Origin of the sequence: Desulfobacter postgatei 2ac9 (assembly GCF_000233695.2) — a bacterium.
Classification (GTDB): domain Bacteria; phylum Desulfobacterota; class Desulfobacteria; order Desulfobacterales; family Desulfobacteraceae; genus Desulfobacter; species Desulfobacter postgatei.
The window spans coordinates 3,099,501-3,157,171 of record NZ_CM001488.1 but is presented as its reverse complement, the minus strand read 5'-3'; the positions used below and the strand labels follow the sequence as shown (position 1 = coordinate 3,157,171).

The window sequence follows — 57,671 nt, the reverse complement described above, 5'->3', positions numbered from 1 at the left end:
TCTTTGGGTTTGCAAATCACTTCAAGATCTCGACGGATAATCTGGACCATACCGCCTTCTTTGACGCCGGCACTGGTACCTTGGACTTCAACAGGAACGACAATGGACACTGTTGCATCCATATCAATTTCATGGAAATCAATATGCTGATAGCGAAGACCAAAGGGATCCATCTGAATCTCCTTAAGCATAACCATTCTGCCCGTCTCCCCCTCCCCTTCGACCTTCAAATCAAAAAAAAGACCTGTGGTACCGTTTTCCCGGATCACCTTATCAAAGGTATTAACGTCAATAGACACTTTTACAGGCTCGATTTTCGCGCCATAAACAATGCCGGGGATAGCGTTGTCCGCCCGTAATTTTTTGGCAGCACCCTTGCCGGTACTCTCTCTTTTTGCGACACTTAATTCTATAAGTTCCATGTTTAAACCTTTCGTACCTGCCCTTTCAGACAAAAGGCAGATTGATCAAATATATCTTTTTATACAAATAAAGAATTTACAGAATCTCCCCTGTAGCTGCGCATAATAGCTTCTCCGACAAGTTTTGCAATGGAAAGCGTCTTTATCTTGCCACAGGAACGGGCCTCTTCCGACAAGGGGACGGTATCCGTTGCAACAAGGGAGCTCAAAGATGATTGTGTTATTCTGTCAATAGCCGGGCCTGACAATACCGGATGTGTACAATATGCATGAACTTCTTTGGCACCCTTTTCACTGATAACGCTGGCAGCCTCGGTCAGGGTCCCGGCAGTGTCCACCATATCATCAATAACCAAAGCAATTTTACCCTTCACATCTCCGATGATAGCCATGGCCTTGGCCTGATTGGGTGCGCTACGGCGTTTATCCACGATGGCAAGGCCGGCATCCAAGCGTTTGGCATAGGCCCTGGCCCGCTCCACCCCGCCTGCATCCGGAGAAACTACAACGATATCATCACTAAAACGGGTTTTTATATCATCAATAATTATAGGGGCTGCATAAAGATTATCCACGGGCACATTGAAAAAGCCCTGAATCTGTCCGGCATGCAGGTCCATGGTGATGACCCTGTCAACCCCGGTCCTTTCAAGCAAGGCTGCAACCACCTTGGCACTGATGGGCACCCGGGGAGCAACTTTCTTGTCCTGGCGGGAATATCCGAAATAGGGAATAACAGCGGTCAATCGGGCAGCAGAGGAACGTCTGAAGGCATCAATGAGCAGCAGAAGCTCAACTAAATTGTCGTTCACAGGCTTGCACGTGGATTGAATGACATAAACTTCCCGCCGACGCACATTTTCATGAATTTCGACCTGGGTTTCCCCGTCACTGAACCGGTTGACCTTCAATCGCCCCAGAGGTTTGGCCAAATATTCCGATATTCTTTCTGCAAGGGGGACATTGGAGTTTCCGGCAAATATGGACAGGCCGTTCATAATAAACCTCTTTGTTTTCTAACCATTCCTGGCCCTTTAAAATTTTGGCTGGGGCGAGAGGATTCGAACCTCTGAATGCAGGGATCAAAACCCTGTGTCTTACCGCTTGACGACGCCCCAAAATTTTTATTAGATCAGCCATCCAAAAGCTTGATCCTGGAAAGAAAAACATATTTCATGTTTTCCGACCGGACCTGCAAGAGCTGTTCGTAGTCCCTTTCGGCCATATTATGATCCGAGTAAAGGGCAAAAAGAGACGAGCCGCTTCCAGACATATACACATTTCTTCGCAGCAGCAACGCCATATCTTTTTTTGCAGTACCGATCTCAGGGTATAAACTGCATGCCGGTCTCTCAAGATCGTTATGCAAAAATTCCCTGCCATCAAGCTCTTTTCCGAATGGCAGCACGTTCGAACTCGGTTTTATAATACATGAAGGGATGAATGTCAATCCAAATTCCAACTTTTTGAAAACATCTCCTGTTGAGGCAGGCACACCCGGATTTACAACAATCACAGACAGGCGTGGCATTTGCGTGCAGGGCAAAAGTTTTTCGCCTACGCCGGAGGCAAAAGCAGGCCCCCCGGAAATAAAAAAAGGAACATCTGCCCCCAGGGTGAGGCCCAAACGCATCAGTTCATCCTTGGAAAACGGGGTTTCGCTATATTCATTCAAGGCCAGCAGCACACATGCGGCATTTGAACTGCCCCCCCCAAGCCCCCCACATACCGGTATCCTTTTTTCAATGTGGATGGTCAGATGGTCAAAAACACAATCCCCCTTTTTGTCAACCATTGCAGCCCTGAAAAGGACTGCGGCCCGGCATGCCAGGTTCGTATCATCTTCTGGGACATCCGGATGGCTACACACCGCCCTGATACCGTTGCCTGACCGTTCAATTCCCAAACGATCGGCCAGTGTCAAAGGGGCCATCAGGGAGAACAGTTCATGGTAACCGTCAGCCCGCCTGCCCGTGACATAAAGAAATAAATTGATCTTAGCAGGAGATAGCCGTACCTGCATCAGGACTTGGCCTCCACATAGGCGATTCGCAGCTCACTGAGCAGGGCTTTAAGCAGGTTTTGCTCATCCCCGTTCAGGTTGCCGGAAGTTTTTTCCTGGAGCATTGCAATCATATCAATAGTGTATTTTGCTATTTCCAGATTTTTTGTTTTTTTTCCGGTGGATGGATCCTCCACTATTCCAAGCTGCACAAGACCGGATGAATACAAAGACAAAATAAAACTTGAAAAATCTATCCTGGGCAGCGCGTTTTTACAGGCGGATTTACCGGTTTGTGCCTCTTTCATTATAAAGCCATCTCCTTGAGCCATTTTTCCTCCTTTGTGTCACAATCTTGTTTATAAATCTCCCAGGGCATACTGAGCGGATTTCAGAGTATTTTTCATGAGCATGGCAATCGTCATAGGGCCGACCCCGCCAGGAACAGGGGTGATCTTGCCCGCTATTTCCTTGGCTGCATCAAAGTCTACGTCACCTTTTAGAATCACTTTTCCTGTAACTTCATTCATGCCCACACGGTTAACGCCGACGTCAATGACAGTGGCGCCCGGCTTGATCCATTCGGGTTTAACAAGGCCAGGCACGCCGGCTGCAACAACAAGGATATCAGCACGTTTGCAATGGGCGGCAAGATCTTTGGTCCTTGTATGAACAATGGTTACGGTGGCATTGGCAGCAACACCTTTTTGGGCCAGCATCATGGCGATGGGTTTGCCGACGATATTGGAACGTCCCACCACAACGACCTCTGCTCCGCATATCTGTGTGCCGGAACGGACAATCATCTCCTGGATACCGGCCGGGGTGCAGGGCAGGAATCTGGCATCATCACCGCCGATCATCAGACGGCCCACATTAACGGGGTGGAATGCATCCACATCCTTATCCGGATTAATGGCATTAATCACCTTTTTTTCATCAATATGCATGGGCAGCGGCAACTGAACCAGAATGCCGTGAATGTCGGGATCATTGTTGTATTTTTCGATCAAAGCCAGCAGATCAGCTTCGCTGATATCTTCGGGCAGATCGTCCTGAATTTCATGAAATCCAACAGACAACGCGGTTTTTATTTTCAATGTGACATAACTGACAGATCCCGGGTCTTTCCCCACAAGAATGGTTGCCAGGCAAGGCACTTTCCCGTGTTTAGCCTTCATTTTTTCAACATCGGCCTTTATTTCAGCCAAAATACTCTTTCTGATCTCAGTTCCGCTAATGATTTTTGCGGTCATGCAGTTTCTCCTGATATGCTCCGACAACCAAAAACATACAACGCTGTTTCCTTTGCCGAATTGGTTAAATCCTGATCTTAAAATATACCCTGAACCTTGCCGGTTTCAACATCAACATCAATACGTTTAAAGGCCGGGTTGGAACAGGTGCCCGGCATCAGAGAGATATCGCCGGCAACAGGAACGATAAAACCTGCCCCCCTGTAAGTCAGGACTTCACGGATGGTAAGTCTCCAATTTTTGGGCACCCCCTTAAGCGCAGCGTTGTCAGACAAAGACAGGTGGGTTTTCACCATACAGACACCCATCTTGGAAACTTCCGGATCGGCCTGGAGCTCAGCTAATTTCCTGTCGGCAACAGGAGAATAATCAACACCGTCGGCACCGTAAACCTCCTTGGCAATAAGTTCGATTCTCTGTTTAAGCGGCATGTCCAGCATGTAGAGGAACTTGAATTGTGTTTTTTCCTCGCATGCGTCCACAACCGCCCGGGCAAATTCAATGGCACCGTCGCCGCCTTTTTCCCAGTGGCGGGAAACCGCCACTCTTGCACCTTCAGCATCGACAAGTTCACACACCTTGGCGATCTCAGCGTCAGTGTCCGTATAGAAAACATTGATGCAAACAACCGGCGATATGCCGGCTTTACGCACGTTGCGGATGTGATGGATGAGATTGACACATCCTTTTTCAACCCATTCAACGTTTTCGATGCCGTATGCTTCGGGCATGGGCTTACCCGGAACAGGCACAGGTGCGCCGCCATGGCACTTTAAAGCACGGATCGTTGCAACGATAACGGCACAATCAGGTGTCAGCCCGGAGTAGCGGCATTTCAGGTTCCAGAACTTTTCAAAACCAATGCCTGCCCCAAAGCCGGATTCGGTCACGTGGTAGTCAGCCAATTTCAAGCCGACTTTGTCGGCGATGATGGAACTCTGGCCAATGGCAATGTTGGCGAACGGCGCTGCATGAACAATAACAGGCTGGCCTTCCAGAGTCTGCATCAAAGAGGGTTTCATGGCGTCAACCATCCAGGCAGTCATTGCTCCGGCAACCTTTAAGTCTTCAGTGGTGACAGGTGCGCCTTTTTTGGTGTATGCCACAACGATTTTACCCATTCTTTCACGCAGATCTTTAAGATCTTTGGCCAGGGAGAGGATGGCCATAACTTCTGAAGAGACCGCAATACCGAATTTGGATTTCATCATAAACCCGTCGAACTTGCCGTTTACGCCGTCAATACCGATAATGATGTTACGCAGGGCCTGACAGCAAAAATCCATGACCCATCCCATTTCAATATTGGTGGGATCAATGTCGATTCGCTTCATGCCCGAGAGGCGCTCCAGTTGCTCGTCATTATAGTTTCTTTCATGCTGTAAACGAGAGGTCAGGGCTACCATGGCCAGGTTGTGGGCGTTCATGATGGCGTTGATGTCGCCGGTAAATCCCAAAGAAAAGGGCGTCAAAGGAATGCACTGGGCCAGACCGCCGCCGGCGGCAGACCCCTTGATGTTCATGGTCGGGCCACCTGAAGGCTGACGGATGGCAGCTGCAACACGTTTTCCGATTTTTCCAAGGCCCTGTACCAAGCCTATGGCAGAAGTGGATTTGCCTTCCCCAAGCGGGGTGGGGGTAATGGCGGTAACATCAATATACTTTCCGTTGGGCTTATCTTTAAGACGGTCAAGTACTTTCATGAAATCGATTTTACCAATGTAATGCCCCTGGGGCAGCAGTTCTTCTTCGGTTAATCCAAGTTTTTCACCGATTTTATAAATGGTAAGCATCTTTTTTTCTGCATCTTCCGCAATTTCCCAATCCGCATGTTTGGTTGGATCTAAGGCCATGACCAACCTCCTTTACTTTTTTTTTATAAGATAGTCTGGGTAAGTTACTCAGATCTTTAAAGCGTTGTTGTGGGCTATGCCTGGCAGTTGATATGTCAGGTCAGCCCATGGCTGTTATTTATTTATTAAGGGCGGCAATTGTGGTGTCAAGCATCCTGTTGGAATACCCCCACTCATTGTCAAACCATGACTGAATTTTCACAAGCCGTGATCCCGACACCCGGGTCTGGGGAAGATCAACAATGGCGGACCTGGGATCATGGTTAAAATCACAGGAGACCAACTGTTCATCATTGACCCCTAGAATCCCTTTTAAATTCGATGCTGCAGCCCGGGTAAGCAGGTCATTGATCTGCTCCGCATCTGTATCCGCCCCCACCACAAGGGTAATGTCCATGATCGAAACATTGGTGGTGGGGACCCGGATAGCCAGGGTTTCAAATTTTTTGTCCAGATGGGGCAAAATCCTGCCAATTCCCTTTGCAAGTGACGTGGTCACCGGAATAATGGACTGCAGGGCAGACCTTGTTTTACGCAAATCCGTATTATATGCGTCAATCACAGGCTGGTCGTTCATGGCGGAATGAATGGTGGTAATGGAGCCGCTGTCAATGCCAAGCACGGCATCAATGACGCTTAAAATGGGAATCAGGCAGTTAGAGGTACAGGAGGCATTGGAAATAACCGCATGTTCAGCTTTCAGACTGTTGTGATTCACCCCGTATATAATTGTGGCATCCATTTCATCTTTGCCGGGATGGGAATAAATAACCTTTCCCGCACCGCACAGGAGATGCTGTTTAGCAGCCGGCCTGTCATTAAAAATACCGGTGCAGTCCAGAACTGCGTCCACCTTCAAGTCTTTCCAGGGCAGATGCCCGATATTTTTTTCCTGGAGCAGACAAATTTCATCGTTTTCAATGGCCATACCCCGGGTGGTTTTCCTCACATCTTTCGGAAACCGTCCATGGGTGGAATCAAACCGGGTCAGATGAAACACCGTATCCGGATGCCAGGCTTCATTAATGGCCACAAGGCAAAGCTGTTCTCTGTATGCTTTGGACTCGTAAAGGGCGCGCACGACGCAACGCCCGATCCGTCCATATCCGTTCACCGCTATCTTATATGCCATTGCCAGACTTCCTGAACCGTTTGGAGTTAATAAAAAAACTCTTTTAATACCAGGGAGATACGGCTTATGTCAAGATAAAGGTACACGTTTGAATACATAGAGGCAATCAGCTGGATTTTTTTCTTATAAGCCAGTCAATGACAGCATCCGGGTCTGGCTGCGCGGATGTTGTCGGCGTGGGGTCACGCTCAGGTTCAGTGTTTCTGTAGCGGGATGCCGGGGGCTCGGCAGGGATAGGTGCAGGTGTTTCAGGTGCCGGTGCTTTATGGGCCGATAGCCGGGGTGAGGGATCCAGAGCCCGGACCATAGAATCGGCCTTGTCAATAATAAAGACCTCTCTGATAAATTTATCCATATCGACGGTCCCGTCGGATTTGGCAGTGGTTTGTTCAGAGGGTCCTGGTGCTACTTGTCTGGGTTCCAGGGGCGGAATCAGGCGTTCGGCCTGAAACGGTTCCAGCCCAGATGCTGCCTCGGACAGATCCCCTTGGGTTTCCGTGGCTGAAGGAGGCGGAACGGTCATGGTCGGCACAAAAACGGAGCTCTTTTGTGTTGCCGGTGTTTTGATTTGGGGATGCTGTATTTGATCCGGAATGGAAAGTATCCGAGAGTAAAAAGTATAGGCAATGACGACCAGAAGAACGGCTGCTGCCAAGGAGGGCAGTGGCCTTGCCGGCCACCGGGACTTTAGGCTGGCCAAAAGCGTTGTAGGTACCGGTGCCGGCGGGGAGACAGGCACCGGTACCTGGGGAAGTTTCAAAATACCCACGGCATCCTGAAAGGTCTGGGCGTCAATGGTTTGCATATCTTTTGAATAGGCGGCGATCATGGCCTGGTCGCAGGCGATGTTGATGCGCCGGGGAATGCCTTTGGTATACCCATGTACTTCCCGGACAGCTTCGGGGGTGAAAATCCTGTGTGTTGCACCGGCCAACTCAAGGCGCCGGTGGATATAGTCCCGGGTCTGTTTTTCTTCCAGGGGAGAAAGCATGGCATGGACATCCACCTGCTTTTCCCATGAAGGACCCAGTTTTTTTTCCATGACTTGGTGGAGTTCCAGTTGACCGGCAAGGATGATAGTAAGGGTATTATCCGGCGCAAATTTAGCCCAGGAGGGGAGCAGGGCCAGGAATCGCTCCGGAATCAGGTGTGCCTCGTCAATAATGATCAGGCATTTTTTTCCAGCCTGGTGGAGGCGGTTTAAAAAAGCCGACAGTACCGGGCCAAATTCTTCACCTTCCCTATAAAGCTCATCAAATCCCAGGGCCCGGGCAATGGAAAGAAACAGATAGTGAAGTTCAATGCTCGGATCTGTGATATGGGCCACTGCGGTCTCTTGGGGCAGGCAATGGCGCAGTTCATGGATCAGGGTGGTCTTGCCCGTACCGATGTCTCCGGTGAGGATCAGCAACCCCTCAGGCCCTTCAATACCGCGTTTGAGAAGGTCTAAAGCCCTGGCGTGGGTGTTGCCCAACCACAGAAAGCTGTTATCCGAACTGAGCTGGAAAGGTTTTTTTTTCAGGTTGAAATGGGTGCAATACATGGTGTGCCTCCCTTGGTCGGTCCCGGTTCAGATAAGCCAGATTCAGAGCATCTCTTTTATGGCATCCAGCAAAGGGTTCTCTTCCATAGGCTGACCCGTTTCTCTGGGATTGCCGCCTCTGCGATGTTTTTTAACGCAGTCATACTGATCCCATCCTTTGAGGGGATAGTCCAGGTCTACGCTTTTCCATTTCGGATGACCGTTTTGTTTGAGCCACTCCAGGTTATCGTAAACAATGTTGGCAAATTGTCCCAGGGAATCGCAACTGTTCCCCCTGAAATCAAAGGAGACCAGAACAGCCTTCACCGCAACGGTGGATACGGATTGGCTCTGCCATGGATAGGTGCCGACCGGAATCTCGGCAACAGGGTAGAATTCGGTAATGCTTTTGTTGCCTATGGGCACGATGTGCAACCCATCCCCGACCGTAACCTGCTCGGAAAAAAGGGCTACGGGAAATCCGGCCACATAGAACATGGCGTCAATGGTGCCGGCCTTGAGCATGGACAAGGCATCATCCGTGCCCACGGCCAGGGTTTGGGCCGGTTTGATACCCGAAATCTCAAAAAGGAGCTTGGCAGTGAGATAGGTGCCCGAACCTTCCTTGTCCACGGCCACCCGCCTGTTTTCCAGGTCATCAAACGACGTAACTTCGGTTTTACCCAGCAGATGGACCTCTTCGTTGTACAAGGGGAAAACCATTTTAGTCTTTCTTGCAATACTCTTTAGGACCTTGTTGGATTGCACCTTGAGCACAAATGCCAGTACATCGGACTGGACAATACCCATCTCGGTCTTGGGGCGCTTGTACACGGCATATACATTTTCCACGGATCCCCGGGAGTTGTATACATGGATGTTATATCCAAATTTTTTGCCTAATTCCTTCAGGTTCAGGCCGAATTGGAAGTACGTACCTTTTGCGCCGCCGGTGATTATTCCCAGCTCCCCTGCAGATGCTGTGCCGTACATGGTTGTACAAATCAGGATAGCCAATACCAGAATGAGTTTGCGAATCATAATGTCCCCCATAAATTGTACCGGCATCGGGGCCAGATAAAAATTATGTCAGACTATGTCCTTGCGTCGGCCGGTATAGCGGGCACGGGCCAATTTGTTTTTTTTTGACTGCAACGTGGCCCACAACGAAAGTGGTAAGTGACACCCCGGGTTTGCCGGTGACTTTTTTATAAAAATAGCGTCGAATACTTTTTCTTTTCGATAATGGTCTACCAAATTGAGGCACAAAGTCAAGGAGCAATATCACATTAACAAGGAATAATTGAATGACTTGATATAATTGACGAAAAATTGTGAAAAAGATGTGTGAATTTTCTAAATAATCCCCTTATCCGCCGGGAAAATGGAGTAAAAAAGTATATCAGGAGAGCTTGCTAAAGTACATTGAATATTTTTATCTTTATGTTTATTTTCAGCGTCATGGGGCGATTATTCCTGTGTTATCTTAGATACCTGCCATACACATGTATTTGATTTCCAGGTAGTCGTCCAGCCCATATTTCGAACCTTCCCGGCCGTTACCCGACTCTTTGACACCACCAAAGGGGGCGACCGGATTGGAGATAATACCGGAGTTGATACCCACCAGGCCATATTCCAGTTTTTCGCCGATACGCCAGGTTCTGCCCAGATCTTTGGTGTAAAAATAGGCGGCCAGTCCAAATTCCGTATCATTGGCTTTGCGCAGCACCTCTTCTTCCGTATCAAACTTGAAAACCGGGGCCAGGGGACCGAAGGTCTCCTCTTTGGCCACGCGCATATCATCGGTGGCATCCGCAACAACGGTGGGGGCAAAAAAGCTGCCTCCCAAAGCGTGGCGTGTACCGCCGGTCAGAATTTTACCGCCCTTGCTTGCGGCATCTTTGATATGGCTTTCCACGATTTCCACGGCACTCATATCAATAAGCGGCCCCTGCTGAACCCCGTCATCAAATCCATTGCCCACCTTAAGGTCCGCCACGGCCGTTGTCAGCTTCCGGCAAAATTCATCATACACCCCGGCCTGGACATATATCCGGTTGGTGCATACACATGTCTGGCCTGAGTTGCGGAATTTGGAGGCCATGGCGCCTTCCACAGCCGCATCAATATCAGCATCGTCAAACACGATAAACGGGGCGTTCCCGCCCAGCTCCATGGAAATTCGCTTCATGGTACCGGCGCAGTCCCGCATCAGTTTTTTACCCACCTGGGTGGAACCGGTGAAAGTCAGTTTGCGGACTTTTGCGTTGCCCGTAAGTTCCCCGCCAATGGCGGAAGATGAGCCGGTCACCACATTGAACACGCCCTTGGGGAGACCTGCCTGTTGGCCAAGTTTTGCAATGGCCAGTGCGGAAAAAGGGGTAGCGGTTGCCGGCTTCACCACCATGGTGCAACCGGCGGCCAGGGCTGCGCCAGCCTTTCTGGTGATCATGGCACTGGGGAAATTCCACGGGGTAATGGCAGCCACCACCCCCACAGGCTGTTTGATCACCACCAGGCGTTGTGAAGCCACGGTCTGGGGAATTACATCCCCGTATACCCGTTTGGCCTCTTCGGCAAACCATTCAAAAAAACCAGCGGCATAGGAAATTTCTCCCCGGGATTCCACCAGGGGCTTGCCCTGTTCAGCGGTCATGATCACGGCTAAATCCTCCTGGTTTTTCATCAGCAGATCGTGCCATTTTCGCAAGATGGCCGAGCGTTCTCCGGCTGTTTTGGACCGCCAGGCATCCAAACTTTCATTGGCCGCATTAATAGCCCGTTGTGTTTCATCTGCACCGCAAAAAGGAACCGTACCAAGAACCTGACCTGTGGCGGGATTGATGACGTCAACGGTTTTGCCGCTGTCCGCGTCTACCCACTCATCCTGAATAAAACACTGCCGGCAAAGCAGATCTAACTTCTTTAATTTTAACATATTCTTGAGTTTTCAATTTTTTTATGTTGATAATTTGAAAAACTTCAATTTTCCATTTGTCAAGCCGCAGCTCTTAGTTCACTATCGTCCAAATTAACCAACTCATAACGCTTCTTCCTTTTTCTGGCCTTGGTCATATTTTAGGCCATCCGAATTTTTGGTAGGTTGGGTTGATGTTATGACCAAGCCCCTTTTTCTGTTCATACGCTTTTTTTCAACCCAAAGCCAGCGTTCCACAAAATGCTTATCAGTCTGAAACCTTGTTCGTTCCTTATATTTTGACGTACTATATTTTAATACGCAATGTATTTTTTTAAAAGGTACATTAGTGAATTATAATGTTGTTTTTCTTATCAATTTAATTTTATTATTGACATAAAAAGAATGATATGGTTCTTATAACTCTATGTCTGAAGACTTAAAATTCATTGGAAATAATATCCGTTCTTTTCGTCAGTCACGCAACTGGACCCTGGCACAACTGGCGTCAAAAATCGGGATTCAGGAAGGACCGCTGGGCCGCATTGAGCGGGGCGGGAACCTGCCGTCGGCCACGGTTATCCATAATCTGGCCCAGGCACTGAATATTCCTATCGACGCCCTGTTTGCCCCGGACCCCTCCCGGGCCAGGGCTGCAGCCGCAGAAACAGATACCGCCCATGTGACCATTGAAGCTGACGCATCAGTACCCCCAAAGGCATTACTGTCTGTCTGCAGAAAACTGATGTCAGCCTTCCATACCCTTGAAGAGATCCTCGGTGTCCAGAAACATGCCCTGCTGCCGTTATCCATTCCCTTTAAACCGGACTATGCCGGTATGGAACAGCTTGCGGCCCAGGTCAGAACCACCATGGGCACGGGAGATGCCGTGGTATTCGATTATCTTGAACTCTTTGAAAATTTCGGTTTACGGGTGCTTTTATTTCCTTTCATGAAACCTGCAAATAATTTTGACGGACTCTCTTTCTTTGAACCCGTACACCAGAACGCCTTTTTTTTCATCAACTCCCGAAAGAATCCGGAAAAACAACTTTTTTGTCTTGTCACGGAACTGGGCAAAATTCTGATCTTCAATCAAATGAAAATTCGAAAAGAAACACTTTTTCCAGATACAGGGCCGACATCCGAATCCCGGCCCATAAATCCCATACGGGCTGCCAGACATTTTGCCGCCACCTTTCTCATGCCTGACACCGCAGTACGAAGCACCGTGGGCCAACTGGGCATCACCCCTGACACCTGGACCTGGGATCTTATCCTGCGCATCAAACACAGGTTCGGCATCTCCACCGAAGCCTTTATATACCGGCTTCTGGAACTTGACCTGATCACGGAAGACGCAAGCAGCACCTACATACAGAAAATAAAAACCCACTACCAACAAACCGGTTTTGGCGAACCTGATGCTTCCCGCCGGATACTGAACGCCCAATGCCGTTGACTTAAGAATTTCTGTTTGCAACTCAATGGTAACATGTTAATATATAAGTCAATTTTATTAAAAATACATCAATAAAAAAAAGGAGTAAGAATGAAAAATTTTTATCAAAAAAATAATAATGTTGGCACGAATCCTGCTATGCGACAATCGTGCCAAAACTTATTGATGATATAAATAAATTGATCAGTTCTCCTGATTTCCAGGCTCGAAATAAAAACTCCTCAACTGATTTTACTCGGAATAGATCACTGGACTTTGAAACAACGATATCCTTTTTCTTGAATCTGAATAAAGGTTCTTATGAAACCGAACTCAAACAATTCTTTAAAACTAAAAACAATCAAGACGTATCCATGCCTGAAGTGACAAAAAGTGCTGTCTCAAAGGCCAGAAAAAAATTGAATCCGGCAGCTTTCATCGAACTTAATGACGAGTTGATTAATGGTTACGAAAAGTATAGCGACCTTCAAACCTGGAACGGATTCCGTCTATTGGCAGTTGATGGATCAACCGCTACTGTCCCCGATGAAATCGAGGTTAAAGAGCATTTTGGTGCTTGGAATGTTAAAGATGGACAACCGTGCCCTAAAGCTCGTGTGTCCCAATTGTTCGATGTGCAAAATCGTATCACTCTTGATGCACTTATCCGGCCTAAAAGTGAAGGCGAACGCGACCTTGCTGCGCAACATTTCACAAAATTGATGCCATCCGACCTGGTATTGTTGGATCGTGGATACCCTGCGGCATGGCTGTTCATGCTTATCGTCTCTCTTGGCGCCCAATTTTGCGCTCGTGTCACAATTTCCCAGTGGAATGTCATCAAGAAGTTCTATAATTCCGGCAAAATGGAAAAAATTATTCGTTTGCCCATTTCTTACGTTTCCAAACAAAAATGTAATGAAATCGGACTCGACATATCCCCTATCAAAGTCCGCTTAATTCGAGTTGAACTGACATCTGGCGAGACGGAGATTCTGATAACATCGTTACTCGATAGAAAAATTTTTTCTTATGATTTGTTTGCCGACCTTTACTTTGAACGCTGGGCCATTGAGGAAGATTACAAAATTATGAAATGCAGGGTTCAGATAGAGAATTTTTCAGGCAAAACTGTCCATTCCGTCTACCAAGATTTTCATGCCAAAGTATTTTCAAAAAATTTGACGATGATGATTGTCACTTCGACACATCCTGAGTTAAAAAAAAGGACGGAAAACAGAAAATACGAATACGACATCAATTTTACACAGGCGCTTTCCGGAATGAAAAATCATATTGTTTTATTGTTGTGTCGTCCATATGCAAAAATCTGTGATATTGTAACAAAATTACAGGCTCTTATGCTTACATGTATAGAATCCATAAGACCTGGCAGAACATATGAACGTAATTTCAATAAAAAGAATAAAAAATTCCATTTGGAATACAGGCAACCAGCTTGATACTTTGAGGTGTCTTAAGTCAACGGCATTGACTGAACGCCAACGGGCGGTTTTTTGATCTTTTGCTGACCGCAGGCAGGATCAAATCTGCCCAAAAGGAGATAAAAGAGATTAAAACAGTAGTAGAGAAACTGAACTTATGCGAGTAGCGGTAGAAAAAGCTAAGGTTATACATTTTACAACCGTTAAGGTAAGCTTGTTCTTTACCAAAACTGTACCCAAACATTATGAATAGCAGCATTAAATTTTAAAATGGAAATTTAAAAATACGTCTTAGATAAAATATGATTTTTCCTATTTCAAAAAAAACAAAGGGAGAACTCACTGCCATCCCTTACACGAAATGCTACGCAAAAACTGATAAAAACGGAAAACCTGGCATTTGTGTTGAATCTCATCTTCGCCATACCGCTGAGGTATGCCGGATTCTGCGACAGCAGCTTACTGAAAATTTGACACTACTTGGGGATCTGGCCATACCATCTGCATCAGTTCACGATATTGGAAAGGTTTCTCCCGGTTTTCAACTAAAATACTTTCGTGACGCAATTATTAAACAAATTTCAGAATATAGAGACAAGCCTGCCGGGCACTTTCTAACAGACCACGCCCATATTGGGGCATGTGCACTCTGGGCACATGTAAATAAAGAGGACCCCTTTCAATGTCCAACTGTAGCTCAAATTGCAGCGATGCACCACGGCAGTGTTCGCACGGAACCTTTGCCTAAAGATTCCGGCGAGCTTTTAGGCGGTGCAGCCTGGAGCGAAGAACGAAAGAATCTGATAAAAATAATGGAAACTGAATACGGGAGATTGACTTTCCATGTACCTTCTATAGTACAAAGGGATTTCATATCCGGCATGGTGACAATTTCAGACTGGATAGGATCAGATGAATCTTTTTTCCCTCCGGCAGGGTTACCTCCAGAAGTAAATATTAATACTGCTGCCCAAATGGCTGTTTCTGCCTGCGGGCTTATCAAACCGGCCATAATTCCAGGATTGTCATTTGAAGAAGTTTTCGAATTTTCACCATATGATATCCAGAAACAATTTGGTGCCAGTATTATGAATTATGGTAAACCGGGTGTATTCGTTCTGGAAGCACCCATGGGAATGGGAAAAACAGAAGCAGCCCTTTATGCTGCATATCTTCTTATGGCCAGCGGGAAAAACAGCGGATTTTTCTTCGGGCTACCTACCCGGCTTACCAGCGATCGAATTCATGAACGCCTTGATCCGTTTCTCAAAAAAATTTGTGAGAACAAAACTGGTGCGAGGTTATCCCACGGCACAGCCTGGCTCAAGGCATTCTGGCATTCGTCTTTTGAAAAAGGAGGGGAGGACTTCAAACCAGGCAATTCATGGTTTAACCCAAGAAAACGTGCCCTTTTGCATCCTTTTGTCGTGGGAACCGTAGATCAGGCATTAATGAGTGTTCTTCGGGTCAAACATCATTTTGTCCGTACCTTTGGGCTTGCTGGAAAAGTTGTTATCCTTGATGAAATACACAGTTACGACGGTTATACCGGTACCCTAATAGAAACAATGGCATCCCAATTGACCCAGATCGGCTGCTCTGTAATCATTCTTTCGGCAACCTTGACCAAAAAACGGCTCTCGGCATTTTTCAAAGAGAGCCAACCAGTCAAAGAGAGGGAGAATATTATCTCTCAAGCCCTTGATGAATCTTTCAACTCAATTGATTCGGTCCCTTATCCATTGATCAGCGGGCCGGAATATGCCTTGGCATCACCACCGCCCAAGGGTCAAGAATACAAAATTCATCTTGAGGAGATGTCATATTTCAAAATAGCAAAACATGCTATTGATAAGGCAATTCAAAGCCAATGCGTTCTTTGCATCGCCAACACTGTTGCAACAGCACAGACTTGGTTTGACGCCATATCTGCTGAAATGCCGGATGATGCGTTTCCCATTGGGCTCCTCCACTCTAAATTTCCCGGATTTCAGCGGGCTGCCATTGAAGATTTATGGATGATACGGCTTGGAAAACACAAAAAAGACGAGCATGAAAATCTGCGCCCCAATGGGTGTATTCTGGTCGCCACCCAAGTAGTTGAACAAAGTGTTGATATAGATGCGGACTATCTTATTACCGAACTTGCTCCTACCGACATGCTGCTTCAACGCATGGGGCGCCAGTTCCGGCATGACAGAAAGAACCGGCCCTGCACAATACCCGAAACACTTATTCTATGCGGGAATCCAGATCAGTCTGATAACCTGGATGGGGTTTTAGACGCGTTTGGCCGGAGCAACTGCCATGTTTATGCGCCCTGGGTCTTGTGGCGGACACGGGATGTATGGAAAAAACACCATACGGTAAACATTCCAGATGATATTCGGACACTTCTGGAAGCCACCTATGAAGAATTATCCAAGCAATTTTCAAAAAAAGCCCAACTGATGGATGACCTACATTCAAAATTTGTTCAACATAAAAATGCATTGGCAGATAAGGCAATGGGCAACCTTTCCACGGCAACAGCCATGCCCGTGGGAGAAGATCATGAGACATGCGCCACACGGTACAGTGATCTTCCAACCACACAAGTGCTCTTGGTTCAGGACATCAACAGCACTGGAAATGAAGCACAATTGACTCTGCTTAGCGAGGAGCGTGTCATGGTCAATGCAGTCCGACCCGATCCGGCAGTAACTGCACAACTTCATTTAAATCTTATTTCAATTCCTTCCTGGCTTTTGCAGCGTTATGGTTCCCTTGAAACACCATCATTTTTGAAAAAACATTTTTTTGAAACAACGCCAATTCTGCTATGGAATGAAAGTAGTGCGGAGATAACATTGAACGGCCAATTGACCGACTTTCAGTACACGAACTTAAAAGGACTTTTCAGGACATCGGTTCCGGAACCGCCAGGTTCAAATTCTGCCTATCAAGAGGATGATTCTGAAGACATCACGGTATATTTAACTGATTTTGAATCAATGGATCCCTTCGACAAATCTAAATTTGACTGGTAATCCGTTGTTATAGAAAGGAGAATCACCCATGAACCTGACAGACACACCATGGATACCCATCATAAGAGATAACGGCTCCCGGGAAAAGGTCAGCCTGATCGCATTGTTTAAGGAAGGAGAGACCATTCGGGATCTTGCTGTTAATCCGCCCCAGCGCATTGCCCTAATGCGCTTTCTGATCTGCATTACCCAGGCGGCGCTTGACGGACCGCAGGATGAGAAAGCCTGGTTTCACGCTAAAAAGGACCTTGTAAATAATGTAATTGTTTATCTTGAAACATGGGCACATGCTTTTGATCTTTATGGCGAAACGCCTTTTATGCAAGCAAAAGATCTTGATCCTCTTGATAATGCGGTACTGGACAAACTCAATTTTGACCTTTCCGCAGGAAATAATTCCGTACTGTTCGATCATGAAGCATCGCCATCTGGTAGAATTCATTCCCCTGAGTGGTGTGCATTAATGCTTTTAACCTTTCAATGTTTCTCACCGGGAGGTCTGATTGGAACAACACAATGGGGCAAAGACAAAACAACCAAAACCAGTGAGCATGCGCCTGCTATAGAAGGCTCTATGCTCCATACCTATATCCGTGGTGAAAATTTACAGGTAACGATATGGATGAACCTTCTCACGAAAGAAATGTTAGCTGAATTCCCTGGAATGACCTTTGGAAGGCCCATTTGGGAGGACGACGATGTCTTTAAAGGAAATCCGGAAGCCGCCAGAATGTCAACACAGTCCTATTTAGGCCGCCTGGTTCCTTTATCCAGAGCTGTCTTTTTAGACCAAAACCAAAAAACATTTACCCTTGCAAACGGCCTTTCCTATCCCAAATTACCGGTTCAGCGGGAGCCTTGTGCCACGGTGGTCAGGCGGGGAAAGGAAAAAAACGAAAAAGATATGTATATTTCTGTTAACCTGGCACGACATCCATGGAGGGAACTGTCGTCAGTACTTTCATTGAGCAAAACTGCCATTGCCGGCGGCGCTGTCTGCTTGCGGCACCTCAAATATATCAAATCCGACCGCGTGGACATCTGGACCGGCGGCATGGCCGCAGACAAAGGCAAAATACTGGATGTGGCAGGGTGGAATTTCTCACTTCCTATTGAGATGCTTAATACAACAGAGCTTTTAATCTATGAAAAGGGGGTGGAACTGGCAAGAAAGGGAGAATATTTACTACGGGAAGCTGTTAAAACCTGGCATAAAGAGATGGCAGTTGATTCAAAAAGCATTTCCTATGACAAGGCCTTGATGAACTACTGGGCCTTATTGGATGAGCAATATCTTATCTTGATCCGCTGTATCGGTAATTCGGAACCATTGGGACAAGCTTGGTTTTCCGTTATCTGCCGCGCTATGAATATCGCATACATCAACAATTGCCCCCATACAACACCGCGTCAAATTCAAGCCTTTGCCATAGCCGCTCAAAAGCTTCGACTCAAAAAACCGGATCACTGATTTCTTGTAAGGGAAAATGACGAAAGGAGAATAACACGATGACAAGAATGAGCCAACGCCCTATCCAGGGCTTTCTCAAATGGGCCAAAGTCAGGATTGAAGCAAAAGACCGAGGTTGCCTTGCGGATCTTCGCAGGGGATTCAGTCCGGGTACAGAACATCGATGCTGGCCCCACATAGCCATTTATTGCGATCTGTCAAAAAAAAGGGAACGCATTATCTGGCAAACTATTGCTGCAGGTTTTGCAACCATAGAACAGACAGCAAACTCCGGTAATCTGGGCGCAACCATGCGACGCCTTGCCATTGATGGTGCATCTGGTTCCCCAGAGGATGCGTTGAAATCCTTTGATGCAAGGTTTCGGCGTTTGCTCACCTGTGACAGTGCCGTGGAAGTCTGCGAACGGCTTGCCAGCATTATCAAAGCAGCTAAAAGCAAGAACATTATTCCCATAGATTTTGAGGTTCTTTATGAAGATCTCTTTTATTGGGGAGAAAGGGTAAAGCTCTCATGGGCGGCCTCCTACTGGGGCGGACAAAAGGATGAGGCTGATGAAACCGGTCAGACAATCACCCTGCAGGAGTCCTTACTTTCTTTTAACGAACATGGAGTCCTTACAAAATGACCTTTTTGTCACAGGTTTTTATCAATAAAACTGAAGCCGCACGAAGACGGATAAGCGACTCTTATGCTTGGCACCAGGTTATCTGGAAAAATTTTATGAATTGTGATGGAAAGCCCCGCTCCTTTTTATTCCGCATTGATGATGCCGGGGTCCGGTTCAGACTTTTGGTGCTTTCAGACACCAAGCCTTCGAGTGATGATTTTGGCAATTGGCAAATCAAAACCGTTTCCCCTAATTTTTTAGACCACCAATGCTACCGTTTTCAAATCAAGACAAACCCCACAATGCGAAGAGCGTCAGACCGCAGACGCATCGGTATTTATTCGGAAGACAGACTGAGGGAGTGGATAGAAAAAAAAGCCAAACAAAATGGATTTAAAATTGAACCTCACTCTTTGAGTATCGGGTCTCCCATGGATGAAATATTTGTCCGGAACCGGACCCGTGGCAAGCATGTCAGTGTAGATTTCCAGGGTGCTTTAAACGTCTTCGATCCGCAAGCATTTCGCACTGCTTTTGAAAAAGGAATTGGTTCAGCCAAATCTTTCGGCTACGGAATGCTGATGCTCCAACTCGCGAAACGTCCATCTTAAATGGCTTAACCTGAATTATTTATATTTTTAATGAATCATAGGAGATATAAAATTATGAATCTAATTGAACTTCATATTCTTCAGTCTTTTCCGGTTTCCTGTCTTAACAGGGATGATGTGGGCGCACCGAAAACGGCTTATTTTGGCGGCTGCCAGCGGGCCAGAGTTTCCAGCCAGGCTTGGAAGCGCCCTATAAGAGCCATGGCAAAAGAATCCTCCCCGGGTTTATTTGCCGGCCAGAGAACCCGCTTTGTCGTTCGATCCCTGGAGCAGATCTACCTGAAAAAGGACCTTGAACCACAGAAAGCCAAAACGCTTGCTATTTTAACCGCAGATTCCATGGGAAAACTGGATGATCCTGAAAAAGGAAATGTTAAGACTTTGCTCTACTTTTCTCCCCAGGAACTCGAAAGCGTTACATCAGAGGTATTGGACAAGGATTATGCGCCTCTGCTCCAAGCCGTAATAGATGATAACAGAACTAAAAAAGATAAGAGCAACGCTGAAAAAAATTTAAAGGTTATCACGGACAAAGCATCCAAGCAACTTAAAGCAAAAGTAAAAGACAATGCAGATATTGCCGTTTTTGGTCGTATGGTGGCAGATGATCACTCTTTAATGGTTGAAGGAGCTGGTTTATTCAGCCATGCCCTTTCTACCCATTCCGTTGCCAACGAAATCGATTTTTTCAGTGCTGTGGATGATAACAATACAGCGGATGATGAAGGTGCAGGACACCTTGGTACTATTGAATTCAATTCAGCCTGCTATTACCGTTATGTTGGCTTGAACATTGACATGCTCAAGGATGAACATCACCTCGACCATTATGAAGACGACGAGTTTAATCAGGTTGTAAAAACATTTTTAAAAGCGGCTATCCTAGCAGTACCTTCTGCCAGGAAAAATTCCATGTTTGCCTTTAATCCACCGGCCTATGTCCTTGGACTGAAACGAAATGGTCAGCCACTATCACTTGTCAACGCATTTGAAAAACCGGTTAGAAAATCGAGGGACGGATATATAGAGGAGAGTATTGACAGAATGAATAGTCACTGGGAGAACCTGGCAGAGACATATTGCCTAAGAAAACAAGAAGATGTCAAGGTAGTCATTCCCGAAAAAAATATTGACGATTTTATAATGGTTCTGATGAACAAGGTGTCTTCCAATGGATGAAACCCAAAGTTATCTTGGACTTTACCTGGATGCGCCTATGCAGAGTTGGGGATACCAGAGTAAGTTTGACAGGCGTACAAGCTTTGCATTTCCCACCAAAAGCGGAATCATTGGAATGATTTGCGCAGCCATGGGAATTGACAGAAGCAATCCTGATATATTGCAGGATCTTTCAAATCTTAAAATGACCATGCTCACATTTCAAAGCAATGGCAGGTTGACTGACTTTCACACGGTTGGCGGCGGCTGGGACAAAAAATCAAATCCTGCACATATTGTCAAAACGGCCCAGGGCAGTGTTGGAAATACAGTTATCACAAGGCGGGAATACCTTCTGCAATCCAGATTTGGTGTGCTTATCATGGGAGAGCTGTTATTTCTAGAAAAAATAGCGGGCGCCTTGTATGATCCTAAATGGGGTATATGGTTAGGTCGAAAATCGTGTATCCCGGCAACACCAATATGTCAGGGTATTTTTTCTGACAGCCAGACGGCAATAGGACATTTAGAAAACATAGCAGGAAATCCCGTTCTGCGAACCATGGAAGAAGCGGGCACTTTTGCGGAAGGGAGTGATACTCTTAATGACGTTCCGGTTCATTTTGGAAAGCGCCGCTATGCACCGCGACGGATCAAAATATAAAGGATTGGTTTCATGCCTATTTTTGAAAAGCTTCCTTTGGAAACACTGACCCCGGCCAAGGAGCGCTGGACACCCATCTACCTTGAGCACGGCAGGCTTGAGATAGACGACTCCAGCGTTAAATGGATTGGTGCTGATAAAACAGTACTGCGACTGCCCATTGCAACTATCAGTGCCCTGATGCTTGGTCCGGGAACAACGGTTACACATGCGGCTGTCAAAGCCTGTGCAGACTGCAATACACCGGTGTGCTGGGTAGGCGCAGAAGGGCTGCGGTTTTACGCTTTTGGCGCCACGCCTACACATGATAATGAGCGGGCAAGAATTCAGGCAGCACTTCATGCGTCTAAAAAAAGCCGTGAACGCATTGCCCGAAGAATGTTTGTCATGCGCTTTGGGGACGAGTCTGTGGTTGAAGGGAAAACCATTAAAACATTAATGGGAATGGAGGGTCACAGAGTCAGAGAGCTTTATATCAGTATGGGACAAAAATACGGCGTATCCTGGAAAGGAAGAAATTACAACCCAGACAACTGGCAGCTTGCCGATTCCCTGAATAAGGCCATTTCTGCAGCAAATGCGGCCTTATATGCGCTGACTACGGCTGTAGTCTCCTCCATGGGCTATCTACCACAACTGGGCTTTATACACTCTGCCGGCACTCTGCCCTTTGTTTTTGATATTGCAGACATTTATAAACCGGAAACAACTCTTGAAGCTGCATTTCAAACAATTCGAATCAACCCGAAAGCGGAAGAGAAAGATACGCTCACACGTCTTAAACAGATCATAGAACAATCCAGGCTGATGTATCGAATACCCAAAGATATCAGCAGACTTCTGGCTGAATGAAGAGGTAAATTTTGACAGTTATCATATGCAATGATACCCCTCCTGCCATTCGGGGGATGCTCAAACGCTGGTTTGTTGAACCCAAACCAAATGTTTTTGTGGGGACGGTGAATCGCAGAACGCGAGAAAAAACCATTGAATATATCCGGCGCAATGCACCAGGGCTGGGCATGCTGATTTTAGCAACAGCGCAAAATTCACAGGGCTTTTCCATTGTTTCTTATGGTGAAACCAATCGAATTCCAGTTATTTACGACGGACACTATCTCATTGCTGAAAAGTGGAATGAGGATGAAGAATGTTGACAGCCTCTTTTTCCTGTTTTAGTGGTCTTTCCAGTTCATCTGAACAAAAGTTATGGGAGTTGGGGTGCCTTTCCTGGGATCAATTTGAATATTTACCGAATAAAACATTTTCCAGGGAAAAAATGAAAGACGTTCGTTTACAAATTGACCAGGCAAACATAGCCTTAAAAGCAGGCATGCCGGATTATTTTCTTAACAGGTTTGCCAATCCCGATAAAATCAGAGTTTTAGAAAAATTCCAGAAAGAAACCGCCATTATTGACATTGAAACAACAGGATTGAGGCAAGAGGCCCAAGTAACCAGCATTGCAGTATTAAAACATGGAAAAATTTTTTTATATGTAAAAAATATTAACCTCAGCAATTTTCTGGAATCTCTTGAAGATATAAATTTAATAATCACCTATAATGGAACTAGGTTTGACCTTCCTTTCATCAGAAAATGTTTTAAAATTGATCTGACAATACCCCATCTTGATTTGTTGTCGGTTTTAAAACAACTTGGATACACTGGTGGTCAAAAACAATGTGAGGCGAGATTAGGTTTAGACAGAAACCTTTCACCTGGTCTCGACGGCAGAGACGCCATCCGTTTATGGGAAAGCTGGCAGCGCCATCAAATTCAATCAGATTTAAATCAGCTACTGTTGTACAATGCTGAAGATGTTTTCATGCTGGAAAAATTAGCTGTTCATAGCTACAACCTGGCTATGAAAAAATTTCCAATATCCTTAAGACTTAAAAGTAGTATTCCTGGTAAAATGCTCACTAAAGAGAATATTGTTAATTTTGCTCTTTGAAAATTTGTTAAAACTATTGAATTTGTATCCGAAATATTTTGATACTACATCATATTGTATTTTATAAAATTTTAAGACACAATATATTGGCTTTTCCCCACCCCCGTGGGGATGATCCGGCCACAATCACTGCAATTAATTTCAGACATCTCTTTTCCCCACCCCCGTGGGGATGATCCGGCTTCCAGTTTCGTCCAGGAGGATGTTGCTGTCTTTTCCCCACCCCCGTGGGGATGATCCGTAATCGAAATAGTCCAGGCCGCCCTGGCAAATCTTTTCCCCACCCCCGTGGGGATGATCCGGAACTCTTGGCATGTAAGGCCGGAATCGCAATCTTTTCCCCACCCCCGTGGGGATGATCCGCAATACCCGGGTGTGAACCTGCTCGTTGAGTCCTTTTCCCCACCCCCGTGGGGATGATCCGGAAAGCTTGCTTCTCAACAATGGTGTATTCAGCTTTTCCCCACCCCCGTGGGGATGATCCGCAATATTAACGGCAATATATTCAGCATACAATCTTTTCCCCACCCCCGTGGGGATGATCCGAATCCACCCAGGGTCTGGGACCGGAACCTGAACTTTTCCCCACCCCCGTGGGGATGATCCGAAAAGATTCCAGTTGTATTTGATGATATAAACCTTTTCCCCACCCCCGTGGGGATGATCCGACAATGCCACAAAGGAAAACAAAACAGTGGCACTTTTCCCCACCCCCGTGGGGATGATCCGAAGTAATCCCACCAGTCCTTTATTGAGTCTCTCTTTTCCCCACCCCCGTGGGGATGATCCGAGCTGCTTTGTCTACTATCTGCCCTGATTTTACTTTTCCCCACCCCCGTGGGGATGATCCGTCTGGCCAATAGTTTATTGAAAAAACGTGATGCTTTTCCCCACCCCCGTGGGGATGATCCGAGTTTCATAAACAGGCATGTTATTCTCATCCACTTTTCCCCACCCCCGTGGGGATGATCCGCGTCTCCGGGGCGTCTGCTTTTTCCCCCTGAACTTTTCCCCACCCCCGTGGGGATGATCCGACATTAAAAAGGCATCTTACGTCTGGGAACGGCTTTTCCCCACCCCCGTGGGGATGATCCGACAATATTGGCACCCGCAGAATCCCCAGCATTCTTTTCCCCACCCCCGTGGGGATGATCCGTATTTGCCACTCTGGCACTCTCAGCAGCAGTCCTTTTCCCCACCCCCGTGGGGATGATCCGGTGTTAAAGCAATCAACTCTCAGCCCGTTAAGCTTTTCCCCACCCCCGTGGGGATGATCCGAGTAGGGGATATAAAATCTATTTTTCAAAATACTTTTCCCCACCCCCGTGGGGATGATCCGCTTGCGCGAAGATGCACTGTGCTGAACGGGTACTTTTCCCCACCCCCGTGGGGATGATCCGCAAAAGGAAGCAGCCGAAGCCCAGCAAGATGCCTTTTCCCCACCCCCGTGGGGATGATCCCCCATAGTTATGATGCTCTGCTATAGTCTGGCTCTTTTCCCCACCCCCGTGGGGATGATCCGTATTACCGTAACTTTTTTGAAACCATTTTTTCCTTTTCCCCACCCCCGTGGGGATGATCCGAATATATGGAGATGCCTCCAGATGCCGAATTTCTTTTCCCCACCCCCGTGGGGATGATCCGACAACGCCACAAAGGAAAACAAAACAGTGGCACTTTTCCCCACCCCCGTGGGGATGATCCGCATGTTCCATATGTTGTTTAAGTGTTGGTAATCTTTTCCCCACCCCCGTGGGGATGATCCGCCTGCCGGATTTCCCGGAAACGGATGCCTGCTCTTTTCCCCACCCCCGTGGGGATGATCCGAAATTAAAGGGAATAGTCAAGGAAATATTAGACTTTTCCCCACCCCCGTGGGGATGATCCGTCAATAACGGTTGACGATGAAGAAATCATTGACTTTTCCCCACCCCCGTGGGGATGATCCTCAAATATGGTGGCAATAATCATACCACCAAAACTTTTCCCCACCCCCGTGGGGATGATCCGCCATAATGATGGTAAAACATAAAAAACTATCACTTTTCCCCACCCCCGTGGGGATGATCCGTATTTGAACTAACACATAAACAGAAACAGCTTCTTTTCCCCACCCCCGTGGGGATGATCCGAGGTGTCTGCTGAAAAGCTCAGGCTTGGTCTACTTTTCCCCACCCCCGTGGGGATGATCCAGATTCATTAAGCTGGGATGAAGCCTTTATTGCCTTTTCCCCACCCCCGTGGGGATGATCCGCATGGGGAAAGGAGACTGGGGATGGAGATTACCTTTTCCCCACCCCCGTGGGGATGATCCGTCTTTAAAAATAAAGACAGTAGAAGACGCATTCTTTTCCCCACCCCCGTGGGGATGATCCGTACACAACCATTTGTCAGTACATGGATCGCGGCTTTTCCCCACCCCCGTGGGGATGATCCGCATTAATACAGGAAACTCATTGCAATCTAATTCTTTTCCCCACCCCCGTGGGGATGATCCGCCATGAGGCTACCTAAAAAGTCTGAAGGTGATCTTTTCCCCACCCCCGTGGGGATGATCCGACAGTAAATATAGTGTATCTAAACATCCATTACTTTTCCCCACCCCCGTGGGGATGATCCGCATTATTTTTCTCCTTTATTTGTTAAATTACTCTTTTCCCCACCCCCGTGGGGATGATCCGTCTTTTTTGCGCAATACGTCAATTGCACAAACCTTTTCCCCACCCCCGTGGGGATGATCCGGATATATAGGGGATCTATATAAAAAAGGAGAACTTTTCCCCACCCCCGTGGGGATGATCCGAGATCCATGTGGTTTGGGACCATATTGAGTATCTTTTCCCCACCCCCGTGGGGATGATCCGCACATATAATAAAGGAACTGAATAGATGTTAGCTTTTCCCCACCCCCGTGGGGATGATCCGCAAATGGTTGCTTTTTCTATGTATTTCTATTGCTTTTCCCCACCCCCGTGGGGATGATCCGGATTGATTATGGAGCAAACATGCTTCTATGATCTTTTCCCCACCCCCGTGGGGATGATCCGGGTATGTAGGCGGAAATAAATCTATGGAAATGCTTTTCCCCACCCCCGTGGGGATGATCCGCTGGGCCGTAATGTTAACAAACCCAACCGATACTTTTCCCCACCCCCGTGGGGATGATCCGCAAACCAGAACGCCCGGCATATGACAGGGGTACTTTTCCCCACCCCCGTGGGGATGATCCGCCATAGCAGCCTTGTGATATCAATCACTTGTTCTTTTCCCCACCCCCGTGGGGATGATCCGAACTTTGTGGTTGATACTAATGTGCTGATTGACTTTTCCCCACCCCCGTGGGGATGATCCGCCCCCATCATTGCGCCGGTCAATGATAAGCGTCTTTTCCCCACCCCCGTGGGGATGATCCGTAACCCCTGGTTCTGCAGGTAACCCCTGGTTCCTTTTCCCCACCCCCGTGGGGATGATCCGTATTGCATATCGCCACATTCATAATGAATTAGCTTTTCCCCACCCCCGTGGGGATGATCCGTTCAATGATTAGTTTATAGCATACTTAAAAAACTTTTCCCCACCCCCGTGGGGATGATCCGTGCGTGTTGCAGGCTTAAGTCATCAACAAAAACTTTTCCCCACCCCCGTGGGGATGATCCGTCACTAATAACAAACAGATAAGGAGAATAAAACTTTTCCCCACCCCCGTGGGGATGATCCGACGTTTAAGATTTTTTTTAAATTCCATTTTTTCTTTTCCCCACCCCCGTGGGGATGATCCGCCATAATGAGGGCAGGGCATAAAACACTATCACTTTTCCCCACCCCCGTGGGGATGATCCGGTTAGCTAATGACATTCCCCAGAAATATGTGTCTTTTCCCCACCCCCGTGGGGATGATCCGTTCAATGATTAGTTTATAGCATACTTAAAAAACTTTTCCCCACCCCCGTGGGGATGATCCGTAAATTGTCAATTACAACCTAATGATTATCTACTTTTCCCCACCCCCGTGGGGATGATCCGATATCAACATCCATGTATGCGTTTTAACAAACCTTTTCCCCACCCCCGTGGGGATGATCCGGTTAATCGTACCGTTTGGCCTGCCCCCCTGAACTTTTCCCCACCCCCGTGGGGATGATCCGTTGAGCGCCCATATTGTCATACTGATAAATGCCTTTTCCCCACCCCCGTGGGGATGATCCGTATATTGGCAAGGCATTAGAGACAACAAAGAACTTTTCCCCACCCCCGTGGGGATGATCCGAGATTAAGAATACGAGCACACCTGGAGAACCTCTTTTCCCCACCCCCGTGGGGATGATCCGGCCCTACATTTAATAGGGCCTTTTTTATTACTCTTTTCCCCACCCCCGTGGGGATGATCCGGTATAAGGATATAAACAAACCAAATATGTTTACTTTTCCCCACCCCCGTGGGGATGATCCGTAATGGGCATGAATCCGGAAGCAATCGAAATTCTTTTCCCCACCCCCGTGGGGATGATCCGGAATTATCCTGCCCGACGAATGGGAGTTTATCCTTTTCCCCACCCCCGTGGGGATGATCCGGCGTGGCAAAGTCTGAAGGCGTGGCATGGTCTCTTTTCCCCACCCCCGTGGGGATGATCCGGGAATTGGGATATACAATTCCCCACTATTTGACTTTTCCCCACCCCCGTGGGGATGATCCGAGTTCAACAGACACGTCATACGCGCCGTCCACCTTTTCCCCACCCCCGTGGGGATGATCCGATGGCTGTTACAAGGGGCGATCTTACATTTTGCTTTTCCCCACCCCCGTGGGGATGATCCGCCTTGAAAGGCTTGCCAGTCAAGGGTTTTCGCCTTTTCCCCACCCCCGTGGGGATGATCCGGTTAGCTAATGACATTCCCCAGAAATATGTGTCTTTTCCCCACCCCCGTGGGGATGATCCGAAGGATAGCAGGCTATACTATGCCGCAATGTACTTTTCCCCACCCCCGTGGGGATGATCCGAATGAGGAAAAACGTTCCTGGTGTGAAGAATGCTTTTCCCCACCCCCGTGGGGATGATCCGTCTCACCGTCTACTCGAACCTCAACAGCTCCCCTTTTCCCCACCCCCGTGGGGATGATCCGTCATTAGTGAGGATGGGCCAACTATAATCGTTCTTTTCCCCACCCCCGTGGGGATGATCCGATCAGTGGTGCCATCAGCTGATCCAGTAAGTGCTTTTCCCCACCCCCGTGGGGATGATCCGGGCTCCGCCGACGAGAATGCGCTCAACGTCGACTTTTCCCCACCCCCGTGGGGATGATCCGGATCCCGGAGAAGCCTTTGAAAACGGCGTGGACTTTTCCCCACCCCCGTGGGGATGATCCGCCGAAAAAAAGAAAAAAACGGAAGGCCTTGAACTTTTCCCCACCCCCGTGGGGATGATCCGGCGTATTGAACGCATTGTAACATCTTTTAATTCTTTTCCCCACCCCCGTGGGGATGATCCGGGAACCCTGCTTGGCGGCTGGCCCCCTTTTACCTTTTCCCCACCCCCGTGGGGATGATCCGTGCGTGATCGCGGCCATCACCCAGGCCAATGTCTTTTCCCCACCCCCGTGGGGATGATCCGACACTATGGACAAATATCCCTTCTGTTTCAGACTTTTCCCCACCCCCGTGGGGATGATCCGCATCCACCAGCGCCCCGGCATCGGCAATGGCCCTTTTCCCCACCCCCGTGGGGATGATCCGGCCCTCGGGCATCCAGTAACTTGACTTCCTAACTTTTCCCCACCCCCGTGGGGATGATCCGCCCATCAATATCAGACTTACCAGTAGAAGCAACTTTTCCCCACCCCCGTGGGGATGATCCGACGACAGTAATAATTAACGAGCAACACACGCTCTTTTCCCCACCCCCGTGGGGATGATCCGAAATCTTGACAGCTAAGTTCGGGACATGGACGCTTTTCCCCACCCCCGTGGGGATGATCCGCCATCAAGCTCACCTGGTCGCAGGTTGCTTGCCTTTTCCCCACCCCCGTGGGGATGATCCGTCGTCCATCCCCCAGCCAAGCTCTCTTTGTTTCTTTTCCCCACCCCCGTGGGGATGATCCGTATTGATTCCGGGATTCAGTCTGCCAGTGATTCTTTTCCCCACCCCCGTGGGGATGATCCGATGACGACGATGACCCATTGCCGGAGCCGGACCTTTTCCCCACCCCCGTGGGGATGATCCGTATTTCCATAACACCACAATTCCATTTAACTGCTTTTCCCCACCCCCGTGGGGATGATCCGCGCACTGTGCTTATGGGCAGTACCGGGCTGGGCTTTTCCCCACCCCCGTGGGGATGATCCGTGGTTGATATATATAGTAATTAACGATAGTTACTTTTCCCCACCCCCGTGGGGATGATCCGTGCCCTTCGCTTTCCGTGCATGTAGAATATTTCTTTTCCCCACCCCCGTGGGGATGATCCGGCTGCAATTTCATGTCCTTGAGCTGAAATATTCTTTTCCCCACCCCCGTGGGGATGATCCGCTCCGGTACGGATATCAAACCTCAGATGATTGCTTTTCCCCACCCCCGTGGGGATGATCCGTGGTCCCAGTTGTCTGCTTTCCACCATTGACCCTTTTCCCCACCCCCGTGGGGATGATCCGAGGGACAGCCGGAGAATAATCCGAACCTTCTGCTTTTCCCCACCCCCGTGGGGATGATCCGCAAAAAACGTACCGAGACAATCTAAAATTGACCTTTTCCCCACCCCCGTGGGGATGATCCGTGTGATACCTGGCATATATTCTCCTGTTTACTCTTTTCCCCACCCCCGTGGGGATGATCCGCTCGATACAGAACAACTTGACATCATCATTTGCTTTTCCCCACCCCGTGGGGATGATCCGGACGGCAATTGCGGCCGCTGCGACGTCAACGACTTTTCCCCACCCCCGTGGGGATGGTTCATCCATTTTTAATGGTCGCCCCCCATGCGGGGGCGTGGATTGAAACGATCGTCCGGGAATGTTATTATACTAACCGGGGTGGTCGCCCCCCATGCGGGCGTGGATTGAAACAAAATAGACGTCTATGGACATTTTATCTACTTACCGCGTTGTAAAACCAAGGCCGAGGTATTTGAGAGTTTTTTAAAGACACAGGTCCTGGCCTGGAAGTTCCTTTTGAAAAAAAGCAAAAGAGTAAAAAATATGAATCAAATTGAATTTAAGATTTTATTTAGAGCACCCAAATATCCGGTAATTATAGTATCCGCCAATAGACTTTATTCGGCATTTGATATTAACCAATTGGCAGAAGGTTGTATATCTTCAGTGCCGATTGAAAATAAAGATTATATTCAAGTGGTAGACTCAACCGGGAGTGAATTTTGGTACATGCCAAAACATTATACCTTGTCACCTGGTTTTGTGTTTAAAAAATGGACCAAAAAACAAATTATAGAAACCTTTAACAACAGTGCAAGTGAGAAAAGGATATTACAAGAATATTCAATGAAATCCTTGTCGAGTAAAAGGCTGGATAAAATCATTCATGACATTTGCACAATTCTGAAGTCATAATCGGGATAGGGCTACCCATCACTGAGGAACCCTATCAGTAAGCTGTATGACATGACACCGGAGAGGGGTATGGAGAAAGGACTCCTTGGCGGAATTGAAAACAGGGAAAACCGGAGATGATAATGAAAAAATTCACCTTACCAGCATTCAAGAAAGAACCGGCCAAGAAGAAAAAGGAAGATTTGATAAAAGATGTTTCATATTTATATCAACAATTTCAAAATGTTAAAGAATACTATAAATCTCAGTATGGAGATACTATAAGCGACACTGGTACGATCAATTCGGGTGACGCAACAAATCCCAATCCCAAAACACAAAAAAAAGGATTTCCAACATGATAGAAATGATAAATATTGGCCTGCCGGATGCCATCGCTTATCGAATAGAAGGCAAGATCACAGAAAAAGAAATGAAAACAGTTCTTGCTATTTTCAGAAAAAAAATCAAGAAGAATGAAAAACTGATAATTTATCAGGAAGTGGTAAGTATCGGTGGCGTAGAGTTCAATGCAATGATAGAAAAATGGAAGTTCTTTCTTGCATTTGGACTTTCCCATTTCAGCAGGATTGCCGTTGTTACACATAAAAAATGGATTCATAAACTTGTGGATCTGGAGGGTAAACTTTTTAAGAGCATAGAAATGAGAGGATTTTCAAAGGAAGAGAAAGACCAAGCGATTGAGTTTTTGTCCTAAACCGCTCCACCTAAAAACAAATAGGCAGAATTTGCCTCTAACTATATCGGCCCATTCTGCCTAATTAATTAAAAACTATGGAAAAAAATAATCATAAAAGGCGATATAACTTTGGCATCAGTGGATGCAATCGTCAACGCAGCTGATCCCAAAATGCTTGGAGGCGGTGGCGTTGATGGTGCAATATTGAGTTGTAAATAAAGGCCGTTTATTTTTTGATTCTTTCACCGTTATCTTCCTTTAAAAAAATCCAACTGATAAAGGAACCTAAATTACCTTTTTCAACGGCTTGTTGCCAAAATCTTTGGTTGCGAATGGTGTTAGACCCGGTCTCCTCTTTTTCGTGTGTAGTTTCCTCTTTAGGGGATGCGATTTCTTTTTGAAGCTCATGCAGACGGTCAATCCAAACTTTCATATTGGTTGGCCTTAAATCAATCCAGCCCTTATCAGCAAACTGGTTAAATTGCTGCAAAGAAACTTTACCTTTTTCGGGGTACTCCCATTGGCTGGGAATAGCAAGCTGTTCTCCCCGCAAAATTTTATTTCCAGGTAAAACAATGGCAAGCCCAACGGACAGGGATGATTGTCTTAGAAAGCTATCGTCCGTGATGGTCTGCACACAGCGCTCCGACAAAGTTTTTTCATCCATTTTAATGGGTTCTAAAAGATTGATATGCTTTTCAATGATAAAAATTTCATAAAGTAATTTCGCTAATTTAGGGGGGCCTAGGTTTTCAAAGGCGATGCTTGGCACATCATATTTTTTTTCCAGATATCTTAGTGATTCCAGCGCTCTTTCCCTCATATACCCACCTCTAAACGTAGGGCCCAAGATCGATGAATCCAAAGCACTGACAATATCGTGTCCGCTGTTCCCTCCTTGCAGGCATTGTAGGACTTCATTGGCGATATCTTCAGGCGTGATCATTTCCATCAACCCTTCTTCGCTTAACGTTTCAAATTCAATTTTCTCTAAAAGCCTATCATCAACCGCGCTTTTTACGGTTTGGACCTCTTTGAGCAAGCACCTACTTTCAGAAAAGAGGTCTTGATACGCTATGGCTGTTGCTGTGTTGACACTGTCTATAACGATATTCGGGCGTTCTTCTTGAATCATCCGGTAAAGATAAGATTCGTTAAGAATCTCTTGATTAAGCGGGTCGATAATGTCCCTAAGATAGCGTTCCCGTGTTTCTCGTTGAGACAAGATCGTTTTTCGTCCCATATCTTTAAAAGCACTTCGGCAAAAAATATCACCCGTGATACCTGAAAATTCAGTTGTTGCGCTGAGCGCTTTTAACTCGTCTAACGTCTTTTCAATCCTGGAAGAAGATCGTCCTGTAATTGTAATGGCTGCCGGCTGTTGTTCCGGATGTGACAGTAAGCTACGGCATATAGCTTTTCCCACTAATCCTGAGCCACCTATAACGAGTATGCGTTGATTGCTGATATCCATGTTGATTCACTTTCTGTTTTGTTTGAGTGCCTTAAAATGATATAGAATAAATTAAATTTTAGCAGATTGTGGATTTGCAATAAAGGATGTTTGCATGAAATTGCATGAATATCAAGCCAAAGAAATGTTGCGACTCTCGGGAATCGAGACGCCTATTGGTGTGGTGGCGCACACAGCGGATGAGGTGGAAACCTTGCTGAGGCAAATGAATATCACCCGCGGTTTGGTGAAGGCGCAAGTGTTGACTGGCGGTCGTGGAAAAGCGGGCGGGGTGAAGTTTTTTGAAAGCGTTGCCCAAGCACGTGAGATTACCGACAGCATGCTGCAGACTACCCTGGTGACCAAACAGACGGGGCCCAGTGGTGAATTGATTTCCAAGGTTTTGCTTGAGCAACCCGTGGAGATTAGGCAGGAGTTTTATTTGGCGATTCTCATTGATCGGGCCAAATCGTGCCCGACCATGTTTGTCTCTTCAGAAGGTGGGGTGGAATTCGACGAGGTTGCGGAAAAATTCCCCGATAAAATATTGACAATTGCATTGTGTGAGGAACCTGATTTTAGAGCCCTGGCGCGTCAGATCAATAAAGTCTTCCAGTTGGATAAAGAAACGTTTGAAAACTTGGTGGATCTGCTTGAAAAACTTAACCACGCCTTTATTCACAACGATTGCACGCTTTTGGAAATCAATCCTCTGGCCCTGTGTGTAGAAAATGGGCGGCTATTGCCTTTGGACTGCAAGGTTAACATTGATAGCAACGCTCGGTTCAGGCAAAAACAATGGTCGGCATGCTTCAATAATGAATTAAATGAACACGAGCAGACCGCTGCAAAATACGGGCTGAAATATATCAAATTAGATGGTAACGTGGGATGTATGGTGAATGGCGCCGGCCTGGCGATGGCCACCATGGATACCATCCTGGCCAATGGACATGCGCCTGCGAATTTCTTGGATGTGGGGGGTAGTGCTTCTGAAGAAGCGGTAACGCAAGCCCTGAAAATCATTACCTCAGATCCTAATGTCAAAAGTATTCTCATTAATATTTTTGGCGGCATCTTAAAATGCGATATCATTGCCCGGGGAATCGTAAATGCTGTGAAGCGTACGGGAGTTAAATTGCCCCTGGTGGTTCGTCTGGAGGGTACGCATAAAGAAGAAGGATTGCAAATCATAAAGGATTCCGGATTGGCGATAACCCGTGTCGATAGTTTAGCTGAAGGCGCCCGCTTGGCCGGGGCAGCAGCGGAGGATTGATCATGTCTGTATTAGTGAACAAAGATACCATATTGATGACCCAGGGCATCACAGGGAAAGCCGGCCTGTTTCATTCCATCAAGTGTCGTGATTATGGCACTCAACTGGTGGGCGGGGTGACGCCCGGCAAAGGGGGGCAAGTGGTGGAAGGGTTCAAAGTCTTTGACTCAGTGCAGGAATGCAAGGAAGAGACCCATGCGAATGCCACCATGATTTTTGTGCCGCCGCCTATTGCCGCTGCCGCCATTATTGAAGCCATTGATGCCGAGATTCCTTTGATTGTGGCAATCACCGAAGGAATTCCTGTGCACGATATGATCAAAGTAAAGCGGTGTCTGTATTTGAGCGACAGCGTTTTAATCGGACCCAACTCTCCGGGTATCGTAACGCCGAATCAAGCCAAGGTCGGAATTGCGCCGAGCAATATTTTCAAGCCGGGTAAAATAGGGGTAGTCTCCCGTAGCGGAACTTTGACCTACGAAGCGGTCTATCAAACCACCTTGAACGGACTAGGGCAAACGACAGCCATTGGTATTGGGGGTGATCCGGTTCATGGCATAACTTTTGTGGATGTGTTAGAGCTATTTCGTGATGACCCTGACACTGAAGGGATAATACTTATCGGTGAAATCGGTGGCGTCGATGAACTGAAGGCAGCTGAATTTATCGCTGATGAAATCAAGGTTCCGGTTGTTGGATTTATAGCCGGGGTTTCGGCGCCTGCCGGCAAAAGGATGGGGCATGCCGGCGCCATTATTGAAGGAAAAGGCACCAGTGCAGAGGCCAAGATCAAGGCGCTCAGGAAAGCAGGGGTAACTATTGCCCCCGATGCGACGCTCATTGGTGAACTGATGCTGGATCGTATAAACGCAAGGCAGAAGTACGGCATGCGTTAAAGGTCGTGGGGTTGCTCATAACATCGGCCACAGCGTAGGTTGGGTTGAACGAAGTGAAACCCAACAACTTATCGGCGTTGGGTTTCACTTCGTTCAACCCAACCTACCAAAAATTCTACCAAAAATTCGGATGGCCTAAAATATGACCAAGGCCAATGTCGTCACTGGAAATGGTAGATCGAAATGATTCAAAATCCTATTTTTGAACAATTTGTTAATTTTGGATTAACGGCTCTGGTCGGTTTTGCTCTGGGTTTGGAACGGGACATGGCCGGATCTGAAAATCCCCATGCAGGGACGCGTGATTTTATCCTGATTGCCTTGATTGGATCGGTTTCAGGATATTTGAGCCAATTTTTCCAAAGTCCCTGGATCATTTTGGGCGGATTTTTAGGTATATTGTCCTTTCTATTGAGTGGGTACTGGATTAATCGCAAACGGGATGCAGGCATCACGACTGAAATTGCGGTAATACTGACTTTTTTCCTCGGCGTGTTGATCGTTATCGGTTTCAAAGAAATGGCCATTGCCATTGCCATCGTAGTCCTGGTCATTTTATCACAAAAAAAGGCGATTCAATCCTTCACCAAAGAAATACAGCTGTTTGAACTTCAGGCCGGAATAAAATTCCTGATTATAACATTCATCATTCTTCCTGTTTTCCCCAACCAGCCATTGTCTGATTATATGAAAACCACATTTGGCACGGTTCACGCCTACGATGAAAGCAGCAGTGAACTTTGCATTAGAATGGATCATATCCCATCCTTTGCTTCGGGAGACGTTGTTCTCCTGTACAAAAGTTCCGGAGAGCAACTCGGACCCTTTACGGTAAAATCGCATAAAGGAAACGTGATCACCGGAAAATTCAAAAAGGAAGGTGAAACACTGCCCCTTGAAGGGGAGACCCTTGAAAAAAACATTGATATCCTCTGGCTGTATAACATCCTGAAAGCCCTAAACCCTTACAAAATTTGGTTAATTGTCGTGCTGGTCTCGTTTATCAGTCTGGTGGGGTATATTGCCGTCAAAATACTTGGACCCGGCGCAGGTATCGGCCTGACCGGCTTTATTGGCGGATTGGCCTCTTCAACCGTCACCACGGTCTCTTTTGCGAAAAGAAGCCTGGAATCTCCGGCTTTCAACAGAAGCTTTGCAGTTGCCATCCTGCTCGCATCTTCCATAATGTTCCCGAGATTGCTGCTTGAAATTGCCATTGTGAACTATGAGATGATGAAAAATATTGTCCTGCCAATGGTGATTATGGGAACAACGGGAATCCTTCTTGCGCTCTATTTTTCGTTAAAACGGAATAAGGAAAGTGCTGAAAATAAGGCCCTGATGAAGCTGGAGAATCCGTTCTGCCTGAAATCAGCCATCACATTCGGTATAATTTTCAGCGCGATACTGATCCTGACCCGGCTGGCAACAATTTACTTTGGAGACCGTTGGTTGCCGCTTGTTTCGATTATCAGCGGCCTGGTTGATGTCGACGCCATCGCCTTTTCTTTAAGTGATGCACAAAAAGCAGGAATCGTTTCATTGGATTGGGCCAGTTTAAATCTTGTGATTGGTGCCATCTCAAATACACTTGTAAAACTTTTTTATGTTTTTACCCTTGGCAGCCGCAAACTCTTTCGACAATTGGCCATATCATTCATCATTGTCTGTATTTCCGGCATGATCACAGCAGCTTTTTATTACATTACTTGACAGGCAGTGCCTGGCTGACCAGTTCCAGAAGATGAACTGCCCTGGCAGGAATCTTTTGGCGGTTAAGGCTGTCCTGAAGTTGAATTATGCATCCCGGACAGGCCGTTGCCACGATCTGGACCCCACTTTGGGCAACATGCTTCGCCTTTTGGTTACCGATCTCTTGACTGGTTTCGTAATGGTGAACGGAGAAGGTCCCGCCCAGACCGCAGCAGGTTGCGGCATCCGCCATCTCAACATAGTCGACCTGGGGCAAGGCAGAAAGCAACTGCCTGGGGGGGCGGGTCAGACCGTGATTCCGCAGATGGCAGGGATCGTGATAGGTCACCTTAACCCGGTCCGCTGATCGGGGAAGCGCTTCCAGTCTGGCTGCCAGGCCCATATCCATCAAAAAATCCATGATGTCCCGGGTCTTTTCGGCAAAGGGCACATAGTCTGTCCCAAGCGTAGGATAAATCCCGGCCAATGCCCCGTAACAGGAGGCGCAGGCCGTGAGCACATAGTCAAACGCGTGGATTTTTAAAGCCTTTAAATTTTTTTTGGCCAGGGTCTCCACCGCATCCCCCGCACCGGCGGACAGGGCTGGAAGCCCGCAGCAGACCTGTTCGTCGGGAAGTGTCACATGAATTTCCATAAAATTGAGAATTCGCACCAGATACTCACCGATTTCAGGGTATATATAATTGATACCGCAACCGGTAAAAAACAGCACCCTGGGGCCTGCTGAACGGGAAACCGTCTGCCGGAGTTCACGCTTTAAAAAGGGTTTGAATGACGGTTTTGGAAAGGTGCGTTCCTCAGGTATGCCCGGCACAGGAAACCGCAGTCGCAGGCCGCTTGTGTCGGGAATCTGCCGGCACAGGAGTTTGGATGCCAAATCTGAACCTTTACTCATCCAGTCCATGGCCTTTTTATGCGTCAGCAAAGCCGCCACGCCTTTTCCAAATCCGGACAGCCCATTTTTCCGGGCCACCTCCCTGCGGGCCGCAGCCACAATCTCCGAGGTAGGCACCTGGTTGGGACACAGGTGGGTGCAACTGCCGCACAGCAGGCACTGGGACAGTTCATGGACCAGTCTCTCTTCGGCAAATAGTTGCCCGTCCATCATGGCCTGGGCAAGGGCGATTTTTCCCCGGGCCACAGCGCCTTCCCGGTTTTCAGCCTTGAACACCGGGCATGTGGCCCGGCAGGCACCGCACTTGACACAGGCCTGGCTCCACTCCCGGTATTGTTCCAGATCTTTCATTTCATCTCTCCTGGAAGCGCGTGGGCATCGTCTGGAAAAATCTTTCCCGGATTGAGAATATTATGCGGGTCCAGGGCTTTTTTTAGTATTTTCATATATTGGATGGACTGACTTGAGAGCTCAAGGGAAAGATAAGGGGCCTTCATGATCCCGACGCCGTGTTCTCCGCTCATGGTTCCGCCCAGTTCCAGGGTTGCCCGGAACAGCGCCTCAACAGCCTGATCCGCCTTGGCCATTTGCTCAGCATCGGATTTGTCCGCCATGATATTGACATGGATATTTCCGTCGCCGGCATGCCCGAAGTTCACAATGGGCAGGTTATAGTGGTCGGAAATCTTTTCGATCCGCCGGATCATCTCCGGTAGCCTGGACCTGGGTACGCAGATATCTTCGTTGAATTTTTCCAGTTGAAGTTTTCTCAATGAGGGGGATACTGCCCTGCGGATTTTCCAGATCTCTTCGCTTTCCTCAAACGTATTCGCCACCCGGTTCTCCAGAACGCCGAGAGATTCAATCACGTTCAAAATCCTTTGGGCCTGCTTATCCAGGAACTCCGTGTCGCCATCCACCTCAATAATCAGGGCCGCTCCGGCGCCTTTAGGCAAGGACAACCCGGCGGTCTGCCTGAGGCAGTCCAGGGTCCGGCCGTCCATGAATTCCAGGGTGGCGGGAATGATCTTCTCGCGGATAATGGCGGATACGGCCTTGGCAGCACCGTCAATGGCATCAAACACCACCAGCATGGTCTTCTTGGCCTGGGGTTTGGGAAGCAGCTTGACAATGATCTTGGTGATAACGGCCAGGGTTCCTTCCGAACCGCAGAAGAGCTTGGTCAGGTCGTATCCCACTACCCCCTTCATGGTGGTGCCACCGGTTTCCATCAGATCGCCTGTGGGCGTCACCACCTCCAGGCCGATAACATAGTCCTTGGTCACGCCGTACTTGACACACCGGGGACCGCCTGCGCATTCGGCCACGTTCCCGCCTAAGCTGGAGACGTTCAAAGATGCCGGATCCGGGGGATAAAACAGCCCCATGGCCTCCACAGCCTTTTGAAAGTCCCCGGTCACGACACCGGGTTCCACAACGGCCACAAGGTTTTCCTGATCAATAGTAAGGATGCGGTTCATTCGGCTCATCCCCATGACCATTCCTCCGTGGACCGGCAGGGCGCCACCGGTGAATCCGGTGCCGGCCCCCCTGGGATAAACCGGGATACGGTGGTGATGGGCAAGCTTCATGATCCGCGATACGGCCTGGGCATCCGCAGGATGCACCACCACATCCGGAAGGAATTGTTTGCGTGTGGCATCATAGCTGTACAGGATGCGGTCCGTCATGTTGCTGCTGACAAATTTGGAACCACAGATCTCTTTGAGCTCCTGAATCACTTTTTCAGATATCATAAATTAAGTTTCCTGCTGCCGGTAAAATGAAAAAAATTTGTACTATAAATGGCCAACCCGGTCAAGCTGGCAACTTTAGGAACCGGTCTTAAATAACTTGCTCATTTTGCCTGACTTTTGACCAGATCATCATATGGGTTGATAGAGAAGCAAATTCTAATAAAGAGTTCTTGCATTCATTAAAGGAAAAAGGTAGAGATTTTCAATTCGGATATCGTTCAGGCAAAGGGCCTTGTTCGAACCGTACAAGGTCTTTTTTCTAACCAAGGACCTTATTTTTTTTTACCTAAGCACACCGAAAGGTGGATGCGGCGATCCAACAGAAAATCGGTAGGAGTAGGAAAGGAGAGGGAGATTTGAAATGGTAGAGAACAATGAAAAGTCGTATGTCGAACAGTAAATATTCGGGTTAGTCATTTTTAAGTTGATTTGAGTAACGTCCTAAAATTCTGGTCCAGAGGATAAACCCAAACATCTTTGATGGGAACAATCACCGTCCCTTTCTTTGGGTTAGCACCTAATTTACCCCGCCCTTTAGTTTCTCCAACAATTTGCCAGTTTGCGGCTTTATAACAGGTCCCTGCGAAACGATCTTTTTGAACAAACGTCTCAAGCAGGACAGGCCGGATATTATACTTGTTGTGCCAATCATCCGGGAGTCGGTGTGTGATTAATGAGAGAACTTTGGATGCCAAATTTTTTGATTGAATCCATGGCAAAATAAGGAATCTGGCATTATTCACAATCAAATGCAAATTTGCCTTTCTTTGATCATGAGTCCATCCAATAAACTGATCTCTTGGTGCGGTTTGCCATGCCGCTGCACCGAACCCTGCCAGGGCAACGATCTGTTCGCCGGCAGTAATGAAATATCGAAGTTGGGCACCTGGCAACGGCTTATGCCCAAGATAATGATACCTTTCGATGTATTCATTCCACAAACCAGATGTCGCTTTGGTAACGATCTGCAAATTAAGTTCCGGCAAACGATGAACCGGACAGACAACCCGGCTTTGCGGATCCGTAGCTGACGTTAATTTAATGCGTCGGTCACGCTTTGTTTTTTGAGTAGAGGGCGGCAGGCATATCACCCCATCCTTTTCCATCTTCAGCATAGCAACACGGCACGACATATCTTTGGTTTTTCCATCCGGTTTGAACCATTGGAGAATCCGGCACACCTCTATTGAAAGTCGCGTTCGGTTGAACTGGGGATTGTTTTTTATGAGAGCCTTGATCTGTGTTATTTCTGTTCGGGTAAAATCCCGGCCACAGTATCGGATCATGAGGTATCTATCGGTTTTGACAATTTCTCCAGGCGGGCCTTATCCATTTCCCAGGGAAGAAACCGTGATAATTGTTCAGGCGCTTTCCCATGGTTTAGAGCGCAGGCATTAAGGTACGAATTTAACCAGTGGTGACAGTTCAGTCCCCACAACTCCAAGGTTTTAAAAAGTGAAAACATCATTGCTGCCAGTTGAGCGCTCCATACACTTGCTGAACCATAAAAATTTCTACGACCTGTTACTGGATTCCGAATGGCATTTTCACCTTTATTATTATCCATGGGGACTTCCGGGTGTTCAACAAACACACTCAATCCGTCCCAATGGTTTTTCAGGCTTTTCAAAATTTTGTATTTAGCATTGGATAACAGGGTGGAATTAGGGTCATCGGGATTGTGTGATTCTATAAATGCATCTCGGTCCTGCGTCATTTCATTCATCTTGTTAATCACAGATTCATGTCGCTTTTTGAATGATTCCGACTGCCATTGCACAGGTAATGCTTTATCAAAGGCTGCACAACGAAGGTTGTTTATATGATACAGCTGTGCGATTTTCTCAATCCAGCAAAACGCCCATTCTTCCAATTCCGGATACTTCCTGGCTGCATCCAGGAAATCACGGCGGACGTGTGCCCAACAAAAGGCCAGAATAATGAAAGGCATTTTGTTAGCCAGTGATTTATAGGCGCTGTATCGGTCGCAGACAACAATGATTTTACCTTTCCGGGTATTTTTAAAATATGATATCGGAATATCTGCACCTCGTCCCGGCGCAATCAGGAAATAGACAACGGATTCAGAACGACTGACCCATAACCACCATTTATTTCCGATTTTACCTTCAATTTCTTCAAAAACCTTCCAGCTGCTTTCATCTTGATGGAATCTGTCTTCGGTCATTTGTTGAAGGTAAAGCCTGTTGCAGATGGGTTCAAATAATTCTTTGAGATTGTTCAAGCCGCCTGAAATTGTACCGGCTGAAATGGGTAAACCAAGCTCCTCATAATGATTTAAAAGACGATTGGTCGGCTGGCAATAACGAAATTTGTTCAACAAAACGTCTGCCCAGATTGAAATTCCGTATGGGCTTTTGGGCATCAGCTTTGGAGGCATTGGCGCAGTAATCGTTTGAGGCACCCCTTTGCACGAGCATATTTTTGTTCCTGTCTGACGGACAATTCTCCTTGTGTAGGCTTTGACGTCAACCTCAATAATTTGGGTTTCAGGTCCTGAACTCCCATCAAGTGTATAGGGCAACCCGCAACAAGGGCATACTGGATTTTGGGGAAAACAAGCTTGTTCGTATACTACAGGAAGATCAGGACGCTCTGTCAGGCCGTGACCTTCACTTCCAGGTTGTTGACCACGAGGCCTTTTGTTTTCATTTGATTTTGGATTGGCTTTTTCTGTTTTTGAAGGTCTCTTTTCGGTTTTTTTCCCAAATAATCGGTTTTTCAGATCCCGGATTTGGCCATCTTTTTCTTTTATTTCTTGCTTGAGCCCTTCTTCCCGCAAAAGAGCTTTTTGGTGCATGCCTTTCCAATACCCCACCTGGTTTCTTAATTCCAGATATTCGCTCTCTGGGATTGAAATATATGGCTGTGAATCAGCCTGCAGATCAATAGTCTGACCATCAATTTGATGCATGCACACTGCTGATATTTTTTGACAAGAAGATACCATGCTTCTTCTTGTATCAATATTTTATGATAGTGTCCCGCTTTTTTTGAGATGGGAGAAAAAATTATTACTAACCCGAATATTTACGAAACAACAATCATTAAATGTTTAAACAAGCCTACTTAAGGTGAATAAGTTGCTGCGATCGATCCGGGGGGGATCGCAGAATTTTAGACGCTCTTAGCTTTTAAATAAATTAGGCTTAGCAAGTGCTTAGCACTTTTCTCCCCGGCAGACTGAAAGTGTAGTTAATTCTTCAGGAATGTTTAATTACAATTTCAACAAAAAAAAGGGGGGGGGTCCCAATGTCTACCGAAAAAGTTATGAATCGTTGGTTTGTCGTCGTTGCCACTATCCTTATTCAGATAGTATTTCGTTTTATCTATGCATGGTCCGTTTTTACCAAATTTTTGTCTTTGTCTGATCCAGTCGGTTCTGATCAATGCACTGCAGTTCAAACCGCACGGATATTCTCATCAGCTCTTTTTTTCGTAGCGCTGGTGATGATTTTTTCTTCTTTGCATTGGTGATGTTTTTTCCTTCTTTGCGCCGGCAGAATTTCAGAAATGGAATTTAGGGTCGGGTCTTAAGATTGTTATTTTTATTACAATTCAAGACCTGACCTGATAACGATTTGTTGTCGCAGATAGGTATTGATTTCCTTGTGGCAGCCGTATATTTTTGCCAATCTACCGCAAAAAGCGAAATTAGCAGAAGCGATTTATATTTACAAAAAGGGAGACAGGTTTCGTTCGTATCCGTACAGAAATAAGACTTTTTGTGTAAGTCCAAGGCGGATGAAAATTTTCACCACAGATTGAATATTCCGATGGTTAAATTTTCACCCAACGCGGGTTCGAAGAAGAGCTTTGCTCACAATCGGACAAAAAGGATGTTTCTGGAGGAATACGAACTAATTTTGTTTCCTTTTTTTTTAAATTTTGTTGTAACCTTTGTTCACAGTGGGTTGAGTATGCTATTCAGCCATATACAAAATCACCTTTTTATAATCCGTATAAAATGGTATAAATGCAGTCTGTTGGGCTTTTGGGCGTAAGTTGATAAACTTAAAGAATATCAGGGAAAATGTTGAGTGTTATAGAAAAAACAGCTGTTTTCGGGGCAGGATTTTATTGTGCTTAAATATACGCCGATTGCCCAGTTTGCCATAGGGACCGACCACAAGGTAAAGGCCTGGAACAAAGCCTGTGAACTTCTCACCGGTGTTTCCGCTGAGGAGATTGTCGGCACGGACGATCAGTGGAAGATTTTTTATCCAAAAAAAAGACCTATTTTGGCCGATCTTGTGGTCGAGCAGGACTATGAAAAATTTCTTGAGAAATATGGCACAAAAAAACCGGCCCAGTCCAGCATCGTGCCCAATGCCTGGGAAGCAACAGACTATTTTGAAAATTTTAACGGAAAACCAAGATATATATATTTTTTGGCGGCCCCTGTTTTTGATGATGAAGGCAACATTACAGGGGCAGTGACAACACTTCAGGATATTACGCTTCGCAAAATTCAGAAAGAGGCCATGAAGCGTGAATCCGAACAGCTCCAGCAACAGTATTCACTGTTGCAGTCCTCTATGGGTGAGCGTTTCAAGTTCTGCAATATCATCGGCAAAAGTAAAAAAATGCAGGAGGTCTATGATGTAATTATACGGGCGGCAGCCAGTGCTGACAGTGTTGTTATCTACGGCGAATCCGGGGTAGGAAAAGAGCTGGTTGCAAGAGCCATACACGATACCAGTCAAAGAAAAGACGCACCATTTATTCCTGTCAACTGTGGTGCTATTTCTGAAGCTCTTTTGGAAAATGAGTTTTTTGGTCATGTAAAAGGCGCCTTTACCGGTGCATATAGTGATAAGAAGGGCTTTCTTTCCAATGTAGAGGGCGGCACCCTGTTTCTTGATGAGGTTGGAGAACTTTCCTTGAGCATGCAGGTCAAGCTTTTGCGGGCGATAGAAGGAGGCGGGTTTTCGCCGGTCGGGAGTACTGAGGTGCTTTATTCCGATTTCAGAATTGTTGCCGCAAGCAACCAGAATTTATGGGAGGAGGTTCAAAAAGGCAGGTTCCGCAGCGATTTTTTTTACCGTCTATATGTGATACCAATAGATATTCCGCCCCTTCGTGAACGCAAGGAAGACCTTGCTCTCCTTACCGATTATTTTTTCAGCCAGATGGATTCACCCCTTCACTTTGATGTTTTGCCCGGAAAAGACATAAAAAAGATATACAATTACCACTGGCCCGGAAATGTCAGGGAGTTGCAGAATGTTCTTCGCAGATACGTTACCTTCAACAGCCTTGATTTTATGGCTCTCCCGGATATCGACCCCCCTGTAATTCAGCCTCAACCGCCCTCCGGAATCGTTACCGTTTCCGATTCAGAAACAGAGCTTCCGCTGACAGATGCCGCTGCCCGGTTTGAGAAGCAGCTTATTCTTTCTGCCCTTAATAACTGCCGGTGGCACAGAGAACAAGCCGCTGAAAAACTGGGTATCTCCCGCAGGACACTTTATCGCAAAATGATGGCTCACGGGCTCATAAGCGCTATATAAACACCATCCGAAAACAATGTTTTGTGGGTCGAGTTGGCCCCAAATGGGACAAAAACGCCCATTTATTTATTTGTTTATATTTCAATAAGTTATTTTTTGGTGTTGGGTAGTCTGGGACATATCCGCTCAAAGCATTTTTTTTCCTTAAAGCCTTTCCAGCCACCCCTTCTTTTCGAGCAGAACTAAAATATCCATATTTTTAATAATGATAATAGGTGGATAGATTTATTGTTTGCGGCAATAAACCGGCTCGACAAAGCCGTAATGGTTCGATGGCACAATGCTTGCTAATAAGTATTTAAATGCTTGCTAATAACAATACCTTCGCCAAACTAAAATTGAGTTGAGTATGAAAATGAGCAGTTATTCTGTTATGATATACGATCACTACAAAGCATATTATAAGGAAAAACTGCTCATGAATGAAATTACCACACTTTTAACTTGTATGCACCCCTTACTTGACATAAACACTTACCGTCACCTTCTGATTATCAGTCAAGCCTTGCTGATGATGACAGGTAGAATTACCATGCTGGGTATCAGTCGCTGGACAGAGAAAGGATGCAGCTATCGTACTATACAACGCTTTTTTTCAAAAAATATTCCCTGGTGTTCACTCAACTGGGCAATAGCGAAAACATTTTTGAAAAAATCAAGCATCATTCTTATTGCGGGCGATGCCACAACAGTAACCAAGTCAGGTAAGAGAACCTTTGGTCTTGGCAGGTTTTTCTCTTCTATCTACTCACGTGCAGTTCCTGGTATTGCCTTTCAAACCCTTTCATTGCTGGATGTTGAAAAACGAACTTCATGGCCAATCTTGATAGAACAGATGCTTCCAAAGCCAAAGTCGAAAAAGCCTGTAACAACGAAAAGCAAAAAAGAAAAGCAAGGTCGAGGAAGACCCCAAAGGTTCAAAAAACAAGAACAACCGCAATGTTGTACTCAATGCAGAGATGACGCAGGTACAGACCATGCTGCAAAAACTTTTAAAGCTGATTGGGGAGACGCTCCAACCTGTTTACTTTCTATATGACGGTGCATTTGGCAATAATGCGGCTGTTCAAATGACACGACAAGTCGGTTTGGATCTAATCTCTAAATTACGCAACAACTCCGCCCTGTATTTCAAGTGGGATGGAGTCTATTCCGGCAAGGGGCGGCTCCCAGTTTATGGTGACAAAGTTGATTATAAAAATCTTCCTGCGGCGCATCTAAAATCAGAAGAGACAAAAAAACAGATCCTCACCCGCATCTACCAAATGAACGTGATACACAAAAAATTTACTGACGCTCTGAACGTAGTAATCATAGAGAAAAAAAACGTAAAAACGGGTAAGATAGCCACCGTAATTCTGTTTAGCACCGATCTTGAACTTGACTGGAAAAATATCATTGACTATTACCGTTTGAGATTCCAGATTGAATTTAACTTTCGTGATGCAAAACAACACTGGGGTCTTGAGGATTTCATGGTCATAAAAGAACACTCAGTCATCAACTCCGCCAATTTATCCATGTGGATGGTCAATGTTTCTCAGGCAATGCTGGTGACATCCGGTGAAAAAAGTATTCTCGACCTGAAAGCCCGTCATCACGGCCTTCGTTATGCACAGGAAATATTTAAAATACTTCCTGAAAACACAAAACCGATTAATATTGTGCAGCTATTTGAAAAGATTCCTGTCTTAGGACGGATTCATGGGGAGAAAAAGGCTGCTTAGTGGCGAAGGTATTGAATAAAAATTTAAAGATTTTGTGAGATTGCTTTTAAGACTTGCTTACTGCTGAGATTGTGTATGAATAGAGACTAAAAAGAATTACAGATGCTTTGAAACCATCTGTTAACTGCTTGACGGATTCCCCTCCCCCCCCTTGTGGAATCTTTCGGGCAGGTTGGCAGAGAAGATTTTTTTAAAAAGAGACAAAAAAATTACAGATGCTTTGAAATCGTCTGTTAATCACCTGACGGATTCCCTTCCCCCCCTCTTGTGGAATCTTCCGGGCAGGTTTACAGAGAAGAGTTTTTATAAGGGGTATTTTTACCGTTTTTTTTTAATTATTTGGAGACAGGAGTAAGAAGATGAAAGACGAAAGATTAGCAAATCCGGGACCTCTCGGACTGATGGGCTTTGGAATGACAACTGTGCTTTTGAACATTCATAATGCCGGTTTTTTTGAAATCAGTTCCATGATTCTGGCAATGGGCCTTTTTTACGGGGGTACGGCGCAGATTATCGCCGGCATTCTTGAGTTTAAAAAAGGGAATACATTTGGAGTTACAGCATTCATATCCTATGGTCACTTCTGGTTGACTCTGGTGGCGCTTATCCTGTTGCCTAAACTCGGCTGGGCAGATCCGACGCCCGCAAAATTCATGGCTTGCTACCTTTTCATGTGGGGCATCTTTACACTGTTCATGTTTTTCGGAACATTAAAATCGAACAGAGGGCTTCAATTTGTTTTTGCATCGTTGACGGTATTGTTTTTTCTTCTTGCAGTCAAAGACTGGACAGGTTCACATCTTATCGGAACAATTGCCGGTTTTGAAGGTATCATCTGCGGACTGAGCGCTATTTATCTTGCCATGGCGGAAGTTCTCAACGAACAATACCGTAAAGTAATCCTTCCAGTTGGCTAATCTAACCTAATCCCACCCCAAAAGCAAAGCCCCCTTACTTCAGAAAACTGAAAAGGGGGCTTTCACAAATATAAGCAAACGATCTTAGACGGTTATATAATCCTGAAAATCCGTCTCATAATAATCCGCTTTAAAAGATGTCCAAAAAAAATCAAATATTCATCATGCCCTTTGTTTCAAAGGCATGATGTTGCTATACGCTTGTTTCTTGTTTGTGGGAATTTTTAAAGAGGATGAATGGCGGGCACTATCGCGTACGCCCATATTAAAAAAATGCGTTACAGGTTGCCTGTTAGTGACCTGGAGAGTACGTCAAGATAGAAGCGGGCATGGCTTATAGAGGCTGCTAAGTTGGCCCGATGATTGGCTAATACGCCGTCCGGGCTGCCCTCCAGAACGATCCAGGGGTCCAGGTGCGAGGCATGATGAAGGGCTTCAACAGCGTGATGGATTAGATCCGTGCCCTGATCAGAGATGGTGTCGTGAAAATCCACGGCCACTGCCTCAAGGATTGTGGCCATGGCAGTTGCCACGCCCTTTGTGTAATAAAAGACATCATCGGCCTTAAAGGTACTGATCTTTCCCAATTCCTTGACCAGATTTTCATCGCAACTGCCCAGGATGCTTTCATATGCCTTGAGCAAAGGAACCAGGTTGTCTATCCGCCGGTAAAAATTAGCCTCCCCTTTTTCCAGCATTTTCTGATAATTTCGCCACTCGTCCAACCCCTCCTGATATTTGTTTTCAGCCGATGGAAACATATATTCGGTGGATTTGATCATGAATGAGTTCATGGCGTATTCCAGACTGGGAATATATGCGTCGGTGCTTCCGGTCCGTGACAGGTTTTCGGCCAATGCCACAGCTGTTCTGCGGGTCACTTCCAAAATGCCCAATTGCAATTTATTGATATTATCGGTAAATCTGATGATGTCATTGGGCCGCCATCCCCAGAACCTGTGGTTTAACTCATAATCAAGGGGGCGGATGCAGGCATCCACAAAGGCCACTCCATGGGGACCTGTGCGAACCACTGGCGCGGCATGCGCCGTTACATTTTCGGCAGCCGGTTTTAAGGGCGCATGAGTGACTGTTTTATGTTCATCGGCGGTCTTATTAAAAGTGGTTTGAGGGGTTGTGTGATTTTGGGGTTCGGGCGTATGCTGGGCGGTTACGTGGGAATCCTGTTTTTGTAGCGCGGGCTGATGCGTGGTCTGGGTGCCATGTGTGGTGTCTTTTGCCGTGCTATCAGTGTCATGGTCTGCGTCTATTTTCTGGGCAACTTGCGTCCCATGGGTTTGACCGCCTATTTTTGCCGAAAAATCCGTCCACCAATTCATACCCCAGCCCCACCATGCCGCATACCCGGAAACGCCCAGGATCAACACTGTGATGACAAACCATTTGGTTAAGAGTATCTTTTTTAAAAAACTCTTTTTTTTTACAGCATCCCCAACGTTGTCAGCATTCTTCGCCTCTTCCATATTTGTCTCCTTGCCAATAAAAAAAAGTTTATGAGTTAAGCTACTCTGAGTTTATATATATCTCCAACCCGGATAGTCACGTTCCGGGCATCACAATATTCCAGCAGGGGGGGGGTAAATATTTCCGGGCCCCCACAATCGCCTTAGATTGTAGCGTTGACAAAGGAATAGGAACCTCCTTTTTTATTTCAAACAAGGTATAACAAAGAATAAAAAGATTATCAAACAATAAACACTTTGTCCACATTCAGGAATGAGATCGAAATAACTTAACCCGGATATATCAAAATGGGCAAGTTATTGAAGACTCGTTCCTATCTGGAATTTTCTTTACGAAGATAGACCAGCCAGTAGACAACGCCAACGAAGATTCCACCACCGATAAAATTTCCTAGGGTGACGGCAATCAAGTTACTATGCCACATGCTGGACCAGTTGAGCCTGGTCAGTAATGTAGCGTCAATGGCTGAGCCTCTGACAGCTAACGGCAACTGCTTGGCAAAGATTCCCGCAGGGATGAAGTACATGTTGGCAATGGCGTGTTCGAAACCTGCTGTCACAAAGGCCATGATCGGGAAAAAAATCCCCAAAATCTTACCACTGATTTCCTGGGCAGAAATGGCCAGCAATACAGCCAGACAAACAAGCCAGTTACAACCGACAGCACGGAAGAAATAGGCAAGGTTGTGGTTACTGCCGGCAATTTCTGTGGTCACTTTGGCTGTTGCTATTTGCAAAGCGGTGGCGCCAAAAACACCATCCATGAGACCGGTTTGAGAAACGATCATCCAGGCGAGAAAGACAGATCCCAGCAAATTACCAAGATAGACCCAGAACCAGTTACGCACCATCTGGATCAAGGTGATTTTTTTGTCGAGCAGGGCCATGGTCATCATGGTGTTACCTGTCCAAAGTTCTGAACCAGGGATGATCACCAGCATCAGACCAACGCTGAAGACCGCACCCATAAAAAATTTTTTTAAACCAATCCAGCCGAATGCACCGGTTCCAACAACAGTTGCCAGGTGGGCAGCAAAACCGATATAGGCTCCGGCCAGAAAGCCAAGCAGAAGAAGATGCAAAATTAATTTATTGGCTTTGTTTGCTCCCCAGGAGACCAGGGTTGGGGCCAATTCTTCCGGAGCAAGGAAATTTTTCATCGTTGCTTCTCTTTGTTTCATCTGTGGCAATGGCCATCATGGCCTTATTTGATTAGTACAAATGCCGTATCGTGTCTGTCAGAAGCTCGGCCTCGGCCATTTCCTTTTTTTTCTTTTTTTCCTTTTTATAAGCTTCTCGGACCACACTGTTTTTTTCCCATTCTTCCAAATCATCCTTAGACATGCTCCGGAATTCGCTCAAGGCCTCCCGAATCTTTTGTGTGCCATTTTCATTGACCTGCCGGATGTCAAATCGATCCAATTTGAGCTCATAAAGGGTATAATCGCCTTTGTTGTTTTTTAAATGCTGATATACCAGATCCCGGATAGCGCCCCAACTGTCTTTGCGGGTCTGGTCTGTAATGGGAGTGAGGGTATCAAGATCTTCCAGCCGAGTGATGCGAAATTTTTGTTCCAGCTTTTTCTGGAAAAATGCCAGCCATAAAGTCATAATCAGACCGGCACCGATACCGCCCACGGACAACAGGATGGTGGGATCCGCCATTCCGGCCAGCATCATCAAGGTAAAGGCAATCAGGCCTCCTCCCAGAAGGCTGATCAGAAGCCCGATAACCATTTTTTTTATGCGGAAACTTTGGAATTCCAGGGCAAAGGCCTGAAGTGCTTCAATATAATGGGCCAGACGCTCCCCGTGAATCTCCAGATAGGTGGCCAGATGATCCAGTCTGCGCAAGGGAGTTTTTAAAATGGTCTGTTTTAAATCCTCCCGTTGATTTTCAAGAAGGGGGAGAAACGGGGGCTGAGTTGCCGGATTTTTGTTGATGGTGGATGCATTGGACGAATAGGTCATCCGGATCATGGGGATATCCTTTCGTCCGGTAATTTGGGAAAGATTCCAGCACAAGGTTCCATAAACCCGCAGCAGATCATTAAAAGTGGTGCATTCATCAATACGGTTGAGTACAAAGATGATTCGATCTTCAGAGGTATGGGCGGTCAGCGTCTCCCGAATGCTTTTATAGGCCTCCCGCACGGTTCCGGCCTTATGGGCGTCAAACAGAACCAGCACCAGTCCGGCTTTCTGGGCCAGATCACCGAGGACCTCCTGATAATCATATCCGCGGTCCATCTCGGAAATGCTGTCAAGCATACCGGGGGTATCAATGATGGCAAGATTTTTCAAAAAAGGCGAGTTTATTCTTTTCAGTTGAAAATGGGCTGCAAAACGCTGGCCGTGTTTGCGAAGGGTGGAAAAGGGGTATTCCGGATCATTCAGCAGGGACTTGCCGTCTCGTTGTTCCACCACCTGTATTCCTTCTGTTTCCGGCACGGAATCATCATAGGTCAGTACGGTGAATGAATCATCTGTGGGGGCCTGGCCTGTGTCCTGAATTTTTGCACCCAGAAATTCATTGATCAGGGAAGATTTGCCGGACGAATAGTTGCCGATGACCAGCACCATGGGACGCCATTTTACATTGGTCTCCAGAGGTATGTCGCTGTAACCGTACCGTTGGGCCATCGGTGTCAGGTGTGTAGTTATGGTATCCACGATATCTTCCCGAAGGGCATTCATATAATTTTCACGATGCATGGATTTCTCCGAAATAATGTCAGATAAGATGTACCGCTCAAAATCATGATACCAGGCGGCAGATATTGTCATTTTTCCAAGCAAGGTATAACAAAGAATAAAAAGATTATCAAGAGCCTGAAACATGGCATCATCCGGCCTTGGGGATAAAAATTTTTTTAGCGGCATCTCCTGTGAGATTGAGATGTTCCGCAGGATCGGCTCTGCCGATCTGACCGGTATTTTGTAGGTTTTTTCATAGACAATCCCATACCCATTCACCTACAAAGCACTCAGGTTATCAACGGACATGAAAATCAGTCTTCTCCTGATTGTTTTATCTTTATTTTTTACATAATTTCATTCGACGTTTTTGAGATCTTTGGTTTTCTCTGGGCGTTGCGTAAATGGGGGAGGCGGACATCGGGAAAGGGTTCCTGAAATTCTATACAAAGGAAATCTAAAAAGGAGGACGACAGATGTTTAAGGGTATGCCGAAGATATTCTGGGCAGGAACGGCGTTGATGTATGGCTGGATTGGCATCTTCATGATTTTGGAAATGACAATCCCCGGGTTTCCACTGAAAAAATTTATGGGGGTGCCGGCCTGCTACTTCTATAATTGGCTTGTCGGCCTCTGGCTGATGAACATAATAATCTCTTTTCTCTACTACAGGTTTGAGGAAAAAAGAGAAGAGAGAATAAAGGCCAGAAAAAACCGCCAGACACAGGATGCGCACACGGGTGCCAATATTGTTCACGAAAACTGATCGGCAGCGACATATTAAGGAGGCAGCAAATGGGTGTTAATCCAATCGTCATTTTAGGTTCCGTACTCTATTTTGCAGTGATATTTTATATCGGATGGTATTCGCGTAAGGCATCCATGGATTCGTCCGATTTCTATGTGGCCGGACGAAAAGTCGGCCCCATCGTTAACGGGTCGGCGCTGGCCGCCACATATTTCAGCCCGGCCAGTTTTCTGGGGCTGCCGGCCTTTATTTTTATTTTGGGCTACCCTTTCTGGTGGGCACTCGTGGGTATCATCGGGGGCATGCCCATTGCAACCCTGCTGACAGCTGCACCCCTGCGTAAGTATGCCCCGACATCGTTCACGGACTATTACGCAGACCGCTATGATACAAAATGGCTTCGCCTCGTAGCGGGCATTCCCACACTCATCGGCGGACTGGCATATGTCATTTTGTCCATCGTGGGCACGGCCCTTTTTTTGCTGGCTATCCTGAAAATTCCTTTCAATGTATCCGTCATCCTGGCATCCGTGGTCATTTTTGCATATATCTATTTCGGCGGGATGGTTGCCACAACCATCTCAACGGCGTTCCAGGGCGTTGCCATGACTGTCGCCGCATTACTGGCCGCCGGATATGTAATCTTTAACTTCGGCGGATTGAACGGTCTGACCGACGCGGTGCTGGCCAACAACGGCAATTTCTTTAACATGCCCTATGTCTCTGAAACCGCATCCCACCCCATTATGGCGACGTGGACCGGCGTGGTGGGCTTCTTCTTCGTATGGCATTTCGGTTTTTCCGCCATGCCTTACACCGTGGTTCGTTTTTTCACCACCCAGGATATCAAGTCCGCCCGGCGCAGCGTTTTCTGGGCCGTAGCCATCGGCGGTGCCATGTACTGCGGGCTGGTTATTATCGGCACCGGGGCCAGGGTGTTGATCGAAACCCTTCATCCGCTTATGCAGACCGAAGGCATCACCGACGCCATGGGGGTACTCAAACACATGAAGACCGCATACGGTGTTGCCGGGGCATCTGTCACCGATTATTCAATGATTGCCGCCGTGGAGGGATTGAAAAGCCCCTTCCTCCTTTCCGTACTGGCGGCGGGCGGCCTGGCCATCGCCATGGCTACAGCCGCGGGCTGGACCATGGTCCTTAACGTTTTGCTGGGAAGGGATCTGGTGGGAAAAGTCTTTGGCAGCCGTTGGCCCGAGAATAAACCTGTACAGGCCACACGCGTTATGACCATACTGATCGTGTTCGTCTCTATGTGCTTCGCATTCAATCCGCCGGCACTGGTTCTGGATATCTCCGGGGCGGCATTTATCGTTATCCTTTGTTCCGTCGGCCCACCGCTGATTCTAGGCATCTGGTGGACCCGGAGTACTACAACCGCTGCCATCGCCAACATCCTGGTAATGACAATACTTTCAACCGGGTCATGGATGTATGCACAATATAAACTGGGCAGCTATCACTGGTTTTTTCTCAGTGATCCTGCCAATAAAATCAGCACACCGCATCAATTCTACTGGGTATTTGTCGGATTTATTTTCTTCATAGTCGTCAGCCTGATGACGAAACCGTGCAAAGAAGAAGTGATCCAGAAATACTCACTGGATATAAGACCGGAACAATAAGCAGTCCACGCCACCCCGGCGCCATGCCCAGGGGTGGCGTTTTATGCGTAAATATGAAGCAGGTAATCATGACAATGGAAAAAGAACGCAACGAACGATTGCAGAATTGGGAAAAAAACAAACGCAGATGGTACAATACCTATCTGTTCACAGGGATCGGCATCAATTTTCTTCTGTATTTTATCAAACCATATGGGTTTGACCCGAGCGGAAGCATTTTATGGGGCTCGGTCTTTGGGCTGGGGATTCCGCTGGCGACCATGTTCGGTCTATCCTATCTTCACCAAAAATTGCTGGGGCTTTAAAAATTGATAAAATATTTTGGAATGCTTTTGGGCCTCTGGCTTGCGGTGGTATGCGCCATGCCTGCTCCGGTCTGTTTTGGTGACGTACTGTTCGTCCACAATTACCAGAGCGATGAATACCTCATGGGCAAACAGGAATCCGAACTTCGGGTTGGGTACACCCCCCGGGCCATGCTGGTGGACAAACAGACCCGCTACACCGGAAGCTGGATGAAGCGGTTTTTCGGTGAGGTTAAGGAGCAGCGGGATACCACCCACTTTCTGTTGGAGAAGCGCCAGATCCGGGAAATTGACTGGTATAAAAATAAAATTCTGACCCTGCCGTTTGAGAACATGCACCATGCACGGATGCTTCAGGTCGATAGCCCCATGACGGAAGGGACTGCTCAGATTATAAACGCCCGTTACGAGGTGGCAGAACCGGTATTTTCCATCACAGTGGATCCTGAAACAAAAACGGTGGGCGGATATCCGTGTCGATTCATTGAAGCCGATTTGCGGCTGGAGACCCGGGATCTTAAAAAAAGCGCGGCCAGTATCACGCTGATCCGCCAGCACCTGTGGGTATCGGATGCCGTGCCCGGCGCTGATCAATATGATGATTTTCACCGGCGCCTGGCCGAAACCCTCGGAGTTGAAGCCGAACGGCTGGGACAATTGAACTTTCTGCTTCGGTATTGGCAGGGACCGCTGGATCCCATCCGGGAATCCCTTATCCAGATCAAAGGGTATCCGGTTCAAAACGATTTTTCCGTCGAAGCCCAATATGTCAAAAATACCAGCAGCCCAACCCCTGCCGTGATTTCGAAAATGATCAAAAAAGAACGTATGACCTTGAGTGAGGCCAAGGTTATAGAGACCCTGGATGAAAGCCGATTTGCGGCCGTCGGCCCGTTCAGCGAAGTGACCCTTCAATAACCCTGGTGATCTGTTCCGTCAATTTGTCTCAATATAGGTTTGAAATATTTTTCATTTTGGATTTGATCAGGGGCGGATCTCCACGTTCAATACTATTAAACGTGTGTTAATCGTTGGCTTGTCTGTCAGCCGTCACTTTGATTCTTTTTTTGTAAAATGAACTTTCGTCGTGCCGTTACCGTCGGCGAAAAACATAGCATTAAAGAGGAAAATGCCATTAAACATGTAGGTCGCCGGCTATCATCTGTAAAGAAAAACAACCGGATTAATAAGGAACTTCAAAAGTCTAAAAAAGTCTATATCAAGATCAAATAATGGTCAAAAAATATTTATAACTAAGTTTCTTAGGTTGCGAATTCAAGTGTGTTGGTTTTTCCAAAACCCTTCCGACAATATTTCGTAGTTATCGCAATATCCGAACCTGACTGCTTTTAGGACATGTCCGGCTTCTGTTTACAGCCTGTTTTTTATGGCCGGGTTCGATCAGGGAGGCGGCATAAGAAAATAATAGATAAATTTTTGTTTTGATTCCAATATGTTTCATTGATTCGAAAAAAAAATGTATTTTTGTTTTTGACATTTAAATTATTTTTCTGCTATGAAGGAATAAATGCTAATGAATGATAGTTAATGAATGTTAATGTAAGATTTTCTCTGCTTTATAGTAAAACAATAACGCCACCGGGATTTGGTGGGTATAAATATTGTCCGACAAAGAAACATGGTACGAAATAGTACGTGGATCTAAACTAAAAAGTACAAGGGTGGGGAAATGGAAAGTACAATTAGCAGTAGTGATAATTACCAGATCAATTTCTTTAAACCTCAAAGCACTTTTCTCAAAAACGACGTTCGCGCCATTGTTACCTGTATTGCAATTTGGGCTGTAGCTGCATTCTGTTTTCGTATCCTAATTATACCGGATTTTTCCTGCTTTATAGTAAAACAATAATTCCATCGGGATTTTGTGGGTAGAAATATTGTTCGACAAAAAAAAGAGTACGAGAAGCTAACCTAAAACTGACAAGGGAGGGGGGGAATGGAAAGTTCAATTCGCAGTCGTTGGGATGATCAGGTCAAGTTCTTTAAACCGGAAACCGTTTTTCGCAAAGATAACGTTCATAATCAGGAGTTATCCGTATTACCATTTGGGCTGAGGCTGTGTTTTGCTTTCATATCCTGTTGAAGATGATTGAAAAAAAGGACACCTGAACGTAAATATTCGGGTTAGTCATTTTTAAGTTGATTTGAGTAACGTCCTAAAATTCTGGTCCAGAGGATAAACCCAAACATCTTTGATGGGAACAATCACCGTCCCTTTCTTTGGGTTAGCACCTAATTTACCCCGCCCTTTAGTTTCTCCAACAATTTGCCAGTTTGCGGCTTTATAACAGGTCCCTGCGAAACGATCTTTTTGAACAAACGTCTCAAGCAGGACAGGCCGGATATTATACTTGTTGTGCCAATCATCCGGGAGTCGGTGTGTGATTAATGAGAGAACTTTGGATGCCAAATTTTTTGATTGAATCCATGGCAAAATAAGGAATCTGGCATTATTCACAATCAAATGCAAATTTGCCTTTCTTTGATCATGAGTCCATCCAATAAACTGATCTCTTGGTGCGGTTTGCCATGCCGCTGCACCGAACCCTGCCAGGGCAACGATCTGTTCGCCGGCAGTAATGAAATATCGAAGTTGGGCACCTGGCAACGGCTTATGCCCAAGATAATGATACCTTTCGATGTATTCATTCCACAAACCAGATGTCGCTTTGGTAACGATCTGCAAATTAAGTTCCGGCAAACGATGAACCGGACAGACAACCCGGCTTTGCGGATCCGTAGCTGACGTTAATTTAATGCGTCGGTCACGCTTTGTTTTTGAGTAGAGGGCGGCAGGCATATCACCCCATCCTTTTCCATCTTCAGCATAGCAACACGGCACGACATATCTTTGGTTTTTCCATCCG

At 46.6% G+C, this 57,671-nt stretch carries 45 protein-coding genes, 1 tRNA gene and 1 CRISPR repeat array (1 of these 47 only partly in view); of the genes, 26 read left to right on the top strand and 20 right to left on the bottom strand.

From position 1 onward, the window contains the following. From DESPODRAFT_RS14560 to DESPODRAFT_RS14510, 11 genes are all read right to left on the bottom strand, one after another. Positions 1 to 422, bottom strand: the 5' portion of a protein-coding gene (locus DESPODRAFT_RS14560; RefSeq protein ID WP_004074418.1) for a 50S ribosomal protein L25. The gene continues 202 nt to the left of window position 1, outside the view; the window shows 422 of its 624 coding nt (coding positions 1-422); its start codon is at positions 420 to 422; its stop codon lies off the left edge, out of view. A gap of 59 nt (positions 423 to 481) precedes the next feature. Beyond that, positions 482 to 1,420 (bottom strand): ribose-phosphate diphosphokinase, encoded by a 939-nt coding sequence (locus DESPODRAFT_RS14555; protein ID WP_004074417.1) that lies wholly within the window; start codon positions 1,418 to 1,420, stop codon positions 482 to 484. Positions 1,421 to 1,465: 45 nt separating this feature from the next. Continuing rightward, a tRNA-Gln gene (locus DESPODRAFT_RS14550) sits at positions 1,466 to 1,540 on the bottom strand. A 14-nt stretch (positions 1,541 to 1,554) separates the two neighbouring features. After that, on the bottom strand, positions 1,555 to 2,445 hold the full coding sequence (gene ispE / locus DESPODRAFT_RS14545) for a 4-(cytidine 5'-diphospho)-2-C-methyl-D-erythritol kinase (RefSeq protein ID WP_004074416.1): 891 nt from the start codon (positions 2,443 to 2,445) through the stop codon (positions 1,555 to 1,557). Continuing rightward, positions 2,445 to 2,732, bottom strand: a complete 288-nt coding sequence (locus tag DESPODRAFT_RS14540; protein WP_052314706.1) for a DUF1844 domain-containing protein — start codon at positions 2,730 to 2,732, stop codon at positions 2,445 to 2,447. Before DESPODRAFT_RS14540 ends, ispE begins: the two co-directional genes overlap by 1 nt. Before the next feature lie 51 nt (positions 2,733 to 2,783). Next, entirely contained in the window at positions 2,784 to 3,680 is an 897-nt protein-coding gene (gene folD, locus DESPODRAFT_RS14535) for a bifunctional methylenetetrahydrofolate dehydrogenase/methenyltetrahydrofolate cyclohydrolase FolD (RefSeq protein ID WP_004074414.1), read from the bottom strand. 77 nt (positions 3,681 to 3,757) lie between these two features. Beyond that, positions 3,758 to 5,533, bottom strand: coding sequence for a formate--tetrahydrofolate ligase (locus DESPODRAFT_RS14530; RefSeq protein ID WP_004074413.1), 1,776 nt, complete (start codon positions 5,531 to 5,533; stop codon positions 3,758 to 3,760). Between the two features lie 118 nt (positions 5,534 to 5,651). Further along, positions 5,652 to 6,665 carry a type I glyceraldehyde-3-phosphate dehydrogenase gene (locus DESPODRAFT_RS14525; RefSeq protein ID WP_004074412.1) on the bottom strand — a complete coding sequence of 338 codons (1,014 nt, stop codon included), beginning with the start codon at positions 6,663 to 6,665 and terminating at the stop codon, positions 5,652 to 5,654. A 106-nt stretch (positions 6,666 to 6,771) separates the two neighbouring features. Next, entirely contained in the window at positions 6,772 to 8,208 is a 1,437-nt protein-coding gene (locus DESPODRAFT_RS14520) for an ExeA family protein (RefSeq protein WP_004074410.1), read from the bottom strand. Positions 8,209 to 8,250: 42 nt separating this feature from the next. Further along, on the bottom strand, positions 8,251 to 9,228 hold the full coding sequence (locus tag DESPODRAFT_RS14515; RefSeq protein WP_004074408.1) for a TAXI family TRAP transporter solute-binding subunit: 978 nt from the start codon (positions 9,226 to 9,228) through the stop codon (positions 8,251 to 8,253). Between the two features lie 445 nt (positions 9,229 to 9,673). Beyond that, entirely contained in the window at positions 9,674 to 11,128 is a 1,455-nt protein-coding gene (locus DESPODRAFT_RS14510; RefSeq protein ID WP_004074405.1) for an NAD-dependent succinate-semialdehyde dehydrogenase, read from the bottom strand. A 406-nt stretch (positions 11,129 to 11,534) separates the two neighbouring features. Here DESPODRAFT_RS14510 and DESPODRAFT_RS14505 point away from each other — a divergent pair, with 406 nt between their 5' ends. The 14 genes from DESPODRAFT_RS14505 (at position 11,535) to DESPODRAFT_RS14440 (ending at position 31,752) form a co-directional block, all read left to right on the top strand. After that, complete coding sequence (locus DESPODRAFT_RS14505) at positions 11,535 to 12,569, top strand: helix-turn-helix domain-containing protein (RefSeq protein WP_004074404.1); 1,035 nt, start codon at positions 11,535 to 11,537, stop codon at positions 12,567 to 12,569. A gap of 149 nt (positions 12,570 to 12,718) precedes the next feature. After that, a complete protein-coding gene (locus tag DESPODRAFT_RS14500) occupies positions 12,719 to 14,011 on the top strand; it encodes an IS4 family transposase (protein ID WP_004074403.1) in 1,293 nt (430 codons plus the stop codon). 284 nt (positions 14,012 to 14,295) lie between these two features. Further along, complete coding sequence (locus DESPODRAFT_RS14495; RefSeq protein ID WP_004074402.1) at positions 14,296 to 17,022, top strand: CRISPR-associated helicase/endonuclease Cas3; 2,727 nt, start codon at positions 14,296 to 14,298, stop codon at positions 17,020 to 17,022. A 28-nt stretch (positions 17,023 to 17,050) separates the two neighbouring features. Beyond that, the gene (gene casA, locus DESPODRAFT_RS14490; RefSeq protein ID WP_004074401.1) at positions 17,051 to 18,493 is read left to right on the top strand and encodes a type I-E CRISPR-associated protein Cse1/CasA; all 1,443 of its coding nucleotides are present in this window, start codon (positions 17,051 to 17,053) and stop codon (positions 18,491 to 18,493) included. Positions 18,494 to 18,531: 38 nt separating this feature from the next. Continuing rightward, the gene (casB, locus tag DESPODRAFT_RS14485; protein WP_004074400.1) at positions 18,532 to 19,119 is read left to right on the top strand and encodes a type I-E CRISPR-associated protein Cse2/CasB; all 588 of its coding nucleotides are present in this window, start codon (positions 18,532 to 18,534) and stop codon (positions 19,117 to 19,119) included. After that, positions 19,116 to 19,712 (top strand): type I-E CRISPR-associated protein Cas6/Cse3/CasE, encoded by a 597-nt coding sequence (gene cas6e, locus DESPODRAFT_RS14480; RefSeq protein WP_004074398.1) that lies wholly within the window; start codon positions 19,116 to 19,118, stop codon positions 19,710 to 19,712. Before casB ends, cas6e begins: the two co-directional genes overlap by 4 nt. A 54-nt stretch (positions 19,713 to 19,766) precedes the next feature. Continuing rightward, positions 19,767 to 20,891, top strand: a complete 1,125-nt coding sequence (gene cas7e, locus DESPODRAFT_RS14475; RefSeq protein WP_004074396.1) for a type I-E CRISPR-associated protein Cas7/Cse4/CasC — start codon at positions 19,767 to 19,769, stop codon at positions 20,889 to 20,891. Next, positions 20,884 to 21,534, top strand: a complete 651-nt coding sequence (gene cas5e, locus DESPODRAFT_RS14470) for a type I-E CRISPR-associated protein Cas5/CasD (protein ID WP_004074394.1) — start codon at positions 20,884 to 20,886, stop codon at positions 21,532 to 21,534. The genes cas7e and cas5e overlap by 8 nt, the downstream gene beginning before the upstream one ends. A gap of 12 nt (positions 21,535 to 21,546) precedes the next feature. Beyond that, positions 21,547 to 22,386 (top strand): type I-E CRISPR-associated endonuclease Cas1e, encoded by an 840-nt coding sequence (gene cas1e / locus DESPODRAFT_RS14465; RefSeq protein WP_004074392.1) that lies wholly within the window; start codon positions 21,547 to 21,549, stop codon positions 22,384 to 22,386. An 11-nt stretch (positions 22,387 to 22,397) separates the two neighbouring features. Further along, complete coding sequence (cas2e, locus tag DESPODRAFT_RS14460) at positions 22,398 to 22,691, top strand: type I-E CRISPR-associated endoribonuclease Cas2e (protein ID WP_004074390.1); 294 nt, start codon at positions 22,398 to 22,400, stop codon at positions 22,689 to 22,691. Then, a complete protein-coding gene (locus DESPODRAFT_RS18780) occupies positions 22,685 to 23,491 on the top strand; it encodes a ribonuclease H-like domain-containing protein (RefSeq protein ID WP_004074388.1) in 807 nt (268 codons plus the stop codon). The genes cas2e and DESPODRAFT_RS18780 overlap by 7 nt, the downstream gene beginning before the upstream one ends. Positions 23,492 to 23,581: 90 nt before the next feature. Continuing rightward, positions 23,582 to 30,441: direct repeats of the CRISPR family, unit length 29 nt; unit sequence CTTTTCCCCACCCCCGTGGGGATGATCCG. A gap of 215 nt (positions 30,442 to 30,656) precedes the next feature. Continuing rightward, positions 30,657 to 31,055 carry a hypothetical protein gene (locus DESPODRAFT_RS14450; RefSeq protein ID WP_245531927.1) on the top strand — a complete coding sequence of 133 codons (399 nt, stop codon included), beginning with the start codon at positions 30,657 to 30,659 and terminating at the stop codon, positions 31,053 to 31,055. A gap of 122 nt (positions 31,056 to 31,177) precedes the next feature. Next, positions 31,178 to 31,396: a hypothetical protein gene (locus tag DESPODRAFT_RS14445; RefSeq protein WP_004074386.1), complete on the top strand. Its 219-nt coding sequence runs from the start codon at positions 31,178 to 31,180 to the stop codon at positions 31,394 to 31,396. After that, entirely contained in the window at positions 31,393 to 31,752 is a 360-nt protein-coding gene (locus DESPODRAFT_RS14440; protein WP_004074385.1) for a SpoIIAA family protein, read from the top strand. The genes DESPODRAFT_RS14445 and DESPODRAFT_RS14440 overlap by 4 nt, the downstream gene beginning before the upstream one ends. A 208-nt stretch (positions 31,753 to 31,960) precedes the next feature. Here the strand turns inward: DESPODRAFT_RS14440 and DESPODRAFT_RS14435 are convergent, their stop codons facing one another. After that, positions 31,961 to 33,208, bottom strand: a complete 1,248-nt coding sequence (locus tag DESPODRAFT_RS14435) for a Rossmann-fold NAD(P)-binding domain-containing protein (protein ID WP_004074384.1) — start codon at positions 33,206 to 33,208, stop codon at positions 31,961 to 31,963. 94 nt (positions 33,209 to 33,302) lie between these two features. Between DESPODRAFT_RS14435 and sucC the strand changes: the two genes are divergently transcribed. From sucC to DESPODRAFT_RS18775, 3 genes are all read left to right on the top strand, one after another. Beyond that, positions 33,303 to 34,463, top strand: a complete 1,161-nt coding sequence (gene sucC, locus DESPODRAFT_RS14430) for an ADP-forming succinate--CoA ligase subunit beta (RefSeq protein WP_004074383.1) — start codon at positions 33,303 to 33,305, stop codon at positions 34,461 to 34,463. A 2-nt stretch (positions 34,464 to 34,465) separates the two neighbouring features. Beyond that, positions 34,466 to 35,359, top strand: a complete 894-nt coding sequence (gene sucD / locus DESPODRAFT_RS14425) for a succinate--CoA ligase subunit alpha (RefSeq protein WP_004074382.1) — start codon at positions 34,466 to 34,468, stop codon at positions 35,357 to 35,359. Positions 35,360 to 35,542: 183 nt separating this feature from the next. After that, positions 35,543 to 37,072, top strand: coding sequence for an MgtC/SapB family protein (locus DESPODRAFT_RS18775; protein WP_004074381.1), 1,530 nt, complete (start codon positions 35,543 to 35,545; stop codon positions 37,070 to 37,072). Here DESPODRAFT_RS18775 and DESPODRAFT_RS14415 read toward each other — a convergent pair. The 4 genes from DESPODRAFT_RS14415 to tnpC form a co-directional block, all read right to left on the bottom strand. After that, complete coding sequence (locus tag DESPODRAFT_RS14415) at positions 37,065 to 38,318, bottom strand: (Fe-S)-binding protein (RefSeq protein WP_004074379.1); 1,254 nt, start codon at positions 38,316 to 38,318, stop codon at positions 37,065 to 37,067. The two genes, DESPODRAFT_RS18775 and DESPODRAFT_RS14415, sit on opposite strands and share 8 nt — an antisense overlap. Further along, positions 38,315 to 39,724: an FAD-binding oxidoreductase gene (locus DESPODRAFT_RS14410; RefSeq protein WP_004074377.1), complete on the bottom strand. Its 1,410-nt coding sequence runs from the start codon at positions 39,722 to 39,724 to the stop codon at positions 38,315 to 38,317. The genes DESPODRAFT_RS14415 and DESPODRAFT_RS14410 overlap by 4 nt, the downstream gene beginning before the upstream one ends. A gap of 419 nt (positions 39,725 to 40,143) precedes the next feature. Next, complete coding sequence (locus DESPODRAFT_RS14405; RefSeq protein ID WP_004072428.1) at positions 40,144 to 41,010, bottom strand: DUF4338 domain-containing protein; 867 nt, start codon at positions 41,008 to 41,010, stop codon at positions 40,144 to 40,146. Continuing rightward, the gene (gene tnpC, locus DESPODRAFT_RS14400; RefSeq protein ID WP_004074376.1) at positions 41,007 to 42,659 is read right to left on the bottom strand and encodes an IS66 family transposase; all 1,653 of its coding nucleotides are present in this window, start codon (positions 42,657 to 42,659) and stop codon (positions 41,007 to 41,009) included. Before tnpC ends, DESPODRAFT_RS14405 begins: the two co-directional genes overlap by 4 nt. A gap of 338 nt (positions 42,660 to 42,997) precedes the next feature. On the opposite strand from tnpC, the gene DESPODRAFT_RS14395 reads away from it, so the two are divergent. The 5 genes from DESPODRAFT_RS14395 to satP all read left to right on the top strand — a co-directional run bounded on the left by DESPODRAFT_RS14395 (position 42,998) and on the right by satP (position 47,902). Next, a complete protein-coding gene (locus DESPODRAFT_RS14395; RefSeq protein ID WP_004074375.1) occupies positions 42,998 to 43,222 on the top strand; it encodes a hypothetical protein in 225 nt (74 codons plus the stop codon). Positions 43,223 to 43,827: 605 nt separating this feature from the next. Then, positions 43,828 to 45,258 (top strand): sigma-54 interaction domain-containing protein, encoded by a 1,431-nt coding sequence (locus DESPODRAFT_RS14385; RefSeq protein ID WP_004074374.1) that lies wholly within the window; start codon positions 43,828 to 43,830, stop codon positions 45,256 to 45,258. Positions 45,259 to 45,676: 418 nt separating this feature from the next. Beyond that, positions 45,677 to 46,297 (top strand): transposase, encoded by a 621-nt coding sequence (locus DESPODRAFT_RS20655; RefSeq protein WP_216594010.1) that lies wholly within the window; start codon positions 45,677 to 45,679, stop codon positions 46,295 to 46,297. Continuing rightward, on the top strand, positions 46,236 to 46,985 hold the full coding sequence (locus DESPODRAFT_RS20650) for a transposase (protein ID WP_216594009.1): 750 nt from the start codon (positions 46,236 to 46,238) through the stop codon (positions 46,983 to 46,985). Before DESPODRAFT_RS20655 ends, DESPODRAFT_RS20650 begins: the two co-directional genes overlap by 62 nt. A gap of 359 nt (positions 46,986 to 47,344) precedes the next feature. Beyond that, positions 47,345 to 47,902, top strand: a complete 558-nt coding sequence (satP, locus tag DESPODRAFT_RS14370) for an acetate uptake transporter (RefSeq protein WP_004074372.1) — start codon at positions 47,345 to 47,347, stop codon at positions 47,900 to 47,902. 278 nt (positions 47,903 to 48,180) lie between these two features. Here the strand turns inward: satP and DESPODRAFT_RS14365 are convergent, their stop codons facing one another. The 3 genes from DESPODRAFT_RS14365 to DESPODRAFT_RS14355 form a co-directional block, all read right to left on the bottom strand. Further along, positions 48,181 to 49,386 (bottom strand): DUF2333 family protein, encoded by a 1,206-nt coding sequence (locus tag DESPODRAFT_RS14365; RefSeq protein WP_004074369.1) that lies wholly within the window; start codon positions 49,384 to 49,386, stop codon positions 48,181 to 48,183. Positions 49,387 to 49,700: 314 nt separating this feature from the next. Next, on the bottom strand, positions 49,701 to 50,546 hold the full coding sequence (locus DESPODRAFT_RS14360; protein WP_004074367.1) for a formate/nitrite transporter family protein: 846 nt from the start codon (positions 50,544 to 50,546) through the stop codon (positions 49,701 to 49,703). Between the two features lie 52 nt (positions 50,547 to 50,598). Beyond that, positions 50,599 to 52,101: a dynamin family protein gene (locus tag DESPODRAFT_RS14355; RefSeq protein ID WP_157488492.1), complete on the bottom strand. Its 1,503-nt coding sequence runs from the start codon at positions 52,099 to 52,101 to the stop codon at positions 50,599 to 50,601. A 458-nt stretch (positions 52,102 to 52,559) separates the two neighbouring features. Here DESPODRAFT_RS14355 and DESPODRAFT_RS14350 point away from each other — a divergent pair, with 458 nt between their 5' ends. The 4 genes from DESPODRAFT_RS14350 to DESPODRAFT_RS14335 all read left to right on the top strand — a co-directional run bounded on the left by DESPODRAFT_RS14350 (position 52,560) and on the right by DESPODRAFT_RS14335 (position 55,701). After that, positions 52,560 to 52,850, top strand: a complete 291-nt coding sequence (locus tag DESPODRAFT_RS14350; protein WP_004074363.1) for a hypothetical protein — start codon at positions 52,560 to 52,562, stop codon at positions 52,848 to 52,850. A gap of 29 nt (positions 52,851 to 52,879) precedes the next feature. Continuing rightward, positions 52,880 to 54,478, top strand: a complete 1,599-nt coding sequence (locus DESPODRAFT_RS14345) for a sodium:solute symporter family protein (protein ID WP_004074362.1) — start codon at positions 52,880 to 52,882, stop codon at positions 54,476 to 54,478. 68 nt (positions 54,479 to 54,546) lie between these two features. Beyond that, positions 54,547 to 54,783, top strand: coding sequence for a hypothetical protein (locus DESPODRAFT_RS14340; protein ID WP_004074361.1), 237 nt, complete (start codon positions 54,547 to 54,549; stop codon positions 54,781 to 54,783). 3 nt (positions 54,784 to 54,786) lie between these two features. Next, the gene (locus DESPODRAFT_RS14335; protein ID WP_040016004.1) at positions 54,787 to 55,701 is read left to right on the top strand and encodes a hypothetical protein; all 915 of its coding nucleotides are present in this window, start codon (positions 54,787 to 54,789) and stop codon (positions 55,699 to 55,701) included. Between the two features lie 1,237 nt (positions 55,702 to 56,938). Here DESPODRAFT_RS14335 and DESPODRAFT_RS14330 read toward each other — a convergent pair. Then, positions 56,939 to 57,671, bottom strand: a 733-nt coding sequence (locus DESPODRAFT_RS14330; RefSeq protein WP_004074356.1) for a Druantia anti-phage system protein DruA, incomplete at its 5' end; no start/stop codon positions are given.

Bases quoted from the DNA above. Each gene is read 5' to 3' on its own strand.
- casA (WP_004074401.1), top strand. From the start codon at position 17,051: ATGAACCTGACAGACACACCATGGATACCCATCATAAGAGATAACGGC.
- DESPODRAFT_RS18775 (WP_004074381.1), top strand. From the start codon at position 35,543: ATGATTCAAAATCCTATTTTTGAACAATTTGTTAATTTTGGATTAACG.
- DESPODRAFT_RS14350 (WP_004074363.1), top strand. From the start codon at position 52,560: ATGTTTAAGGGTATGCCGAAGATATTCTGGGCAGGAACGGCGTTGATG.
- DESPODRAFT_RS14395 (WP_004074375.1), top strand. From the start codon at position 42,998: ATGTCTACCGAAAAAGTTATGAATCGTTGGTTTGTCGTCGTTGCCACT.
- cas5e (WP_004074394.1), top strand. From the start codon at position 20,884: ATGGATGAAACCCAAAGTTATCTTGGACTTTACCTGGATGCGCCTATG.
- DESPODRAFT_RS18780 (WP_004074388.1), top strand. From the start codon at position 22,685: ATGTTGACAGCCTCTTTTTCCTGTTTTAGTGGTCTTTCCAGTTCATCT.
- DESPODRAFT_RS14435 (WP_004074384.1), bottom strand. From the start codon at position 33,208: ATGGATATCAGCAATCAACGCATACTCGTTATAGGTGGCTCAGGATTA.
- DESPODRAFT_RS14510 (WP_004074405.1), bottom strand. From the start codon at position 11,128: ATGTTAAAATTAAAGAAGTTAGATCTGCTTTGCCGGCAGTGTTTTATT.
- cas7e (WP_004074396.1), top strand. From the start codon at position 19,767: ATGAATCTAATTGAACTTCATATTCTTCAGTCTTTTCCGGTTTCCTGT.
- DESPODRAFT_RS14360 (WP_004074367.1), bottom strand. From the start codon at position 50,546: ATGAAAAATTTCCTTGCTCCGGAAGAATTGGCCCCAACCCTGGTCTCC.
- DESPODRAFT_RS14410 (WP_004074377.1), bottom strand. From the start codon at position 39,724: ATGATATCTGAAAAAGTGATTCAGGAGCTCAAAGAGATCTGTGGTTCC.
- DESPODRAFT_RS14345 (WP_004074362.1), top strand. From the start codon at position 52,880: ATGGGTGTTAATCCAATCGTCATTTTAGGTTCCGTACTCTATTTTGCA.
- DESPODRAFT_RS14365 (WP_004074369.1), bottom strand. From the start codon at position 49,386: ATGGAAGAGGCGAAGAATGCTGACAACGTTGGGGATGCTGTAAAAAAA.
- DESPODRAFT_RS14440 (WP_004074385.1), top strand. From the start codon at position 31,393: ATGATAGAAATGATAAATATTGGCCTGCCGGATGCCATCGCTTATCGA.
- casB (WP_004074400.1), top strand. From the start codon at position 18,532: ATGACAAGAATGAGCCAACGCCCTATCCAGGGCTTTCTCAAATGGGCC.
- DESPODRAFT_RS14355 (WP_157488492.1), bottom strand. From the start codon at position 52,101: ATGCATCGTGAAAATTATATGAATGCCCTTCGGGAAGATATCGTGGAT.
- DESPODRAFT_RS14525 (WP_004074412.1), bottom strand. From the start codon at position 6,665: ATGGCATATAAGATAGCGGTGAACGGATATGGACGGATCGGGCGTTGC.
- satP (WP_004074372.1), top strand. From the start codon at position 47,345: ATGAAAGACGAAAGATTAGCAAATCCGGGACCTCTCGGACTGATGGGC.
- sucD (WP_004074382.1), top strand. From the start codon at position 34,466: ATGTCTGTATTAGTGAACAAAGATACCATATTGATGACCCAGGGCATC.
- DESPODRAFT_RS14505 (WP_004074404.1), top strand. From the start codon at position 11,535: ATGTCTGAAGACTTAAAATTCATTGGAAATAATATCCGTTCTTTTCGT.
- DESPODRAFT_RS14515 (WP_004074408.1), bottom strand. From the start codon at position 9,228: ATGATTCGCAAACTCATTCTGGTATTGGCTATCCTGATTTGTACAACC.
- DESPODRAFT_RS14340 (WP_004074361.1), top strand. From the start codon at position 54,547: ATGACAATGGAAAAAGAACGCAACGAACGATTGCAGAATTGGGAAAAA.
- DESPODRAFT_RS14415 (WP_004074379.1), bottom strand. From the start codon at position 38,318: ATGAAAGATCTGGAACAATACCGGGAGTGGAGCCAGGCCTGTGTCAAG.
- DESPODRAFT_RS14555 (WP_004074417.1), bottom strand. From the start codon at position 1,420: ATGAACGGCCTGTCCATATTTGCCGGAAACTCCAATGTCCCCCTTGCA.
- cas6e (WP_004074398.1), top strand. From the start codon at position 19,116: ATGACCTTTTTGTCACAGGTTTTTATCAATAAAACTGAAGCCGCACGA.
- ispE (WP_004074416.1), bottom strand. From the start codon at position 2,445: ATGCAGGTACGGCTATCTCCTGCTAAGATCAATTTATTTCTTTATGTC.
- DESPODRAFT_RS20655 (WP_216594010.1), top strand. From the start codon at position 45,677: ATGAATGAAATTACCACACTTTTAACTTGTATGCACCCCTTACTTGAC.
- DESPODRAFT_RS14540 (WP_052314706.1), bottom strand. From the start codon at position 2,732: ATGAAAGAGGCACAAACCGGTAAATCCGCCTGTAAAAACGCGCTGCCC.
- DESPODRAFT_RS14520 (WP_004074410.1), bottom strand. From the start codon at position 8,208: ATGTATTGCACCCATTTCAACCTGAAAAAAAAACCTTTCCAGCTCAGT.
- sucC (WP_004074383.1), top strand. From the start codon at position 33,303: ATGAAATTGCATGAATATCAAGCCAAAGAAATGTTGCGACTCTCGGGA.
- tnpC (WP_004074376.1), bottom strand. From the start codon at position 42,659: ATGCATCAAATTGATGGTCAGACTATTGATCTGCAGGCTGATTCACAG.
- cas1e (WP_004074392.1), top strand. From the start codon at position 21,547: ATGCCTATTTTTGAAAAGCTTCCTTTGGAAACACTGACCCCGGCCAAG.
- folD (WP_004074414.1), bottom strand. From the start codon at position 3,680: ATGACCGCAAAAATCATTAGCGGAACTGAGATCAGAAAGAGTATTTTG.
- DESPODRAFT_RS14530 (WP_004074413.1), bottom strand. From the start codon at position 5,533: ATGGCCTTAGATCCAACCAAACATGCGGATTGGGAAATTGCGGAAGAT.
- DESPODRAFT_RS14445 (WP_004074386.1), top strand. From the start codon at position 31,178: ATGAAAAAATTCACCTTACCAGCATTCAAGAAAGAACCGGCCAAGAAG.
- DESPODRAFT_RS14495 (WP_004074402.1), top strand. From the start codon at position 14,296: ATGATTTTTCCTATTTCAAAAAAAACAAAGGGAGAACTCACTGCCATC.
- DESPODRAFT_RS20650 (WP_216594009.1), top strand. From the start codon at position 46,236: ATGCTGCAAAAACTTTTAAAGCTGATTGGGGAGACGCTCCAACCTGTT.
- DESPODRAFT_RS14405 (WP_004072428.1), bottom strand. From the start codon at position 41,010: ATGATCCGATACTGTGGCCGGGATTTTACCCGAACAGAAATAACACAG.